Annotated in this window: 58 protein-coding genes (1 of these 58 only partly in view); 36 read left to right on the forward strand and 22 right to left on the reverse strand. The window is 71.4% G+C overall.

All coding sequences use genetic code 11. The features are described from left to right. The 4 genes from E9998_RS11720 to E9998_RS11735 form a co-directional block, all read right to left on the reverse strand. The coding region (locus tag E9998_RS11720) for a WD40/YVTN/BNR-like repeat-containing protein (RefSeq protein ID WP_420842430.1) at positions 1–708 on the reverse strand (708 nt) is incomplete at its 3' end. Positions 709–989: 281 nt separating this feature from the next. Further along, a complete protein-coding gene (locus E9998_RS11725; protein WP_204745401.1) occupies positions 990–2,234 on the reverse strand; it encodes an ornithine cyclodeaminase, nickel-pincer nucleotide-dependent in 1,245 nt (414 codons plus the stop codon). Positions 2,235–2,365: 131 nt separating this feature from the next. Then, positions 2,366–3,664, reverse strand: a complete 1,299-nt coding sequence (locus E9998_RS11730; protein WP_136529894.1) for an MFS transporter — start codon at positions 3,662–3,664, stop codon at positions 2,366–2,368. A 382-nt stretch (positions 3,665–4,046) separates the two neighbouring features. Continuing rightward, positions 4,047–4,808, reverse strand: a complete 762-nt coding sequence (locus E9998_RS11735) for a TerC family protein (protein ID WP_240037585.1) — start codon at positions 4,806–4,808, stop codon at positions 4,047–4,049. Between the two features lie 132 nt (positions 4,809–4,940). Here E9998_RS11735 and bioA point away from each other — a divergent pair, with 132 nt between their 5' ends. From bioA to bioD, 3 genes are all read left to right on the forward strand, one after another. Next, a complete protein-coding gene (bioA, locus tag E9998_RS11740) occupies positions 4,941–6,287 on the forward strand; it encodes an adenosylmethionine--8-amino-7-oxononanoate transaminase (protein WP_136529895.1) in 1,347 nt (448 codons plus the stop codon). A gap of 126 nt (positions 6,288–6,413) precedes the next feature. After that, positions 6,414–7,652 carry an aminotransferase class I/II-fold pyridoxal phosphate-dependent enzyme gene (locus E9998_RS11745; RefSeq protein WP_136529896.1) on the forward strand — a complete coding sequence of 413 codons (1,239 nt, stop codon included), beginning with the start codon at positions 6,414–6,416 and terminating at the stop codon, positions 7,650–7,652. A gap of 148 nt (positions 7,653–7,800) precedes the next feature. Then, positions 7,801–8,454: a dethiobiotin synthase gene (gene bioD / locus E9998_RS11750; RefSeq protein WP_204745402.1), complete on the forward strand. Its 654-nt coding sequence runs from the start codon at positions 7,801–7,803 to the stop codon at positions 8,452–8,454. 772 nt (positions 8,455–9,226) lie between these two features. Here bioD and E9998_RS11755 read toward each other — a convergent pair. Further along, positions 9,227–9,709 (reverse strand): NUDIX domain-containing protein, encoded by a 483-nt coding sequence (locus E9998_RS11755; RefSeq protein WP_136529897.1) that lies wholly within the window; start codon positions 9,707–9,709, stop codon positions 9,227–9,229. A 58-nt stretch (positions 9,710–9,767) separates the two neighbouring features. Continuing rightward, positions 9,768–10,889 carry a cytochrome P450 gene (locus tag E9998_RS11760; RefSeq protein ID WP_136529898.1) on the reverse strand — a complete coding sequence of 374 codons (1,122 nt, stop codon included), beginning with the start codon at positions 10,887–10,889 and terminating at the stop codon, positions 9,768–9,770. Between the two features lie 164 nt (positions 10,890–11,053). Here E9998_RS11760 and E9998_RS11765 point away from each other — a divergent pair, with 164 nt between their 5' ends. Together E9998_RS11765 and E9998_RS11770 are read left to right on the forward strand one after the other, a co-directional pair. Beyond that, a complete protein-coding gene (locus E9998_RS11765) occupies positions 11,054–12,409 on the forward strand; it encodes a flavin-containing monooxygenase (RefSeq protein WP_240037586.1) in 1,356 nt (451 codons plus the stop codon). After that, positions 12,406–13,035 (forward strand): hypothetical protein, encoded by a 630-nt coding sequence (locus tag E9998_RS11770; RefSeq protein ID WP_136529900.1) that lies wholly within the window; start codon positions 12,406–12,408, stop codon positions 13,033–13,035. The genes E9998_RS11765 and E9998_RS11770 overlap by 4 nt, the downstream gene beginning before the upstream one ends. A gap of 124 nt (positions 13,036–13,159) precedes the next feature. On the opposite strand, the gene E9998_RS11775 is transcribed toward E9998_RS11770, so the two are convergent. Both E9998_RS11775 and E9998_RS11780 read right to left on the reverse strand, forming a co-directional pair. Further along, a complete protein-coding gene (locus E9998_RS11775) occupies positions 13,160–13,654 on the reverse strand; it encodes a hypothetical protein (protein ID WP_136529901.1) in 495 nt (164 codons plus the stop codon). After that, on the reverse strand, positions 13,647–14,462 hold the full coding sequence (locus E9998_RS11780) for an alpha/beta hydrolase (RefSeq protein ID WP_204745403.1): 816 nt from the start codon (positions 14,460–14,462) through the stop codon (positions 13,647–13,649). The genes E9998_RS11775 and E9998_RS11780 overlap by 8 nt, the downstream gene beginning before the upstream one ends. 180 nt (positions 14,463–14,642) lie before the next feature. Here E9998_RS11780 and E9998_RS11785 point away from each other — a divergent pair, with 180 nt between their 5' ends. After that, entirely contained in the window at positions 14,643–15,323 is a 681-nt protein-coding gene (locus E9998_RS11785) for a lysophospholipid acyltransferase family protein (protein ID WP_136529902.1), read from the forward strand. Between the two features lie 120 nt (positions 15,324–15,443). Here the strand turns inward: E9998_RS11785 and E9998_RS11790 are convergent, their stop codons facing one another. Further along, entirely contained in the window at positions 15,444–16,133 is a 690-nt protein-coding gene (locus E9998_RS11790) for a Crp/Fnr family transcriptional regulator (RefSeq protein ID WP_030158415.1), read from the reverse strand. 328 nt (positions 16,134–16,461) lie between these two features. On the opposite strand from E9998_RS11790, the gene E9998_RS26275 reads away from it, so the two are divergent. The 3 genes from E9998_RS26275 to E9998_RS11805 all read left to right on the forward strand — a co-directional run bounded on the left by E9998_RS26275 (position 16,462) and on the right by E9998_RS11805 (position 18,732). Next, the gene (locus E9998_RS26275; RefSeq protein ID WP_136529903.1) at positions 16,462–17,016 is read left to right on the forward strand and encodes a polyadenylate-specific 3'-exoribonuclease AS; all 555 of its coding nucleotides are present in this window, start codon (positions 16,462–16,464) and stop codon (positions 17,014–17,016) included. A 110-nt stretch (positions 17,017–17,126) separates the two neighbouring features. Beyond that, entirely contained in the window at positions 17,127–18,152 is a 1,026-nt protein-coding gene (locus E9998_RS11800) for a 6-phosphofructokinase (protein ID WP_136529904.1), read from the forward strand. Positions 18,153–18,339: 187 nt separating this feature from the next. Continuing rightward, positions 18,340–18,732, forward strand: a complete 393-nt coding sequence (locus E9998_RS11805; RefSeq protein ID WP_136529905.1) for a hypothetical protein — start codon at positions 18,340–18,342, stop codon at positions 18,730–18,732. Here the strand turns inward: E9998_RS11805 and E9998_RS11810 are convergent. From E9998_RS11810 to E9998_RS11820, 3 genes are all read right to left on the reverse strand, one after another. After that, a complete protein-coding gene (locus E9998_RS11810) occupies positions 18,729–19,109 on the reverse strand; it encodes a hypothetical protein (protein WP_136529906.1) in 381 nt (126 codons plus the stop codon). The two genes, E9998_RS11805 and E9998_RS11810, sit on opposite strands and share 4 nt — an antisense overlap. 336 nt (positions 19,110–19,445) lie before the next feature. After that, positions 19,446–20,294 carry a bifunctional 5,10-methylenetetrahydrofolate dehydrogenase/5,10-methenyltetrahydrofolate cyclohydrolase gene (locus E9998_RS11815; protein ID WP_136529907.1) on the reverse strand — a complete coding sequence of 283 codons (849 nt, stop codon included), beginning with the start codon at positions 20,292–20,294 and terminating at the stop codon, positions 19,446–19,448. Further along, positions 20,291–20,914, reverse strand: a complete 624-nt coding sequence (locus tag E9998_RS11820) for a cyclodeaminase/cyclohydrolase family protein (protein WP_136529908.1) — start codon at positions 20,912–20,914, stop codon at positions 20,291–20,293. Before E9998_RS11820 ends, E9998_RS11815 begins: the two co-directional genes overlap by 4 nt. Before the next feature lie 189 nt (positions 20,915–21,103). Between E9998_RS11820 and E9998_RS11825 the strand changes: the two genes are divergently transcribed. Both E9998_RS11825 and E9998_RS11830 read left to right on the forward strand, forming a co-directional pair. Next, the gene (locus E9998_RS11825; protein WP_420842431.1) at positions 21,104–22,465 is read left to right on the forward strand and encodes a class II 3-deoxy-7-phosphoheptulonate synthase; all 1,362 of its coding nucleotides are present in this window, start codon (positions 21,104–21,106) and stop codon (positions 22,463–22,465) included. A 40-nt stretch (positions 22,466–22,505) separates the two neighbouring features. After that, positions 22,506–23,528 (forward strand): LLM class flavin-dependent oxidoreductase, encoded by a 1,023-nt coding sequence (locus tag E9998_RS11830; protein WP_136529910.1) that lies wholly within the window; start codon positions 22,506–22,508, stop codon positions 23,526–23,528. Here E9998_RS11830 and E9998_RS11835 read toward each other — a convergent pair. From E9998_RS11835 to E9998_RS11865, 7 genes are all read right to left on the reverse strand, one after another. Then, positions 23,485–24,060, reverse strand: a complete 576-nt coding sequence (locus E9998_RS11835; RefSeq protein ID WP_136529911.1) for a hypothetical protein — start codon at positions 24,058–24,060, stop codon at positions 23,485–23,487. The two genes, E9998_RS11830 and E9998_RS11835, sit on opposite strands and share 44 nt — an antisense overlap. Before the next feature lie 30 nt (positions 24,061–24,090). Next, positions 24,091–24,675: a hypothetical protein gene (locus tag E9998_RS11840; RefSeq protein WP_136529912.1), complete on the reverse strand. Its 585-nt coding sequence runs from the start codon at positions 24,673–24,675 to the stop codon at positions 24,091–24,093. Beyond that, the gene (locus E9998_RS11845; protein ID WP_136529913.1) at positions 24,676–25,200 is read right to left on the reverse strand and encodes a hypothetical protein; all 525 of its coding nucleotides are present in this window, start codon (positions 25,198–25,200) and stop codon (positions 24,676–24,678) included. It abuts the gene before it with no gap. Next, complete coding sequence (locus E9998_RS11850; protein WP_136529914.1) at positions 25,197–25,622, reverse strand: hypothetical protein; 426 nt, start codon at positions 25,620–25,622, stop codon at positions 25,197–25,199. Before E9998_RS11850 ends, E9998_RS11845 begins: the two co-directional genes overlap by 4 nt. Before the next feature lie 47 nt (positions 25,623–25,669). Beyond that, a complete protein-coding gene (locus E9998_RS11855) occupies positions 25,670–26,176 on the reverse strand; it encodes a hypothetical protein (protein ID WP_136529915.1) in 507 nt (168 codons plus the stop codon). A gap of 121 nt (positions 26,177–26,297) precedes the next feature. After that, positions 26,298–27,176: a TIGR01777 family oxidoreductase gene (locus tag E9998_RS11860; protein ID WP_136529916.1), complete on the reverse strand. Its 879-nt coding sequence runs from the start codon at positions 27,174–27,176 to the stop codon at positions 26,298–26,300. A 47-nt stretch (positions 27,177–27,223) separates the two neighbouring features. Next, a complete protein-coding gene (locus E9998_RS11865) occupies positions 27,224–28,132 on the reverse strand; it encodes an acyltransferase domain-containing protein (RefSeq protein WP_136529917.1) in 909 nt (302 codons plus the stop codon). A 65-nt stretch (positions 28,133–28,197) separates the two neighbouring features. Between E9998_RS11865 and E9998_RS11870 the strand changes: the two genes are divergently transcribed. Both E9998_RS11870 and E9998_RS11875 read left to right on the forward strand, forming a co-directional pair. Then, complete coding sequence (locus E9998_RS11870; RefSeq protein WP_136529918.1) at positions 28,198–28,542, forward strand: hypothetical protein; 345 nt, start codon at positions 28,198–28,200, stop codon at positions 28,540–28,542. Further along, positions 28,539–28,883, forward strand: coding sequence for a DUF3817 domain-containing protein (locus E9998_RS11875; protein WP_136529919.1), 345 nt, complete (start codon positions 28,539–28,541; stop codon positions 28,881–28,883). The genes E9998_RS11870 and E9998_RS11875 overlap by 4 nt, the downstream gene beginning before the upstream one ends. A gap of 46 nt (positions 28,884–28,929) precedes the next feature. Here E9998_RS11875 and E9998_RS11880 read toward each other — a convergent pair whose 3' ends face one another. Both E9998_RS11880 and E9998_RS11885 read right to left on the reverse strand, forming a co-directional pair. Beyond that, positions 28,930–30,138, reverse strand: coding sequence for a L,D-transpeptidase (locus E9998_RS11880; RefSeq protein ID WP_136529920.1), 1,209 nt, complete (start codon positions 30,136–30,138; stop codon positions 28,930–28,932). A 73-nt stretch (positions 30,139–30,211) separates the two neighbouring features. Continuing rightward, a complete protein-coding gene (locus E9998_RS11885; protein WP_136529921.1) occupies positions 30,212–31,243 on the reverse strand; it encodes a VldE C-terminal domain-containing protein in 1,032 nt (343 codons plus the stop codon). A gap of 199 nt (positions 31,244–31,442) precedes the next feature. On the opposite strand from E9998_RS11885, the gene E9998_RS11890 reads away from it, so the two are divergent. The 10 genes from E9998_RS11890 (at position 31,443) to E9998_RS11935 (ending at position 45,171) form a co-directional block, all read left to right on the forward strand. Continuing rightward, positions 31,443–31,988 (forward strand): MarR family winged helix-turn-helix transcriptional regulator, encoded by a 546-nt coding sequence (locus E9998_RS11890; RefSeq protein WP_136529922.1) that lies wholly within the window; start codon positions 31,443–31,445, stop codon positions 31,986–31,988. A 65-nt stretch (positions 31,989–32,053) separates the two neighbouring features. After that, positions 32,054–33,550: a UDP-N-acetylmuramoyl-L-alanyl-D-glutamate--2,6-diaminopimelate ligase gene (locus E9998_RS11895; RefSeq protein ID WP_136529923.1), complete on the forward strand. Its 1,497-nt coding sequence runs from the start codon at positions 32,054–32,056 to the stop codon at positions 33,548–33,550. A gap of 40 nt (positions 33,551–33,590) precedes the next feature. Continuing rightward, complete coding sequence (locus E9998_RS11900; RefSeq protein WP_136529924.1) at positions 33,591–34,961, forward strand: UDP-N-acetylmuramoyl-tripeptide--D-alanyl-D-alanine ligase; 1,371 nt, start codon at positions 33,591–33,593, stop codon at positions 34,959–34,961. Next, the gene (mraY, locus tag E9998_RS11905) at positions 34,958–36,085 is read left to right on the forward strand and encodes a phospho-N-acetylmuramoyl-pentapeptide-transferase (RefSeq protein WP_136529925.1); all 1,128 of its coding nucleotides are present in this window, start codon (positions 34,958–34,960) and stop codon (positions 36,083–36,085) included. Before E9998_RS11900 ends, mraY begins: the two co-directional genes overlap by 4 nt. Before the next feature lie 5 nt (positions 36,086–36,090). Continuing rightward, on the forward strand, positions 36,091–37,470 hold the full coding sequence (gene murD / locus E9998_RS11910) for a UDP-N-acetylmuramoyl-L-alanine--D-glutamate ligase (protein ID WP_240037587.1): 1,380 nt from the start codon (positions 36,091–36,093) through the stop codon (positions 37,468–37,470). After that, entirely contained in the window at positions 37,467–38,741 is a 1,275-nt protein-coding gene (ftsW, locus tag E9998_RS11915) for a putative lipid II flippase FtsW (RefSeq protein ID WP_136529926.1), read from the forward strand. Before murD ends, ftsW begins: the two co-directional genes overlap by 4 nt. Before the next feature lie 2 nt (positions 38,742–38,743). Next, positions 38,744–39,856, forward strand: coding sequence for a UDP-N-acetylglucosamine--N-acetylmuramyl-(pentapeptide) pyrophosphoryl-undecaprenol N-acetylglucosamine transferase (locus E9998_RS11920; protein WP_136530106.1), 1,113 nt, complete (start codon positions 38,744–38,746; stop codon positions 39,854–39,856). Beyond that, positions 39,853–41,265 (forward strand): UDP-N-acetylmuramate--L-alanine ligase, encoded by a 1,413-nt coding sequence (gene murC, locus E9998_RS11925; RefSeq protein ID WP_136529927.1) that lies wholly within the window; start codon positions 39,853–39,855, stop codon positions 41,263–41,265. The genes E9998_RS11920 and murC overlap by 4 nt, the downstream gene beginning before the upstream one ends. Positions 41,266–41,420: 155 nt before the next feature. Next, positions 41,421–44,573, forward strand: a complete 3,153-nt coding sequence (locus E9998_RS11930; protein ID WP_158299785.1) for a COR domain-containing protein — start codon at positions 41,421–41,423, stop codon at positions 44,571–44,573. Between the two features lie 94 nt (positions 44,574–44,667). Continuing rightward, a complete protein-coding gene (locus E9998_RS11935; RefSeq protein WP_136529929.1) occupies positions 44,668–45,171 on the forward strand; it encodes a hypothetical protein in 504 nt (167 codons plus the stop codon). Between the two features lie 4 nt (positions 45,172–45,175). Here E9998_RS11935 and E9998_RS11940 read toward each other — a convergent pair whose 3' ends face one another. Next, positions 45,176–46,102, reverse strand: coding sequence for a siderophore-interacting protein (locus E9998_RS11940; RefSeq protein ID WP_240037589.1), 927 nt, complete (start codon positions 46,100–46,102; stop codon positions 45,176–45,178). Positions 46,103–46,198: 96 nt separating this feature from the next. On the opposite strand from E9998_RS11940, the gene E9998_RS11945 reads away from it, so the two are divergent. The 13 genes from E9998_RS11945 to hisD all read left to right on the forward strand — a co-directional run. Beyond that, entirely contained in the window at positions 46,199–46,951 is a 753-nt protein-coding gene (locus E9998_RS11945; RefSeq protein WP_136529930.1) for a cell division protein FtsQ/DivIB, read from the forward strand. Between the two features lie 76 nt (positions 46,952–47,027). Next, positions 47,028–48,134: a cell division protein FtsZ gene (gene ftsZ / locus E9998_RS11950; RefSeq protein WP_136529931.1), complete on the forward strand. Its 1,107-nt coding sequence runs from the start codon at positions 47,028–47,030 to the stop codon at positions 48,132–48,134. A gap of 101 nt (positions 48,135–48,235) precedes the next feature. Beyond that, positions 48,236–48,985, forward strand: coding sequence for a YggS family pyridoxal phosphate-dependent enzyme (locus E9998_RS11955; protein ID WP_136529932.1), 750 nt, complete (start codon positions 48,236–48,238; stop codon positions 48,983–48,985). 139 nt (positions 48,986–49,124) lie between these two features. Further along, on the forward strand, positions 49,125–49,703 hold the full coding sequence (locus E9998_RS11960; RefSeq protein ID WP_136529933.1) for a cell division protein SepF: 579 nt from the start codon (positions 49,125–49,127) through the stop codon (positions 49,701–49,703). A 20-nt stretch (positions 49,704–49,723) separates the two neighbouring features. After that, positions 49,724–50,017, forward strand: coding sequence for a YggT family protein (locus E9998_RS11965; RefSeq protein WP_136529934.1), 294 nt, complete (start codon positions 49,724–49,726; stop codon positions 50,015–50,017). A gap of 82 nt (positions 50,018–50,099) precedes the next feature. Continuing rightward, on the forward strand, positions 50,100–51,053 hold the full coding sequence (locus E9998_RS11970; protein WP_136529935.1) for a DivIVA domain-containing protein: 954 nt from the start codon (positions 50,100–50,102) through the stop codon (positions 51,051–51,053). A gap of 313 nt (positions 51,054–51,366) precedes the next feature. Beyond that, positions 51,367–52,017: a hypothetical protein gene (locus tag E9998_RS11975; RefSeq protein WP_204745405.1), complete on the forward strand. Its 651-nt coding sequence runs from the start codon at positions 51,367–51,369 to the stop codon at positions 52,015–52,017. 331 nt (positions 52,018–52,348) lie between these two features. Next, the gene (locus tag E9998_RS11980; RefSeq protein ID WP_420842432.1) at positions 52,349–52,849 is read left to right on the forward strand and encodes a TraR/DksA family transcriptional regulator; all 501 of its coding nucleotides are present in this window, start codon (positions 52,349–52,351) and stop codon (positions 52,847–52,849) included. Then, on the forward strand, positions 52,822–53,475 hold the full coding sequence (gene lspA / locus E9998_RS11985; RefSeq protein ID WP_204745406.1) for a signal peptidase II: 654 nt from the start codon (positions 52,822–52,824) through the stop codon (positions 53,473–53,475). Before E9998_RS11980 ends, lspA begins: the two co-directional genes overlap by 28 nt. Beyond that, a complete protein-coding gene (locus E9998_RS11990; protein ID WP_136529937.1) occupies positions 53,472–54,422 on the forward strand; it encodes an RluA family pseudouridine synthase in 951 nt (316 codons plus the stop codon). Before lspA ends, E9998_RS11990 begins: the two co-directional genes overlap by 4 nt. Positions 54,423–54,679: 257 nt before the next feature. Then, positions 54,680–55,792, forward strand: a complete 1,113-nt coding sequence (locus E9998_RS11995; protein WP_204745407.1) for a MinD/ParA family ATP-binding protein — start codon at positions 54,680–54,682, stop codon at positions 55,790–55,792. A gap of 63 nt (positions 55,793–55,855) precedes the next feature. After that, positions 55,856–56,551, forward strand: a complete 696-nt coding sequence (locus E9998_RS12000; protein WP_136529938.1) for a DUF2567 domain-containing protein — start codon at positions 55,856–55,858, stop codon at positions 56,549–56,551. A 45-nt stretch (positions 56,552–56,596) separates the two neighbouring features. After that, positions 56,597–57,171 carry the 5' portion of a histidinol dehydrogenase gene (hisD, locus tag E9998_RS12005; RefSeq protein WP_192907084.1) on the forward strand. 736 nt of this gene lie beyond the right edge of the window, so 575 of the gene's 1,311 nt are visible here — the first part of the coding sequence; its start codon is at positions 56,597–56,599; its stop codon lies beyond the right edge, outside the window.

Below are 57,171 nucleotides of genomic sequence, written 5' to 3' on the forward strand. Positions count from 1 at the left end.
GCCGTGGAACTCGGTCCACAGCACGCCCTGGTTGTCGCCCAGGTAGGGGTCGCCGGGGGTGACCACGAAGTTCCCGGGGTTGGGGAAGGAGGTCACCTCCGCCCAGGTGTGCCCGTAGTCGGTGGACCTCCACAGCCCATTGCCGCTCGGGGTGCCCAGGTAGAGCGTCGAGTTGTCGGAGGGGTCGATCGCGAGGCGCTCGCCCATGCCGCGGCCGGGCATGTTGCCGCCCTGCTTGAACGGCAGCTCGGCGACGCCCCAGGTCTCGCCCCGATCCTCGGAGTAGAGGACCGCGCCGTTGTTCGGGTCCCAGTCGTTGGTGTAGGTGCCCACCGCGGCGTAGACGCGGTCGGGGTCGACGGGGTCGGTGGCGACCGAGACGACGCCGGTGTAGCCCCAGTCGTCCCAGCCCACCCAGTCCAGGAGCGGCTTCCAGGAGTCGGAGGCCTCCTGCCAGCGGTAGAGGCCGCCGATGTCGGTGCGGGCGTAGATGAGGTCGGGCTCGGTCTCGTTGAAGACGATGCCGGGGACGAAGCCGCCGCCGTCGATGGCGGCGTTGCTCCAGCTGTAGGTCTCGGCCTGTGCGTCGACGTCCTGAGAGTGGGCGGTGACCGTGGCGACGGCTGCCGTCGCCAGTGTCACCGCTCCCACTGTCAGGACGCCGACGGCGCTGCTTCTTTTCATGGGACTGCTTTCCATCGGCGGCATCGCGGGGCGCGGCGGACCGGGGTGCGCAGGGGCGGCGCGCGAGCGCGCCGAGGCCGGGCGGATCGGGGCCGTTGTCGCCGAGGGGATGCCGGGAATTAGTTTACCGTCCAAATATAAGCGCTCATCGAAGTGATGTCAATCGATGTCTCAGGACTGTTGCGGCGAACAGGAATCCTTGGGGTGCAGGGAAAAGGCGGCCGACCACCGTCGACCGCCCGAAATCCTATACAATATAGGATTTATCCTATATGGTTTTCGCTCGCCCGAGCCTCACACCCGCGCTAGTCCCGCTTGTACCCCACCACCAGCTCACCCGCCAACTGCTCGCAGAACAGCCCGATGTCCGTGATCACCCCGATCGCCTGCGCCGAACCGCGATCGGCGAGCTTCGTGACCGTCGCCGGATTGATGTCCACACTCACCAGCGGCACCTTCGCCGGCAGCAGGTTCCCCGTCGCGATCGAGTGCAGCATCGTCGCGACCATGATCGCGAACCCGACGCCCGGCAGGGCCGCGCGCATGGCGCGCTGGCCCTCGATGACGTCGGTGTGTACGTCGGGGAGGGGCCCGTCGTCGCGGACGGAGCCGACGAGCACGAACTCCTTGCGGTTCTTGACCAGCGCGTGCATGATGCCGCCCTTGAGGACGCCCTGCTCGACGGCGTCGGCGATGGAGCCGCAGGTGCGGATCTTGTTGATGGCCCGGATGTGGTGCTCGTGTCCGTGGGGCACGCCGTGGCCCTTGTCGAGGTCGACGCCGAGGGAGGTGCCGAACAGGTTCGACTCGATGTCGTGGGCGGCGAGGGCGTTCCCGGCGAAGACGACGTCGGCGTAGCCCTCGTTGATGAGCGCCTCCATGGCCTTGCCGGCGCCGGTGTGGACGATGGCGGGGCCGCCGACCCACAGGATCTTCTCGCCGCGCGCCTTGACCTCGCGCATCCGCTCGGCGATCTGGCGCACCTGGAGCGCCTGGGGCCGTTCGGAGGAGACCCCGCCGCTCATGAACTCGAAGTTCGAGGCCTCGGGGCTGCGGCGCTCGGGCTCGGGCAGCGGCAGGACCTTGACGCCCTCGCCGCCGCAGACGACCAGCTGACCCTCCTTGACGTCGGAGACCGGCAGGGTCCGGGCGGTGGCGCGGTCGGCCGAGACGATGATGCCGCAGTCCATCTCGGACTGCTCGACGTCCATCCAGCCGCCGTCGAGGCGGATCTGGGTGTCGAAGTTGGTGGTGGAGTAGAAGTCCTCGGGGAAGACGCCGTCGCGCGGGGCGGGCTTGAGCGCGGCGATGCCCGGTTCGAGCGGGTTCGCGCCGTGCGTCTGGAGGCGCATGACGATGCGTTCGAGCAGCTCAGGGCTCTCCGCGGAGACGGTCAGCTGCGCGTAGGACTCGTCGGTGTGGTGGCGCCCCACGTCGAACCGGTCGATCGAGTAGGCCCCCGAGTATTCGAGGACGTCGTCCATGACGCGGGCGAAGACGCCCTGGTCGATGAGGTGTCCGCGCAGCTCGACGGTCATTGCGTGTTCCACGTTGGTGCTCCTGTTGCTCCCGGTCACGGCGGCTTCTGCGGAGTCGCGAGTTGGTCCAGTGACGCCGAGACGAGCCTAGCTCCCGGCGCGGCAGGGGAGCGGGGGCGCACCGCCCGAGCGGGAGCGGGCCCTCAAGCGGCGGCGGGGGGCGCCGCGGAGGCCTTGGCCGCCTCGATCTCGTCGGGCGTGGGCCAGTTCCGCGTCACCAGGTACTGGAAGCCGAAGCCGATGACGCCCCAGGCGCCCACCACGTACGGGACCGGGACGCCGAACTCGACGACGAGGCCGACCGAGGCGACGGCCGCGCCCTGGCACAGCTGGAGGCCCGAGTTCGCGGCGGACACGACCCGGCCGCGCCAGCCTTCGGGGATGCACTGGGCGAGCGTCGCGTTCATCGGCGCCATGATCATCGTCGCCACGCCGGTGCCCGCGGCGATGAGCAGGACGCCCGCGAGCGGCGGGTCGAGCAGGGCGGTCGCCAGGACCGCCGGGGCGAGGAACGCGAGCGGGCGTATGAGCTTCTCGCGCACCGAGGGCCGCACGAACCGCGCGAAGAGCAGGGTGGCGACGACCGCGCCCGCCGCGTCGACGGCCATGATCGCGCCCTGGGTCCGTGAGTCGCCGCCGAGGTGGACCGCCCACAGGATCGCGACGCCCTCGGGGACGGCGGTGAGCGCGAACAGGCCCCACACGCCCACCGAGACCGTCCGCAGGACCCGGTTGTCGCGCAGCATCCGCAGGCCGTCGGCCGTCTCGGCGAGCACATGGCGGCGCTCCTCGCGCCGGTTCACCGTGGGCCGGTGGCGGACCAGGAGCGCGATCGCGACCGCGCTGACCACGAACAGGCCCGCGTTCACCGCCAGCGCCGTGTACGGGTCGACCGCCGAGAGCAGGCCCCCGGCGAGGTAGCCGATGATCTGCGCGGTCGCGGAGGCGCTGAACGTCAACGCGATCGCGACCGAGAGGCGGTCGCCGGTCAGGATCTGCGCCAGCGTCGCCACGCGCGCGGCATGGTAGGCCGGTTGGACGGCGGCGACGGCGAAGACGATCGCGATCATGGCCGGGACCGGCAGGCCCGGCACGAGCAGCAGCGCTACCAGGGCCGCGCGGAGCAGGTCGCACACGATCATGACCGAGCGGTAGGCGTACCGGTCCACGATCGCCCCGAGGACCTGGGCGAGCCCGAGGTAGGGCGCGAAGCTGATCGCGAAGGTCGCCGCGGCCAGGGCCGAGGAGTTCGTCTCGTTCCACACCAGATAGGTGACCGCGACCCGGTTGAGCATGGCCCCGGCGCTGGAGAGGCAGAACGCGCCGAGGAAGCCGGCGGCCTCGCGGTCGCCGAAGACCTCGGCGAACCGGGGGCGGCGGTCGGCCTGCGGTGCCCCGTCGGCCGGGCCGGGCGCCGTCGGGTTGGGGTTCTGGTTCGACACGGGGCCTTCCTTGCCATGTCACGGGGCCGCGCGCGTCCGTCCCGGGGCTGGGGCGGCGCCGCGGTGTCCGGCGCTGAGCCGTTGCGCGGCTTCGCGACCGATCAGCGCGGGTACCGGGTCAGCTCCGTGGACGGCGGCCCCGGTGCGGACCGGGGACCCGCAAGCGTCGCCGGGGTGCGATACCTGAAAGGGCGGTAAGTGACAATCCTCCGCGATTGCCACAAGTGTCACCAGTCTGCCGCTGACGCAACTGGTTGTCAAGCGTCCCAGAGTGTTCAAAGTGCCAAAACCAGGACGGACGCGCCGCGGCCGGTCCCACCGCGCGAAACGGTGCCAGTGCCGCCGGGCCGTCCAAACCGTGACCGGTCGAACCGTGCCCAGACTATGCCTCCTCCGCCTCAGGCGCTGCGGCGGCCTCGGTCCGGTAACGGTGAACCGACTCGGCGCGGATGTTCATCCACTCCACCGCCAGGGCGAACCCGATCGGCGCGTACAGGTACGCCTTCGGCACCGCGACCCCGAGTCCCTCCAGGACCAGTCCGGCCCCGATGAGCACCAGGAACGCCAGGCCGATCGTCGTCACCCGCGGATGCCGCCCGATGAAGCCGTGGATCGACCGCGCCGCCGCCAGCGTGATCGCGATCGCCACGACCACCGCTGCCACCATGACCGCGACCTCCCTCGCGAGGCCGACCGCCGTCAGGATCGAGTCGATCGAGAACACCATGTCCATGAGCATGATCTGCACCAACGTCACCGCCAGGCCCGCTCCGCCGGCAGGCCGCGCGTCCTCGCCCGCCTCGCCCTGCCGCGACAGGCGCGCCGCGATCTCCTTGACCGACTTCACGACCAGGAACCCGCCGCCCGCCAGCAGGATGAGGTCCCGCCCCGACACCCCGTGCCCGCCGACCGCGAACAGCTCCGCCCGCAGGCCCACCAGCCACGACACCGACAGCAGCAGTCCCACCCGTGACACCAGCGCGAGCAGCAGCCCGACCCGCCAGGCCGTCAACTGGCTGCGCTGGGGCAGCCGTGAGGCGAGCACCGAGATGAACACGACGTTGTCGATGCCCAGGATCAACTCCAGGACCGTCAGCGTCAGCAGCGCGAACCACGCCTCCGGCGAGGTCAGCAGCTCCAGCATGGACCTCAGCGTAGGCCAGGAACCCGCCCCGCAGGACCCGAGCGCCACCACCCGCCCGCCGACCCGCCGACCCGGCCGCGCGGCACGATACCCTCCAATGAACTTTGTGGGAACCATCTAAGGAGCCGCGCGATGACGACCCCGACCGACCGGCCCGCCACCAGCGCCGACTGGCTCCGCCGCGACGCCGCCGCCGTCTGGCACCCCTTCACCCAGCACGCCACCTGGACCGACGACACCCCCACCGTCGTCGACCGCGCCGAAGGCCCCTGGCTCATCGACGTCGACGGCCGCCGCTACCTCGACGGCGTCTCCTCACTGTGGACCACCACCCTCGGCCACGGCCACCCCGACGTCAACGCCGCCATCACCGCCCAGCTTGCCCGCCTCGACCACTCCACGTTCCTCGGCACCACCCACACCCCCGGCATCGAGCTCTCCGAAGCCCTCATCGCCCTCGCCCCACGCGGCCGCGGTCCCGACCTCACCAAGGTCTTCTACGCCGGCGACGGCTCCTCCGCCGTCGAAGCCGCCCTCAAGATCGCCTACCAGTACTCCACCCAGACCGGCCACCCCCGGCCCACCTTCGTCCGCCTCGACCAGGCCTACCACGGCGACACCCTCGGCGCCGTCGCCGTCGGCGGCCACGAACTCTTCCACCGCGCCTACCGGCCGCTCCTCCTCGACACCATCGGCGTCGCCTCACCCGGCAGCCGCGACCACGCCCCTCGCGAACGCGCCGCACTCGCCGCCGCCGAACTCACCGCCGCCATGCGCGACCACGGCGACCAGGTCTGCGCGATCATCGTCGAACCCATGATCCAAGGCGCCGCGGGCATGCTCGACTACGACGCCGACTACCTCCGCCTCGCCCGCGACCTCGCCGACGCCCACGGCGCCCTCCTCATCTTCGACGAGGTCGCCACCGGCTTCGGCCGCACCGGCAGCATGTGGGCCGCCGACCACGCCGGCATCGTCCCCGACCTCCTCACCTGCGGCAAAGGCATCACCGGCGGCTACCTGCCCCTCTCCGCCGTCCTCGCCGCCGAACACGTCTACGACGCCTTCCTCACCCGGCCCGGCGACACCGCCCCCCGCACCTTCTTCCACGGCCACACCTACACCGCCAACCCCCTGTGCTGCGCCGCCGCACTCGCGAACCTGCGCGTCATGGCCGAACAGGACGTCATCGGCCAGGCCGCACGCCTCGGCGACCGCCTCGGCAAACTCCTCGAACCGCTCGCCGCCCTCGACGGCGTCACCGAGATCCGCCGCCTCGGCACCATGACCGGCGTCGAGGTCACCCCCCGCGGCGAACGCACCGGCTTCCGCGTCTGCCAGGCCGCCCGCGACCGCGGCGTATGGCTGCGACCCCTCGGCGACACCATCGTCATCATGCCTCCGCTCACCTTGGGCGACGACGAGACCGACCTCCTCGTCAACGCCCTCGCCGAAGCCCTCGACGAGGTCTTGGCGTGAACCCGAGGCACGACCCGCCGCGGCCGAGCGCCGACCTCCCTGCCAACGCCCTCGACGAGGTCCTGGCATGAAACCCGAACTGCGCTCCGCCCAACGGCGGCTGGCCGCCCGAGGAGGACCGCAGCGATGAACGCCGACCCCCCGCCGAACCGATCGGCACCGCGACCGGTCGTCGCCGAGACTCCGCCGAACCGCGACACGTCCGCCACCGCTCGACCCCTCGCCTCGGTCTCGGCCCGCTGGGACCGCCTGTCGCGCAAGGCCGACCTGCGGGCCAAGGCCGGACTCACCCGCGTCGTCAAACTCCGCGCCGACGCGATCGACCTTGCCGGGAACGACTACCTCGGACTCTCACGCCACCCCGACGTGACCGCCGCCGCCGCGACCGCACTCGCCGAACACGGCCTCGGCGCCGGCGGCTCCCGACTCGTACGTGGCACCACCGGCCCCCACGAGGCGTTCGAGGCCGACTTCGCCGCCCACTGCGGCACCGAGACCGCCGTCCTCTACTCCTCCGGTTACCTCGCCAATCTCGGCGCGGTCGCCTCCCTCGCCGGGACCGTCCTCCTCGACGCCCACGCCCACGCATCCCTCCACGACGCCGCCCGCCTCGCCGGAGGACGCTCCGACACCTTCGCGCACAACGACCTCGACGACCTCGAACGCCGGCTCACCGCGCTGCGCCCCGCGCTCGTCGCCGTCGAATCGGTGTACTCCGTCCTCGGCGACGCCGCACCCCTTCGCGAACTCCACGCGCTCACCAGCGCCCACGGCGCACTCCTCCTGGTCGACGAAGCCCACGCGATCGGCACGATCGGCCCCGACGGCGCGGGCGGCGTCGCCGCCTCCGGGCTCGCGGGCGACCCCGGCATCGTCATCACCGCGACCCTCTCCAAAGCCCTCGGCGCCGCGGGCGGCGTCGTCGCGGGCCCGGCGGCCCTGCGCCGCCACCTCCACGACACCGGACGCACCTTCATCTTCGACACGGCCCCACCCCCCGCCGTCGCCGCGGGCGCCCGCACCGCCCTCGCCATCGCCCGCCGCTCCGACAGCGCCCGAACCGAACTCGCCCGCCGAGCGGCCCTCGCCGCAGTCGCCCTCGGCACACCGATTCCCGCCGCGGGGGTCCTCTCACCCCCGGCGGGCGACGCACACGCCGCCACCGCATGGGCCGCCGCCTGCGCCGACAGGGGAGTGGCGGTCGGCTGCTTCCGCCCACCGTCCACACCCGACCACCGGTCACGCCTGCGCATCACCGTCAACACCGGCATCCCGGCCCCCGACTTCGAGCGGGCCCTACAAGTCATCACCGAAGCCAGGCCGCCCACCGGAGAGACAACCAACCCGCCGACCCCAGGCACATGACGGAGAACCAAAGCCACCCAGCACCGGCTAGGCGACCAAGAAAACCCGCACAGCCGAAAGCCGCCAACCTCGAACAACCCGACTCCACCCGACACTGAACAACATTCACTCCCGGTCCCCGACTCGGTCATGAAAGCGAGAAGAAGTCGTGATCACCTTCGAAGGCCCGGTTCTCGTGACCGGCACCGACACCGGCGTCGGCAAGACCGTCACCACCGCGGCGCTCGCGGCCGCGCTCATGCGGCAGGGCCGTGGCGTCGAGGTCATCAAGATCGCCCAGACCGGCGACGATGACGACGCCGCCGAGATCACCCGCCTCTCCGGCGCCCCGGCCCGAGCACTCGCCGCCTACCCCGACCCGCTGGCCCCCTTCGCCGCCGCGCGCCGCAGCGGCCTGCCGCTCCTCAAACTCCGCGAAGCCGCGGACGCCGCACTCGCTGCCAAAGCCGAAGTGGTGCTTCTGGAAGGCGCCGGGGGACTCCTCGTCCAACTCGGCGAGAACGGCTGGACCGCCCGCGACCTCGCCGCCGAACTCCAATGCCCCGCCGTGGTCGTCGCCCGAGCCGGCCTCGGCACCCTCAACCACACCGCCCTGACCCTCGAAGCCCTCGCCCGCGACGACATCGAAGCCGCCGTGGTCGTCGGCGCCTGGCCCCTCGACCCCGGCCTCGCCGAATACGAAAACCTCACCGACCTCCCCGGCCAACGCCTCGGCTGGATCCCCGAAAACGCCGCCGCCCTCGCCCCGGAAGTCTTCCGCCTCACCGCCTCCGAATGGTTCGACCTCGAAAGCACCACCTAGAAGGCGATCGAAGGTTCCCCCGCGCGGTCGCCACCACACTCACATCGGCTTCCGCCGCTCCCCGGCCGGAGGCCGCAACGCCGTTACCCCTGGGGAAAGGTCACCCCGCGGAGTCGCCGCCGCGCCGGATCGGCCTCGACCTCTCCCCAACCCGCGGTCCGCAGCGCCGCCATTCGGTCGAATCCGCGTCCTCAACAGTGCTCGACCCGAGGACTTCGCTCTCGACACCCTCCCAAGGATGCGAAGTCGGTCGATGGTGGACGGCGTCCACTACATTGGCATCGATCTGGCCCAATAGGGCCAAATCCGTGCGATGCGGGCGCCCCTACCCCCGGCGCTCGCATCGCGCGCTCGCAGGTTCACCGACGGGCTTTCCAGTTGCGCCCCACCGACCTTGCCGCGGATGCCGGGCTGGCTGCCAGGCATCCGCGTCGGCCGAGCGGACACGTCGTTGCAGGTGCCGCGCGGGGAGCTCCCCGCGCGGTCTTCGGGTGATTCCATGGATCCCACTCTCCACCCACCTGCAACGCACGTCTCATCAGTGGGTTTTTGAATCAATGGTGACTCGGTCATCCTCGCCGCCGCAAGGACAACTTTCTCCCTGTGGATAACTCCGGACATGGGGGACTTCGCGGCGTCGCGATCGGCTTCGGCGTTGATGCGGGTGAGGCTGTTGCAAGTCATGGAACTACGTTGTCACACATTGTCAATGATCGGCAACCGTGAGTTTTGAACCTGTGGATAACTTCTCTGAGCGCGGTATCGCCGCAGGTCAATCCGCTGTCGGTAGAGTGCCGGACGCAAAGCGCGACACCGCGTGGGGAAGGAAACCGTCCATCTCCCAGTCGATCCCCGCCTCTCGCGCCGGCCGGAACTCGCAGTGCATCCGCAGACCGTTGTCGCCGTCTCCGCTGGTGACCGTGTGGTTCCAGGCATCGCGCGGGTCCTCGGTCCGCAGCCAGCAGTAGGTCGTCACCTGGTACTCCTCAGCGAAGTCCGATACCCGCATGAGCTTGCTGCCCAGAGCCTCTCCGAAGACCAGGCCCTCGACACCGGTCTCCTCGCGGGCCTCCCGCATCGCGGCCTCGCCGATCGTCTCGTGCCCGTGCCCGTGCGCCCCGCCGCCCGGGACCTGCACACCCGCATCAGGCTGATCGCGGTGCAGCATCACCAGCACCTCGACCTCGGCTCGACCCGGAAGGCGCCGGAGCACATAGGCCGCCGCTCGCTGGCGGAACTCCAGGAAAACGGGCATGGCCGCAGTGTCGCAGGGAGCCTGCTGCGCGGCAAGGGAATTCAGGTGCAGCAGGCCCTCAGCGGAGGCGCACCAGGAGGGGACCGGGCATGCGGAAGGAGAGGTTGGGGTCGCTCACCGGCGCCGCGACCACCTCGCAGCGGGGGAGGAGCGGCGCCAGTTCCGCCACCACCACCTCGGCCTCCAACCGCGAGAGCTGACTGCCGAGGCACCGGTGCGCCCCCGCACCGAACGCCAGGTGGCGGCGGGAGCCGCGCTGGCCCGGGATCATCCGGGCCGGGCACGCCGCGACGCCGTCGTCGGCGCCCGCCGCGGCCAGCCACACCAGGATCGAATCGCCGGCCGCCACGGGCACGCCGCCGATCTCCGTGTCGCGCAAGGCGACCCGCCGCCAAGAGGTGATCGAGGGGAAGAGTCGCAGACCCTCCTCCACCAGCGCCGCCGGTTCAGCGTGCAGCAGTTCGGGCTCCTCGACCAGGCGGTGCAGCAGGAGCGTAAGAAACTGCGAGGTCGTCTCCTGCCCCGCGACCAGGAGGAAGAAGAGCGCGGCGGTCGCCGCGTCCTCGCCGTGCTCACGGAGCATCGCCGCGCGCACGCCGGTGGCCGCGCGGGAACGTTCGCGCAGCGTCGCATGGAACGGCCCGACCACCCGAGCGAGTTCGAGCTGCCGTTCAGGTGTCGGCGCGCCCCAGAACAGTTCCAGTGCGGCCCTGCTGAAACGCTTGACCTCAGCGGTCGTCTCGACCTCCAGCTCCAGCAGCCGCGCCAGCGCCGCCAACGGGACATGCGAGGACACCGCCGCGTCGAGGTCGACGGTCGCGCCCTCGCGCAGGCCCTGCGCGACCGTGACGGCGGCCCGGCGGGTCAGGCCCGTCAGCCAGGGCCGCAGGGCCTCGACGCGCGCCGGGGCGAAGGCCTCGCCGAAGCCCGCCCGGATCGCGTCGTGGGAGGCGGTGTCGTTGTTGGCGAGGGTCGCGGGGAGCCGGAACCGGTGCCGCGCCAGTTCGCGCATCGCGGCCAGGGGGATCGGGGTGACCGCGTCGAGCGCGTTGGCGGCCGAGAACCGCTCCCGGTCGGCCAGCACCTCCTTGGCGAGGCGGTGGGAGGCCACCACCACCTGCCCTTCCCGGCGGAATACCGCGGCGTCGGGTCGGGGATGTTTCCACAGCTCGAAGAGCACGCGCGCAGCCTACCTCCCCCGAAAGTACGAGGTACGTTCACGGTAATCTGCTTGCAGTCTTTCGGCTCCCCTCCGGGCCGGCGCACCCCGTCCGCGACGGGGCCGCCCCTGCGCGGAGGCGCCGTCCGGCACGAGACCGAATGCCCACAGAAGGAGACCGTCCCTTGCAGGAGTACTCCTCCCAAGCCGCATACGACCGCGGCGAGGCCGTCTGCGTGATCGGCGCCGGAGCGTCGGGCCTCATCGCGGTCAAGAACCTCCGCGAGAACGGTTTCGAAGTCGACTGCTACGAGCGGGACACCGTTCTCGGCGGTCTGTGGAACCCGCAGAACCAGCACAGCCCCCTGTACTCCAACACGCACCTGGTCACCTCCCGGTCCCAGACCGAGATCCCCGACTGCCCGATGCCCGACGACTGGCCGGACTACCCCTCCGCCGCGCAGATGCTCACCTATCTGACCGCGTACGCGAAGCACTTCGGCCTGCCCGAGCACATCTGGTACGGCTCGGAGATCTCCGCCATCGAACCGGTCGAGGGCTCGCGCTTCGAGGTCGTCGTCAAGCCCGCCGCCGGGAACGCCGCCCGCCGCCTCCGCTACGCGGCCGTCATCATCGCGACCGGCCACCACTGGACGCCGAACCTGCCCTCCTACCCGGGCCAGGACCAGTTCAAGGGGACGATCCTCCACTCCTCGCAGCTCAAGGACGCCTCCCGGCTGCGCGGCAAGGAGGTCCTGGTCGTCGGCGGCGGGAACTCGGGCGTCGACATCGCCTGCGAGGCCGCGGTGAACGCCGCCGGCTGCGTCCACTCCGTGCGCCGCGGCACCTGGCACCTGCCCAAGTACCTCGCCGGGGAGCCGGCCGACTACGCGCTCAACCGCCTCGGCGCCCGCCCTAGGTTCCTGCGCCGCTTCCTCGCCGACCGGCTTCTCAAGGGCCCCAAGCGACTCGCCACCCGCATGGGCATTGACGTGCCCGAGCACGGGCCCACGGGGGAGGAGCCGGTCCGCAACGGCCGCTACCTCGAGCACGTCGGCGACGGCTCGATCCGCCGCCGCGGCGAGATCGCCCGCTTCGACGGGTTCGACGTGTCCTTCGCCGACGGCACCGAGATGCGCCCCGACCTCGTCGTCCTCGCCACCGGCTACCGCCCCAAGATCACCTGCGTCGCACCGAAACTGCTCGGCATCGACGGCGACTCGCCCTTCCCCAAGCTCCTCGCGCGCATGTTCTCGCCCAAGCACGAGACCCTCGCGATCGCCGGGCTCGTCGAACCCGGCGTCGGGGTCCTGCCGATCGTCCACTGGCAGACGCACGCGATCGCCCACTGGCTCCAGGTGCGCAAGGGCGACCCCGATCGCGCCGCGAACTTCCGCCACCAGGTCGTGAGCGAGTCGGCCCAGTACGCGGTCGAACCGGGCGGCACCTCCCCGCGCCACCAGCTCGCCGTCGACGCCGAGGAGTACCTGGCCAGCCTCGGCCGCATCATCGACACCCTCGAACAGGAGCCCGCCAAATGAGCCTCATCTCCTGGGCCAGGCGCGCCCGCACCCCCGAGCCGGTCCCCGTCGTTCGCGAGATCGCCTACCTCGAACCGGCCGACCTCTTCGACTCGGAGATCAAGGACGACCCCGAGGCGAGCCCCGTGCTCTGCTGCACCGGCGACCCGGCCGGCGCGGCCGCCTTCAACGCTCTGTGGCTCAAGCGTTTCGCCGCCTCGGGCCGGTACGCGGGGGCCGTGAGCGTCCGCGGCCAGGGCGGCACGCCCGCCGCCGAGGGCGGCGTCGAGGCCCGCGCGCACGACCTCGTCCAGGCGGTCGTCACCGTCCCCCGCCAGGCCGTGCTCATCGGCCACCGCGAGGGCGCGGCCTGGGCCGCGCTCGCCGCCGGGCGCTACCCGGCCTCGGCCCTGGTACTGGTGTCGCCCAGGCAGTTTCCGAAGCAGCCGCCCAAGCCGGTCGGTGGCCCGCCGGTCCTGCTCGTGGTCGCCGAGTCGGAGTCGCAGTCCAAGGAGGTCCAGGCGGTCGCCGACGCGTACGGCGTCGCCCCGCTGACCTTCGCCGGGTCCCCCGACGACGTCTTCAAGGGCGTCGCCGCCGAAGGCCTCCTCGACGCGATCCTCTCCTGGCTCGCCGGCAAGCACTGACTGCCGCGCGGGCGCCATGGGACGACGGAGATCGGCGCACGCTGAAAGCGCTGGTCGGCCTTGGGGTTGGCCCCCGGTTTGCAACGCTAGCGCCGGGAACCTGAAGGGGAGCTGAAGCGGGGGTTCAGACGACGGCGCCGTCGTCGGTGTCGTCGGCGTCCTTGTCGGGGCGCAGCCTGCTGATGAGGAGCCACACGCCGACGAGGAAGCCCACGAGGCCGACCAGGCGGCCCGGGTTCTGGCCCAGGGGTGCGATGCCCGGGTTCACCACGAGGGCGACGCCCGCGATGATGAGCAGGATGCCGCCGACCGCTTGCAGGCTCGGCCACGGCAGCGGGGGCGGTTCGGGCGGCTCGTAGTCGTCCTCGTCGTCGTCGGGCAGCTCCGCGTCCCACAGCTCCAGGAGGGTCGGCTCCTCGTCGGGCGTCGAGGGGACCGGCGGCGTCATCGGCACCGCCTCGGCCGGGAACTCCTCCGCGCCCTCGCCCCGCACGAACCCCGCGCCGGGGTCGCCCAGGCCCTTGACGAGCTCGTTGAACCGCCGGTCCACGTCCTCGGGACGCAGCTCCCCGCCGTCCTCGCGCTCGCCGGAGCCGGTCTCGTCGCCGCGGTCAGTCATGGACGCCCCGGCTCCTGGTCACCTGCCGGTCCATGAACGCCGCGCTCCCGGCGAAGATCGTCTCGGCGTCGTAGTCGAGCGTCGCCACATGGAAACTGCGGTGCAGGACCGTCGACTCGACGTCCTTCGACCGCACCCCCGCCCGGATCACCGCGCTGTTGCGCGGGTTCACCACGTGGTCCTCCGCGCTCGTGAAGATCCGCAGCGGCACCGTCACCCGCGCCAGCTCCGGCCGCGTCACCTTCCACAGCCGCCGCAGCGACGCGTACGCCGCCACCGGCGTCCGGCTCGTCGTCTGCTCGCGCACGTCGGGCTTGTTCAGATCCGAGCCGATCGCGGCCACGCTCGGCATCACGAACCGCAGCACCGGCGCGAGGAAGCCCTGCGGCTTGTCGTCGTAGATCGCCGGATTCACCAGCACCAGCCCCGACAGGTCCCCGCCGCGCAGCTCCGCGAGCCGCAGCGACAGCGAACCGCCCATCGACAGGCCGCCGGCGAACACCGGCCGCCCCATCGCCAGCGCCTCGTCCAAGGCCTGCTCCAGGCGGGCGTACCACTGCTGCCAGGTCGATTTCGCCAGCACCTGCCACGTGTCGCCGTGGCCGGTCAGCAGCGGCGCCACCACGTTGAAACCGGCGTCGCGCAGGTACTCGCCCCACGGGCGCATGCTCGCCGGATCCGAGGTGAATCCGTGGCACAGCACCATGGTCGCCTTGGCCTCGGAGCCCAGATCGAACGTGAACTCCTCGGAATCGGTCGTCACGTCGCCCTCCCGGTTCGCTGACTGACGGGGCGCGGGATTCGCCATGGCTGATCCCCTTTCGCGCTGCCTGCCCATTCTCGCACGGGTCGGGCCGCCGCTGCCACCGCGCGGGAGCGCCTCGAAGCGCCGGTCGGGCGGCGGGGCCCGCCCCCGGTCGGGGGCCCCGTGCGGGCCCCGGACCGTTCCCGATCTCGGGGATTGACCGGTGCCGATACGCTTGGACGCGTGATCTACTGGGTGTTGAAGGCGACATTGGGGTCGCTGCTGTGGGCCGTGTGGCGCCCGCAGGTCGAAGGGCTCGAACACGTGCCCGAAGGGGGTCCGGCGATCCTCGCCTCGAACCACCTCTCCGTATCCGACTCGTTCTTCCTGCCGCTGGTGGTCAAGCGGCGGGTCACGTTCATTGCGAAAGAGGAGTACTTCACGGGCACCGGCCTCAAGGGCTGGTTCGTCCGCATGTTCATGAGCGCCGTCGGCGCCATCCCCGTCGACCGGGCCGGCGGGGCCGCCGCCAACGCCTCGCTCGACACCGGCAAACGCGTCCTCTCCGAAGGCCGCCTGTTCGGCATCTACCCCGAGGGGACGCGCTCTCCCGACGGGCGCCTCTACCGCGGCAAGACCGGCGTCGCGCGCCTCGCCCTCCAGACCGGTTCGCCCGTCGTGCCCGTTGCGATGCTCAACACCGGTGAGCTCCAGCCCATCGGGAAGCGCATCCCGCACCGCGGCCGCGTCCAGATCAGGATCGGGCCCTCGCTCGACTTCAACCGGTACCGGGAGCTGGTGGGGGACAGGTTCATCGAACGGGCCGTCACCGACGAGGTCATGGACGCCCTCCGCGAGCTCTCCGGCCAGCCCTACGTCGACGAGTACGCGGCGAAACGCAAAGGGCGCGACCAGGAGGCCTGACGGGCGGCGCTGCGGGCCCTCCATTCGGCCCTGCCCGCGCGTTTCGCTGTTCGGCTCCGCCCCTGTGCCTAGTTTCGGCTCCGCCTCTGTGCCTTTTATTCGGCTCCGCCCCTGTGCTCTCTATTCGGCTCCGCCGAAGCCCGCCCTCCGGCGCAGGGCGGGGAGGTCGACCACCACGATCTTGCGGCCCTCGGTGCGCAGCCAGCCCCGGTTCGCGAAGATGCCGATGGCCTGGTTGACGCTCTGGCGCGAACCGCCGGCCATCTCGGCGAGCTGGGTCTGGTTCAACTCGATCGTCGTCATCGGCGACGAGTGCTGCTCCGCCAAGCGCACCAGCGTCTTCGCGACTCGGCCGGGCAGGTCCAGGAACACGTGGTCGGAGGACTGCTCGGTCAGGCGGCGCACGATCATGCCCATCGAGCGCAGCACCGCGTCGAGCATCTTCGGGTTGCCGTGCACCAGCTCCAGGAACGAGGAACGCGCCAGCGCCAGCGCCGACGTGTCCTCCAGGGCCTCCGCGCTGGCCGAACGGGGCGAACCGTCCAGCAGGGAGACCTCGCCGAGCACCTCGGGGGCGCGGGCGACGTGGAGCATGGCGCGCTCGCCGGTCGCGGCGGTGCGGAAGACGCTCACCGCTCCGGAGCGGATCATGATGAGCGACTCGCCCGGCTCGCCCTCGAAGAACAGCAGGTGCCCGCGCCGGTAGTGGCGCTGTACCGCCACGCCCGCGATCTGCCGCCGTGCCTGCGGGTCGAGGCCGGCGAACATGGCGACGCCTGCAAGCGGGTCTTCAGATGGGCTGACACCCATAGTTCTCCCCCTTCGGTGGGTCCCGGGTCCGCGGGCTCCCTCCGATGATCGCTGTCTTTTCCGTCGTTGTACAGAGTCCAGTGTCGGAAACTTCACGCTCCGTTGGGTCGTGTGTCCAGACGGCGCACTTGTCACTCGACCGAGTGTACGAGCAACTCTACGTGCTTTCGCTTGTATTGTCCGGTATCGAGGTTCTCGCGTGCGGATTGCGAGGTCAGATTCCGGCTGCCTGATCGTATGGCGTAGCGTCGACTCCAGACCGGCGACATTCGGGTGCGGGCCAAGAAGGACCGAAAAGACCGCCCGTGATCATACGAAAGGCCGATGCGTGGCGTACCGATACTTCTACGACTGCGAGTTCATCGAGGATGGGCGAACGATCGAGCTGGTCTCGATCGCCGTCGTCGACGAGCGCGGCCGCGAGTACTACGCCGTGTCGACCGAGTTCGACCCGTCCCGGGCCATCGAGTGGGTGCGCCGCAACGTACTCGACAAGCTCCCGGCCCCCGCGAGCCCTCTGTGGAAGGACCGCGGGACGATCCGCGACGAGCTGTACGAGTTCCTCGTCGAGCCCGTGCGCAGGAAGACCGGGTCGCACCCGGGCGAGCGCGTCGAGCTGTGGGCCTGGATCGGCGCCTACGACCACGTCGTGCTCGCGCAGCTGTGGGGCACGATGCCCGACCTGCCGCGGGCCCTGCCGCGCATGACCAAGGACCTGCGCCAGCGCTGGGAGGACCTCGGGCGCCCCGAGCTGCCGACGACGCCCGACGCGGACCTGCACGACGCCCTGACCGACGCGAAGCTCAACCTGGCCCGCTGGAAGGTCCTGGAGTCCACGCGCCGCGAGCGTTCGGCGTTCGGCGCCGCCGACTCCCGCCGCTGAACCCCCGTCTGCACCCCTGGCCTGCGCCTCCTGGACCCGAGATAGGCTGATCGGTGTTTCGGCAATGAAGCCGCCCAGTTAACAGTCCTCTTCTCTAGGGAGTTAGACGCATGCGCATTGGCGTGCTCACCGGCGGCGGCGACTGCCCCGGTCTCAACGCGGTCATCCGAGCCGCGGTCCGCAAGGGCACCAAGGAATACGGTCACGAGTTCGTGGGCTTCCGCTACGGCTGGAAGGGCCCGATCGAGGGCATCACCCAGCCGCTGGACTGGGACTCGGTCGAGAACATCCTCGACCAGGGCGGCACCATCCTCCACTCCTCCCGCACCAACCCTTACAAGATCGAGGGCGGCGTCGAGGCCATCAAGAAGAACATGGCCGACCTGGGCGTGGACGCGCTCATCGCGATCGGCGGCGAGGACACCCTGGGTGTCGCGACGAAGCTGACCGCGGACGGCGTCAACTGCGTCGGCGTGCCGAAGACCATCGACAACGACCTCTCGGGCACCGACTACACCTTCGGGTTCGACACGGCCGTGAACATCGCGACCGAGGCGATCGACCGCCTGTGGACGACCGCCGACTCGCACGACCGCTGCATCGTCGTGGAGATCATGGGCCGCCACGCGGGCTGGATGACCCTGCACGCGGGCATCGCCGGCGGCGCGAACGTCACCCTCATCCCCGAGGTCGCCTTCGACATCGAGAAGGTCGCCGCGTTCGTCAAGGAGCGCAAGGAGGCCGGCAAGGCCACCATCGTCGCTGTCTCCGAGGGCGCGCACGCCCAGGAGGGCATGGTCCTCAAGGACGGCGAGGTCGACGCGTTCGGCCACGTCAAGCTCGGCGGCGTCGGCGACTGGGTCGCGGCGCAGATCAAGGAGCGCGCCGACATCGAGACGCGCGCGATCATCCTCGGCCACCTCCAGCGCGGCGGCACCCCCACCGCGTTCGACCGGGTGCTCGCCACCCGCCTCGGCCTCGAGGCCGCCGACGCGGTCGAAGAGGGCGACTTCGGCAAGATGATGGCGCTCCAGGGCACCAACGTCGTGCGCATCCCGATCCACGAGGGCACCGACGTGCTCAAGACCGTGCCGGTCGAGCGCTACGCCGACGCCGAGGTCTTCTTCGGCGTCTAGGCACGCCGAATGCCCGGCTCACAGGGTGGGTTGGGCCCCCGGTTCGCAACGGTAGCGGGGCGGACCTGAAGCGGAGCTGAAGACGAATCCGCCGAGACGTCACGTCACGGCGCGGCAGCGTCGCGGACATTCTCGCGGCGGATTCGCACAACCACGGGCACGCCCGGTCGTTAGACCAGGCGTGCCCGTGGCCTTTGCAGAGACTGATCCATCCGAGACGATCGGCGAGATCCCGCACCTCACCGACTTCACGTTTCACAAGACCCTGCCGGACATTGACTTCGAGGCGGTCGCGCTGGCCGGGCTCGACGCCGACTTCTACCGGCGGCCGGTCGGGGACCGGACGCTCAGCGTCGGCGTGTACCGGTTCGCGGGCGCCGAGACCCATCGGGCCTGGGGCTGGGTCGGCGAGGAGCACTGCTCGTGGCACGCCTACCGCGACCCCGCCACCGGCGGCTTCCACGGCCCCTTCCAGGGCTGCCCGCTGCTGCGGGTGCTGCGCGAGGGCGACCGCGCCTACGGCTTCGAACTCGGCTCGGGCGCTCTCGCCCGCACGTTCCGGGTGCGACCGGCCGACTAGTCGGCGGCCTCGACCGCCGAGGCCCGCTGCTCAAGGCGCGTGACCCTGCGGGTGTAGACGATGGCGGCGACGGTGATCGCGAGCCCGAAGAACAGCCCGCTCCCGGCGAACAGCGCCGAGGCGCCCGCCGAGAAGCCCAGGATCGCCACCGGTATCTGCACGAGCCCGATGAGGCCCACCAGCAGCCACTTGCTTCGGCCCCGGCCCCACAGCAGCGCCGTCCAGATCGGCGCCACCACGATGGCGAGCGTCGCGATGTCGAGTGCCCAGTGCAGCACCGGGTTGTGGACCCGGTCGTGCTGGAACGCCATCGCCGGACTCGAGACCGAGACGATCATGGCGGCGACGGTCGCTACGAAGGCAAGACGACGTGTCATACGTGACCTCCTTTGCGAGGGAAGCCTTAACGCTACGTCCGCCCGTCCCACCTGTCTGTCGGGTATCCGCCACTTGGCGTGACAATCGCAGGCCGGCGCCCCCGGGACGGCGCGACCGGCGTTCGCAGGCGCCTCGGAGCGCGAGCCGCGGATGCGGCCGGACGCCCCGACTGCGGGCGGACCGGTGCCGAAGCCGCGCTTCAGCTCCGCTTCAGGTTCGGCGCGCTAGCGTCGAAACCGGGGGGCCTTCCCCAGGGCTTCCTTCGGTCCTCGTGGTGCGCGGCGAAAGGCCGGCGCCCCGCGGGGCGCCGGCCTTTCGCGTCGTCGTGTGCTCGGTCAGCGGTGCGTCTTCGACAGCTGCGCCGCGACCACCGTGTGGCGCAGCAGGAGCGCGGTCGTCACCGGGCCGACGCCGCCGGGGACCGGCGTCAGGCGCCCGGCCACCTCGGACACCGCCGCGTAGTCGACGTCGCCGACCAGGCCGCCGTCCTCGGTCGGGTTGGTGCCCACGTCGATCACCGTCGCACCCGGCTTCACGAAGTCCGCGCCGATCATCCCGGCCCGGCCCACGGCCGCGACCAGCACGTCCGCCCCGCGGCACACCGCCGCCAGGTCCTTCGTGCGCGAATGGCAGACCGTCACCGTCGCCGACTCGTTGAGCAGCAGCATCGCCGCGGGTTTGCCGACCACGTTCGAACGGCCCACGACCACCGCGTTCGCGCCCTCCAGCACCAGGTCCTCGCGCTTGAGCAGCTCCAGGACCGCCTCGGCCGTCGCCGGGGCGAACGTCCGCAGGCCCGCCGCGAGGCGGCCCGCGCTCTCGGTGTTCGCGCCGTCCACGTCCTTGTACGGGCTGATGTACCAGCCGACCTCCGCCAGCGCCACGCCCTTCGGCAGCGGCGTCTGGCAGATGATGCCGTGCACCGCGTCGTCGGCCGACAGCTCCTGGAGCTTCGCGACGATCTCGTCCTTGCCGGGGGCGTCGAGCTGCTCGATCCGGCAGTCGATGCCCTCCTTCTCGGCGGCCTTCTTGATCGAGCGCACGTACCAGGCCGTGCCCTCGTCGTCGGTCGGCACGACCACCGCGAGCAGCGGGACCGTGCCCTCGGCGCGCAGCTTCGCGGCCGCCGCGGCGACCTCCGCGCGGATGTCCTTGGCGACCGTGCGCCCGTCGATGTCACTCATGCCCGAATCCTCTTCGCCACCGCGTGCATGATGGCCTCGGCCTGCACCTTCGTCTGCAACGCCTCGTTGAGCGCGCTCGCGAGGAGCTCGCGCTCGGCGGGGTCCTTGATCGAGACGACGTTGATGTCGACGTTCAGCGCCGCCGACTCCAGGGCCGACTTCGCCGCCGACGCCGCCACCGCCACGTCCGAGAGGACGTTCGGGTTCGAGCCCTCCAGGACCCGGCCCGAGAGGCGGATGACCGCCGCCGCGACGTTCGCCACGGCCAGCGGCACCGCCGCGGCCGCGACCAGGCCCGCCTGGATCGCCGCCGTCCGGGCCGCCTTCTCCTCGTCGGAGGCCTTCGGCAGCTTGTAGGCCGCCACGACGCCGGAGAACGCCTCGGCGTCGTCCTCGGCGAGCTGGAGCGCCTCCAGGCGCAGCCGCTCGGCCTCGGCGAGCACCTCCCGCATCACCGCCTCGTGCTCGGCGAACTTCGGCTTGCCGATGGTCAGGTTGCACACCATCGACACCAGGGCCGCGGCCGTGGCCGCGCTCATGCCCGCCGCCGCGCCGCCGCCGGGAGCCGGGAGCTCCGAGGCGAGGTCGGTCAGCCAGTCTTCAATCGTCGTCTCACGCACCCGGCCAGCCTAGACGCGGCCCGAAAGGTGGGATGTCTGCGATCGTCCCGGTGTGTCGTGTCGGGCGCCCCGGCCTGGGCCCGCGCGCCCGCGCCCGGGGGCGGGCTCAACCCGTGGGACGGCCAATCGGCGTCACGGCCCGCTCGACCGTCCGCGTAGGATATGCGCGTGAACCGCCAATGGCATGATCTGCGAAACCCTGGCCTCGTCCCCGTCGTAGCCGACGCGGAGGAAGCCGAACGCTATCAGCTCGACGCCTGGCGGGACCTGCCCCGCGAGCAGGTGCCCCCGTGGCCCGACTACGCCGAGGTCGAAGAAGTGGCCGGCGTCATGGCCGGCGTCCCGCCGATCGTCGCCCCCTACGAGGTCGAGCACCTGCGCGAACTTCTCGCCGAAGTGTGCGAGGGGCGCGCGTTCCTCATGCAGGGCGGCGACTGCGCCGAGACCTTCATCGACAACACCGAGCACCACGTCCTCGCCAACATGCGCACCCTCCTCCAGATGGCGGTCGTGCTCACCTACGGCGCGTCCCTCCCGGTGATCAAGGTCGGCCGCGTCGCCGGCCAGTACTCCAAGCCCCGCTCGGCCGCCACCGACTCGCTCGGCCTGCCCGTCTACCGCGGCGACATGTTCAACTCCCTCGAAGCGACCGAGGAGGCCCGCGTCTGCGACCCGCAGCGCATGATCCGCGCCTACGCGAACTCGGCCGCGACCATGAACATGCTCCGCGCCTACCTGCGCGGCGGCCTCGCCGACCTCATGGCCGTGCACGACTGGAACAAGGACTTCGTGCGCAACTCCCCGGCCGGGGAGCGCTACGAGGCCATCGGCCGCGAGATCGACCGGGCCGTGCGCTTCATGGCCGCGTGCGGCGTCGAGGACGACAACCTCCACACCGCCGAGGTCTTCGCCTCCCACGAGATGCTCGCCATCGAGTACGACCGCGCGCTCACCCGCATCTTCGACGGCAAGGCGTACGCCCTGTCGGGCCACATGCTGTGGAACGGCGAGCGCACCCGGCAGCTGAACGGCGCGCACATCGACTTCCTCTCGCGCGTCGCCAACCCGGTCGGGTGCAAGATCGGGCCGACCGCGACCCCCGAAGGGGTCGTCGAGATGTGCCAGAAGCTCAACCCGGACAACGTCCCCGGGAAGCTCGTCATCATCACCCGCATGGGCCACAAGCAGGTCCGCACGGTCCTGCCGCCGATCATCGAGAAGGTCGAGGCCGCCGGCTGCAAGGTCGTGTGGCAGTGCGATCCCATGCACGGCAACACCTACGAGGCCGCCTCCGGTTACAAGACCCGCGCGTTCGACCAGGTCGTGGACGAGGTCCTCGGGTTCTTCGAGGTGCACCGCCAGACCGGGACGCACCCCGGCGGCATCCACATCGAGCTCACCGGCGAGGACGTCACCGAATGCGTCGGCGGCGCCCAGGAGATCCGCGACGACCAGCTCTCCGACCGCTACGAGACCGCCTGCGACCCGCGCCTGAACACGCAGCAGTCGCTGGAACTCGCGTTCCTCGTCGCGGAGATGCTGCGCCACTAGGACTTTCCCTCGGTGTGCGCCACGCCATAGAGTGGTGCGCATGAGTGCGCACGACGTGTTCCTGCTCGGCGGAGTGTTCCCCGGTACCGCACCGGCGGCGGCGCTCCGCCGAGTCGTCTCCTACGCGCGCGGCGCCGAGGCCGCGGGCCTCGACGGCGCGTGGGTCGCCGAGCACCACTTCATCGAGTACGGCGCCAACCCCTCCGCCACCCTCATGGCCGCCCACCTCCTCGCCGCCACCGAACGGCTCCAGATCGGGACGGCCGTCGCCGTCCTCTCCAACCGCCACCCCGTCGCCCTCGGCGAGGAGGCCGCCACCCTCGACGCGCTCGCGCCCGGCCGCTTCCGCCTCGGCGTCGGCAGGGGCGGCCCCTGGATCGACCTCGACGTGTTCGGCACCGGCCTCGACCGGTACGAGCACGGCTTCGAGGAAGGGCTCCGGCTGCTGCGCCGCTGGCTCTCGGGCGAACCCGAGGTCACCCACAACGGCGAGTTCTTCGACGTCCTGCCCGTCCGCGTCATGCCGCCGGGCACCGGCGCCCCGCTGTGGGTCGCCGCCACCGGCGAGGACACCGCGCGCCTCGCCGGACGCCTCGGCCTGCCCCTGCTCCTAGGTATGCACGCCCCCGACGAGGACCACCTCGCGCTCCTCTCGCACTGGCGCCGCGAAGCCGAGACCGCCGGGCACGACCCCGAAACGGCCGAACACGTCTCGACCCACCTCGCCCAGGTCGCCGACACCCCCGCCGCGGTCGACGGGCTCCGGGCGGCCCTCACCGAACTGCTCACCCGCGGCGTCGGCCAGTATGTCAGCCTCAAACCCGCCCGGGCCCGGCGCGACCACGCCGCCTATGTGGACTGGATGGTCGAACGCCACGCCGTCGGCCCCGCCGACCACGTCGCCGAACGCCTCGCCGCCTCCGCCGACGCGACCGGCGTCGCCCGCCAGCTCCTCCTCGTCGAAGGCCTCGGCGACCCCGAAGCCGTGCGGGACAACATCGCCGCGCTCGGCGAGGCCCTCACCGGTACGGCGCGTACGGCGGCATCGGCCCCAGCGCCCTGAGCGGCTCGCGCCCCCGCTGACGGAACCACTGGTTCGCCGAACCGGTGAACAGGCACAGCAGCGTCACCAGCGGCATCGACAGCCCCGCGAGCGTCCCCACGAGCCGCGAGCCGTCCACCGGCGCGCCCGTCTGCTCCTCGAAACCGGTGTACAGCCCGAGGAATCCGAACACGAACACCAGCAGCATGACCGCGATCGTCGTGACCTGCGCCCACCGCCGCCCCGCCCCGATCTTCACGGCCAGCACCCCGAACAGGATCACCGCCGCGATCGTGGCCGCGATGACCACCGTGACCACCGCCGCGAAGTCCTCCACCCCCTCGGAGAAGTCCCGCCCGAACTCGAAGTCCTCGACGTCGACCACCGGCGACCAGAACAGCGCCGTCAACCCCGTTCCCGCCCCGCAGCAGATCAGGAACGAGAACTGGAGCCACAGCATCACCTGCGCGCACGTCACCGTGCCCGGTTTGCGCAACAACAGGTCCGGCGCCTGCGGCGAGCCGAACGAGGGGGGAGTCAGGGGCGCGGTCATGGCGGTCCTTCGGTCAGGGGTCCCCCAAGTCTAGAGTTCCCGAGCGACCCGCCCGGACCGCTCGAACCAGCGGTGGCCCTGCGGACCGTAGACGCACCGCAGGACGAAGGCCTGGACGATGAGGGAGGGCGCGGCGGCGACGAGGACGACGATCGCGAGACCCGGGGTCCGCGCCGATGCCAGAAGGGTCAGCGCCGTGAAGCCGGCCAGCACCGCCGTCGCGATGACGACCGTGGTCCGCGCCCGGCGGTCCGCCCGGCCCGCCCAGCGGTTGGTGAAGATGGCGTAAGTGCAGATCGCGGCGAAGCCGATGATCCATGCCACGGGAATTCCGACCCCGGCGGCATTTTCGTGCAAGTCGAATCGCTCGATGGGCCAGACGATCGCGACGAGGAGCGGGAACCCGAAGGAGCAGTTCCCGCCGATCATGACCAGCGCGACCTGGAGCCTGTTGAGGACCCTTGCGGTGGAGATGGCGGTCGGCCACCTGGGAGTGGGCACCGGACGCACCAGGATCGGCATGTCGGGATCGGATTCGTGCGTCTGCGGCAGGCGGTCGTGGTTCACCGGATCGGGCGTGTCCTCGGGGCCCATACGGGTTCCGTTCTGGTGCATCTAACGATCCGCCCCCTCGCCGATACCGGCAAGCGGCGGCGTTCCTTCGGGCATCGGCACCCGGAGCCAGGCCTTCGCTGAATCTGAGCGCAGGCAGGCGGATGCGGCGACGTGCAGGCCGATCGACGGCGCAGCTGTGAGCAGGGCGAGCCACGGGGACCTCCAGACTTCCTCTGCTACGAGTGCGGAGATCGCGAACGCTATGAGCGCCAACGCGATCAGTGTCGCCGTGCCTATGTCGACGGCCGTTCTCCCGCGTCGGTCCCGTTTGTTGAGCAGGTGCGAGGCGAACAGGACCCAGGCGCCGGCCACGCCCGGCTCCACCGCCCAAGGCAGCAGGATGAACCAGGAGGCGGGGTCGCCTGCGCCGATGGCCGCGGCCGCCGTGAGGTTCGTGACGGTCAGGAACGCCGGCATGAGGAACCCGATGGAGATGACGCCGCAGCAGAACAGGGTCACCAGTTGCAGGCCGATGAGCGTCTTCGCCGCGGCCACTGATTTGGGGAGTGAAGGGCTGCCGGTCATTCGGCGGCCTCAGACTTCGTTTGCGGCGTCTCGGTCGCAGTTCCATTGAACCAGGCTTTCGCCGAGTCCGAGCGCAGCAGCATCGACGCGGCGGCCTGTAGGGCTAGCGACGGCGCCGCCGAGAGCAGGGCGAGCCAGGAGTATTCATGGGCTCCGGCCGCGATGAATCCCATCAGCGCCAGGATGATCAATGCCGCCGTACCGATGTCGACGGCGATCCTTCCGCGCGGGTCCCGTCTGTTGAGGAGCCGTTCGGTGAGTACGACCCAGGCGATCGCCACTACAGGTGCCACCGCTATCGCTATGCCGCCGATGTCGCTGACATGATCCGCCAGAATGCTCGCCATCACGAGGAATGCGGGCACGAAAAGCCCGATTGGCAGGACGCCGCAGCCGCAGAGGGTCAGCAGTTGCACGATCACGAGCGTCCTTGCCGTGATCACTGACCTGGGAGGTGTTGGGCGGGTGGTCATTCGGGGGTCTCGGTTTCAGGGTTCGGTTCCGGGTCCGGCGGGGTCTGCTTGAAGGCTTCGGTCTCCAGGAACCAGCGTTCGGCCGAGGCGGAATGGATGCAGACCCAGGCGATGGCCTGGCAGAGGATCGAGGGGGCGGCGGTGATGAGGGTTCGGATCGGGGCGTCGCCGTCGGCGGGGCTGCAGAAGACCGGGGTGAGGCCGAGGGCGGCGATCACGATGAGGCCGGCGGTGATCGCGGTGCGGCCGCGGCGGTCGCCGTTTCCGAGGTGGCTGACGGTGATCACGGCGTAGACCACGGAACCGATGCCGAGCGCCAAGAGGAGGAGCCAGAAGGCGGGGCCGATGGGCAGTGCGCTCAGGGCGACGACGACGAAGGCCGGTTGCCACATGTAGACCGGTGCGAAGCCGCAGCAGAACAGGGACAGGACCTGGAACCAGACGAGCATCTGCGCGGCGGTGACGGTGCCGGGGCGGCTTGGGGTGGGCGAGGGGACGGGCATGGCCGCACCTCCGTGAGGGGGGGAATTGAACATGTTCAGTTGAACATGTTCAAGTTAGCAGGCGTGCGGGGGCACGGCAAAGGCCGGCGCGCTGTGATGTGCGCCGGCCTTTCGCGTTCGTCTAGTGATGCAGTGCGGTGCGCAGGGCCTCGAAGATCGTCCGGTCCCGGTACTCGAATCCCTTGGCCTCCAGGACGCCCGGGCGGATCTTGGCGCCGCGCAGGAGTTCCACGGCGGCCTCGCCGGCGACGAGCTTCACGGCGAAGCCGGGGATGATCCACGGGGTCGGGCGGTGGACGGCCGCTCCCAGGGCGCGGGTGAACTCGCGGTTCGTTGCGGGGGCGGGGCCGACCATGTTGACCGGGCCGGTCCAGTCGCCTTCGATGGCGGCGACGGCGGCGCCGACCCAGTCGCGCAGGGAGATCCAGGGCATGTACTGGTTGCCGCTGCCGAACCGTCCGCCGAGGAAGCACTTCCAGACCGGCACGAACTTGTCGAGCAGGACGCTGTCCTCGCCGAGGACGTGGCCGGTGCGGAGCTTGACGACCCGCGCGCCCGCCTCCTCGGCGGCGGCCGTCGCGCGTTCCCAGACCAGGCAGGTCTTCCCGAGGTAGTCGGCGGCGGCCGGGGTCGACTCGTCGACCTCGACGCCCGCGCGGTCGCCGTACCAGCCTGCGGCCGAGCCGTTGATCAGGGCCGGGACGCCCGCCTGGGCGACGGCGGCGGCGAGGGCCTTCGTCGGAACGACGCGGCTGGAGACGATCCGGCGCTTGTACGCGGCGTTCCAGCGGCGCCCGGCGATCGAGGCGCCGCAGAGGTTCACGACCGCGTCGGCGCCGTCGAGGATCTGCGGGTCCAGGGCCCCTTGGTAAGGGTCCCAGAAGATCTCGTTCTCCTCGTCGGGGCGGCGGCGCACGAGCCGCACGAGGTCGTGGCCGTCGAGGGCCCGCGTCAACTGGGTGCCGAGATAGCCGCTCGATCCGGCGATGACGATCCGCATGACCACAGCCTATGGCCTCGGCGAGCCTGCGGAGCCCCGGACCGGCCCTAGAGCGCGAGCCGGTGGAGGTTGAGGCGTCCGCGCCGGTTCTGCCAGGTCACGCCCGCTTTGATCCCCGCCATGACCGACCGCTGGAGGGTGTTGTCCCCGGGCAGGTCCTCGACGGGGGTGTCCTCGGTCCGGCCGAAGACGAAGCGCCACAGGTCGGAGCGGTTCCCGGCGGGGTCGCCCTCGCCCTGGAGGTCGAAGAGGGCGCCGAAGCCGGGGATGTTCGAGCGCTCGGGCAGCCACTCGCGCAGCCGCGGGTCCAGCAGCCACGACTCGCACACGAACTCCAGGTCGTCGGGCCCGGCGTACCGGTCGGGGAAGGCCGCCGGGAAGAACTCCATCGCCCACTCGACGGACTCGCGCACCGCCTCGCGCGTCAGCGGCCCGCCCTCGCCGCGGATGTGCATGCCCGCGAACGGCTTCGGGCCGGGGCCCTCGACGCCGAACTGGAGGCGCCCGAGCTGGTAGAGCGAGCCGCGCAGGTGCCGGGTGAACCAGGGAGCGACGTCGAGCGCGGCGTGCCCGTGCAGGCGCCGGTTGAGCCGCAGCTTCTCGCCGAGGTCGGCGAGGACCTTGCGCGACAGGTCCTCGTCGACGCCGTGGGCGCGGTGGAACGCCAGCATGTCCGGCACGGCAGCGAGCACCGGGAACAGGCCCAGGAGCGGATGCGCCTCAGGGGAGCGGGGCCAGGGGATCCACTGGGTGCCGCCCATGTCGGCGACGATCGACTGGTAGCGCCGGTCGGCGCCCTCGACCGCGTCGGCGTCGAGCGCCGCGAGGGCGGCCACGGCGTCGTCGGCGTCCTCGGGGAGGGCGCCGCACCAGTCGAGGAGCAGTTCGCGGACGTCGGCGGCGTCGGGTGCGGAGTACGCCTTGACGGCGCCGGGCTGCGGGAGGTCCTGAGTCACCGGGCTATGTCACCACGGACGGGCCCCCGGCGGCAACATCGGGTCGGTCACCCTAGGCTGGGCCCGTGCGACGGCTGCTGACGCCCCCCTGGATCGTCCTCCACTGCTTCGCGGTGGTCCTGACGGTCGCCTTCGGGCTGCTCGGCTGGTGGCAGCTCTCCCGCGCGCAGCACGGCAACGCCATCAGCTGGGGCTACGCGTTCGAATGGCCGCTGTTCGCGGTGTTCACGCTGACGCTGTGGATCCGCCAGATGCGCCTCGAACTGCGCAAGGACCTCCCCGAGGGCGCGACCCGCCGCGGGCGCCCCGAGCCGCCGCCGATGACCTCGCCCTTCGAGTCCGCGATCGTGCGGGCCCGCGAGAACGCCGAACCCGAACCGCACCGTCCAGCTCAGGGGAGCCACGCATGAACGCCGCTCTGAAACGCTTCCGGATCGTCGCCTGGATCGTCGGCACCTGCCTGATCCTGCTGGTGTTCGTGGCGATGCCGGTGAAGTACCTCGGCCACGACGACACGTTCGTGACGATCATCAGCCCGATCCACGGCCTGTGCTACATGGTCTACCTGGTGCTCGGCTTTCACCTCGCCCAGCAGGCGGGCTGGAAGTTCTGGCCGCAGACGGTGGGCCTGCTCCTGGGCGGGACCGTGCCGGTCGGCTCGTTCTTCGTCGAGCGCTGGGCGCACCGGCGCATCCTCGCCGAGCACCCGCAGGCGGCCGACACGAAGATCGGCGAGAAAGAGCGCGTCTGAACGAGACGAAGGCCCGGCGGTCGACCGCCGGGCCTTCGTCACGTTCTCAGTCGAGGTAGGACCCCGATTTGAAGGTGTCCCAGTCGAGGCTCCAGCCGGTGAACCCGTCGCCCTGCGGGACCTCGACGCCGGTGTTCATGACGGTGACCGGGTCGCCCCAGCGCACGAACTCGTAGAGCCACTCGCCCATCTCGTCGGAGACGTTGACGCACCCGTGCGAGCCGTTGGCGACCCCGAGCCGGTCGGCGGCCCAGGGCGCGCCGTGGATGAACTGGCCCGAGAACGTCAGGCGCATCGCCCACTTGACGTCGGTCTCGTAGTCGTACAGCTCGGAGACGAAGGTCGACTCCTTCTCGCGGCTCATGATGGTCATGGTGCCCGAGAAGGACCGCGCGTCGTTGCCGTCGATCGGCTCGTCCGCGCCCAGCGAGATCGGGATGGTCTGCACGATGGTGCCGTCGAGGTAGGCGCGCATCTGCTTGGTGTCGTTGTCGGCCTCCAGGAACCGCTGCTCGGCGTCGATCTGGAAGACCGCCTCCTGGTCGAACTCGCCGTAGCGGCCCTCGCCGAGGTCGAGCCCGCCCAGGCCCAGGCGCACCGAGACCTGCGTGTTCGGCTGCCAGTACTCCTTGGGCCGGTACTCCAGGGCCCGCCCGGTGATCCAGTGCCAGGAGCCCTCCTGCGCGGGCTCGGAGGCGACGAACAGGCGCCGCTCGACCGCGGCGCGCCGGTCTTCGGCCACCTCGTGGCCGTCGAAGCGGAACGCGAGGATCGCGCCCATGCCGACGGTGGTGTCGTTCCCCGGCAGGTAGTTCTCGATGCCGACCCGGTCGCCGGGGGAGGCGATGGTCGTGAACGTGGAGGTCGCCTCGGCGCCGATCCCGTCGGCGTCGGTCGCGGTGACGGTGGCGGTGTAGGTCTGCTCCCACTCCAGGGGGCTGGCCGGGACCCAGGTGGTCCCGTCGGGGTGCATGGCGCCCTCGACGGCGTTGCCCTCGGCGTCGGCGAGCGCGAACTCCCCGAACTCGCCGTTCTCGACCGTCCAGGCGATCTCGGTGGCGGCGGTCGCGTCGGCCGCGCCGTCGGCGGGGGTGATGGTGATCGCGGCGGCGCTCTCGGGTTCGCCCTCGGCGGACTCCCCGCTCCCCTCGATGGTGCCCGATTCCTTCGTGCAGGCGGCGGCGAGGCCGACCGCGGCGAGGCCGCCGGCGGTGAGGGCGCCGCGGCGGGACAGTGAGGCGCGTCCGAAGCTCATGGCCCCCACGGTACACACGGGGGGCGAACCGGCGTCCGGTTCGCGTCTGTGAGTTCGACGGCCCCGCCGGGCCTCAGCGGATGCTGAGGTGGACGTGGTTGGTGTGGTCGGAGGAGGGGTCGCCGCCGGCGCCGGAATAGGACTTCCAGCCCGAGGAGGGCAGCCAGATCTCGCGGTACCAGATGACGTACTGCACGCCCAGCGCGTCGGCGTTCTCCACGAACCAGGCGGCGAGGTTCTGGCCGTAGTCGAAGTCGTCGCCGCCCGCGTCGCCGCCGAAGCCCCCGGGCTGCGCCGAGAAGTCGCAGGCCCGGCCCTTGGGGTGCTCGCCGGACCCGGAGGGTCGGTAGCAGGAGACGTACCTGGTGAAGTTCGCGATCTGGGCCTGCTCCAGGGCGTGGAGGGTGCGCGGGGTGAGGCAGCCGTTCGCGGGGGTCGGGTCGTCCTCGGAGCACGACTCGTACGGGAGGGTCCCGTCGGAGTTGCGCGGTGCGGGCTCGGCGGCGGGGGCGTCGGAGGCGCTGGGGCCGACGGCGTCGTCGCCGCCGGAGCCGGCGAGTTCGCGGGCGGCCTGGTCGCGGGCCTCCTCCATCGCCTCGGTCGTCTCCTCCTGCTCGGTGATGTTGTCCGCCAGGGTCTCGCGCGTGGCCTCGATCTCGGCGAGGCGGCCGATGAGCTGGTTGAGCCGGTCGGCGCGCGACTCGCCGAGGAACTGGAGCATCGTCATGGCGCTGATGGCGTCCTGCGGGTCGCCGGAGGAGAGGAGCGCGGCGGTGGACTGGAAGTCGGAGGTCGTGGAGGCGACGTACGCGTACTCCTCCAGTTCGATCTTGAGCTCGGCGACCTCGGCCTCGGAGTCCTCCAGCTCCTGCTCCAGGTCCTTCTGCTCCTGCTCCAGGGCCGCGAGCTGGTCCTGCGCGTCGAGGTAGTCGGCGATCGCCTGGCTGAGGGCCTCGGAGGCGCCCTCCTCCTGCGCGGAGGACTGCGAGGCGGGGAGGACGAGGAAGACGACCGCCGCGAGGGCCACGACCGGGAGCGAGAGCAGGCGCCGGGCGCCGCTGCGCGCAGTGCGCCCTGCGGCGCGGGGAGGGAGGTATCCGTTCAAGGCGTGCGGGCCCTTCGGTAGCGCGGAGCCGAGTGGACGGGGTGATCGGCGTACAGCGTAGAACGGGAGGATTCCTCGCTCGAACCGGGCCTGTGGATATGACCCCTGGTAGTCACTTTGTGACCGTGTTCGGCGGGGCTATGGCGTGGCTTACGCGAGGGCGGCCGGAACGCGTTTCGACTGGTAGGATCGTTCGAAATTGAACCAGCCGGAGCGGCTGGTGTCGAGCGCGGGACGGGAGGACGGCATGGGCGCGGGCGACTTCGAGAGCCGCTGGCTCGCCCCCGACGTCAACGCCGTCTGGGCGCGGTTCCTCAACGTCACGCACCGGCTCGAACACCAGATCGACCGGCGCCTCCAGGACCACCACGGCATCACCCACACCCAGTACGAGATCCTCGTGCGCCTCGCCGACAGCGACGAGCGGGCCATGCGCATGAGCGACCTCGCCGACAGCATCGTCACCGCCAAGAGCGCCGTCACCTACCAGGTCAACCGGCTCTCCGAGATGGGCCTGGTCGAGCGCAACAAGTGCGACCGCGACAACCGGGGCATATGGGTCAAGCTCACCGCCGCCGGGGTCGAGCGGCTCGAACAGGCCGCCCCGTGCATCCTCTCCCTCGTGCGCGAACTCTTCCTCGACGCCATCAACTGCGACCAGGCCGCCGAGCTGGACAAACTCCTCGAAATCTGGTCGGACAACCTCGATGCGGGCGCCGCCGAGCCCCCCGCCGAAGGCCGCTGACCACTTTCGACGGGCGCCGCCGGTGTACGGCCTGCCGACGGGCCGTGCCGGTGTAGGGTCAGGCCGTGCCGACCTTTCCGCGTCCTGAGACGACCATCCCCTACCGAGTCGCCGACCTCGCCGACCTCGTCCCCGCGGCCCAGGACCGGACGCTCGCCGTCACCGGCGTCAGCCTCGCGGCCGACGCCGTCGAACCCGGCGACCTCTTCGCGGCGCTCCCGGGCACCCGCCGCCACGGCGCCGAATTCGCCGACCTCGCCGCCGAGCGCGGCGCCGTCGCCGTCCTCACCGACGCCCGCGGCGCCGAACTCGTCGGCGACCTCCTGCCCGTCCTCGTCGCCGAGGACCCGCGCACGCTCACCGGGGCCGTCGCCGCCCGCGTCTGGGGCCGCCCCTCCGAGCACCTCAACCTCATCGGCATCACCGGCACCAACGGCAAGACCTCCACCGCCTACCTCGTGGAGGCCGCCCTCGCCCACGCCGGGCGCACCACCGGCATCATCGGCACCGTCGAGACCCGCATTGCGGGCGACCGCGTCGACTCCGAGCGCACCACCCCCGAGGCCCCCGAACTCCAGGCGCTGCTCGCGACCGCCCTCGAACGGGGCGTCACCGACGTGGTCATGGAGGTCTCCAGCCACGCCCTCGTCCTCGGCCGCGTCGAGGGCTGCCGCTTCAAGGCCGCCGGATTCACCATGTTCGGCACCGACCACCTCGACTTCCACGCAGACCTCGACGACTACTTCGCCGCCAAGGCCCGCCTCTTCGACGGCCGCGCCGAGACCGAGGTCCTCAACGCCGACGACCCCCGCGTGGCGACCCTCGCCGACGGCGTCAACCGCACCTTCTCCCTCCTCGACCCCACCGCCGACTACTACGCCCACGACCTCGCCGGCGACGGCTTCACCCAGACCTTCCAGCTCAGCGGCCCCCGCGGCAAGGGCGAGGGCCGCGTCGACATGCCCGGGCGCCATAACGTCGCCAACGCCGCGCTCGCCGTCGCCCTCCTCGAAGCCGTGGGCCTCGACACCGAGACCGCGCTCGACGGCGTCGCCTCCTGCACCGGCGTGCCCGGCCGCATGGAGCTGGTCTCCGGGGACGCCCCCGTGCGCGGCGTCGTCGACTACGCCCACAAGCCCGAGGCGATCACCGCCGTCCTCGACGCCCTCAAGGAGTCGACCCCCGGCCGCGTCATCGCCGTCCTCGGCGCCGGCGGCGACCGCGACCGCTCCAAGCGGCCGCTCATGGGCGCCGCCGCCTCCCGCGCCGACCTGGTCATCGTCACCGACGACAACCCCCGCACCGAGGACCCCGCGCGCATCCGCGACGAGGTGGCACTCGCCGTCCAGGGCGTGCCCTGCCGTAATATTCCGGGACGGGAGGCCGCCGTCCGGGAGGCCGCCGCACTGGCCGCCCCGGGGGACACCGTCGCCCTGCTCGGCAAGGGCCACGAGACGTACACCGAGACCGCCGAGGGCCCCGTCGCCAGCGACGACCGCGTCCTCCTCGCCCGCGCGCTCCGGGACGCGGGCTGGGTCACCCCCGCCCGCAACGACGCCTGAGGCGCCACCGCCCAACCGAACAACAGGAGGAGTCAGCCGCGTGATCCCCATGAGCCTGGCCGCGATCGCCGACGCCGTCGGCGGAACGCTCAGCGAGCACGCCGACCCCGAGGCCGTCGTCACCGGCGACGTCGAGTTCGACTCCCGCAAGGCCGGGCCCGGAGGGCTCTTCCTCGCCATACCCGGCGCCAAAGTGGACGGCCACGAGTTCGCCGCCAAGGCCCTCGCGCAGGGCGCCGTCGCCACCGTCGCCACCCGCCCGGTCGAGGGCCCCGCGATCTACGTGGACGACGCCGTCGCCGCGCTCACCCTGCTCGCCAAGGACGTCGCGCGCCGCTCGGACGCCACGGTCATCGGCGTCACCGGCTCCAACGGCAAGACCTCCACGAAGGACCTCCTCGCGCAGGTGTGCGCCGACCTCGGCCCCACCGTCGCCACCGAGGGCAACTTCAACAACGAGCTCGGCCACCCCTACACCGTCTGCAAGACCGCGCCCGACACGAAGTACCTCGTCCTCGAACTCGCCGCCCGCGGCCTCGGCCACATCACCGAGCTGTGCACGATCGCCCCGCCGCACATCGGCGTCGTCCTCAACGTCGGCATCTCCCACCTCGACGGCTTCGGCGACATCGAGACCACCGCGCGGGCGAAGTCCGAACTGCCGCGCTTCCTGGGCCCGAACGACCACGTCGTGCTCAACGCCGACGACCCGCGCGTCAAGGCGATGGGTGAGGGCGTCGAGGCCGCCGACGTCTACTTCGGCGTCGACGGCCCGGCCGACTTCACCGCCGAAGACCTCGAACCCGGCGACGGCCGCCACCGCTTCACCCTCCGCACCCCCGACGGCACCGCCGACGTGCAGCTCAACCTGTGGGGCCGCCACCACGTGTACAACGCCCTGGCCGCCGCCGGCGCCGCCTGGCACCTCGGCGCGAGCACCGAGGCGATCGCCAAGAGCCTCTCGGCCGCCGGACGCCTCTCCGAACGCCGCATGGACGTCTTCACCCGCCCCGACGGCACCGTCGTCATCGACGACTCCTACAACGCCAACCCCGCCTCGATGGGCGCGGCCGTCCGCACCCTCGGGCAGCTCCCCACCGAGGGCCGCCGCATCGCGGTCCTCGGACTCATGGCCGACCTCGAAGCACAGAGCGAGGAATGCCACCACCGCCTCGGCGAACAGGCCCGCGAAGCGGGCATCGACGAGGTCATCGCCGTCGGCGACGGCACCCAACCCATCTTGACCGGTGCCGACGGCGTCACCGCCACCCACGTACCCGACCAAGCCGCGGCCATCGCGCTGCTGCGGACCCGGCTGCGCCCCGGCGACGCCGTCCTGGTGAAAGGCTCCCGATACCGGACCTGGGACGTCGCCGACCACCTGCGCGCCAAGGAGGAAACCGACCAGTGAGAGCAGTAATCGTCGCCGCGTTCGTGGCGTTCGCGCTCACCATGGCGCTCACGCCCCTCGCGGCCAAGGCCTTCCGACGCCTCAAGGCCGGACAGCCCATCCGCACCGACGGCCCCCAGACCCACCTCGCCAAGGCCGGCACCCCCACCATGGGCGGCGTCGTCTTCATCGTCACCACCGTCCTCGCCTACGCCGCGGGCCACCTCGTCCTCATGGCCCTCCCCGAACGGGTCGACGGCGTCGTCCTCAACCGCCCCACCGGCTTCACCGCCACCGGCCTGGTCCTCATCGGACTGTTCATCACCTGCGGCGCCGTCGGCTTCATCGACGACTGGCTCAAGATCCGCCGCAAGCACTCCGGCGGCATCTCCGGCCGCGCCAAGGTCATCGGCCTCTCCATCGCCGCCACGATCTTCGGCGTCATGGCCGTCTACTACACCGGCTCGATCGACTCCCCGGACATCTCCGAGACCGTCGCGACCCCCTTCATCTCCTTCACCCGCGACATCCCCGAACTCGACATCACCAAGATCGGCATGGTCGTGGTGATCGTCCTCCTCGTCAACGCCACCGCCAACGGCGTCAACCTCACCGACGGCCTCGACGGCCTCGCCACCGGCGCCTCCATGATGGCCTTCGTGGCGTTCATCATCATCGGCTTCTGGGAGTACCGCCACTGGTGCGGCGGCGCGCAGCCGGCCGAGAACCTCTGCTACGACGTCCGCGACCCCCTCGAGATCGCCCTCATCGCCGGCGCCGCCGCGGGCGCCATGTTCGGCTTCCTGTGGTGGAACACCTCGCCCGCCCAGATCTTCATGGGCGACTCCGGCTCCCTCAGCCTCGGCGCCCTCATCGCCGGACTCGCCTTCGCCTCCAAGACGATCCTGCTCCTGCCCATCCTCGGCGCCCTCTTCGTCATCACCACCGCCAGCGTCATGATCCAGGTGACCTCCTTCAAACTCACCGGCAGACGCGTCTTCCGCATGTCGCCCATCCAGCACCACTTCGAACTCGCCGGCTGGTCCGAGGTCACCATCGTCGTGCGCTTCTGGATCATCGCCGGCATCGGCGTCGCCATCGCCCTCGGATTCTTCTTCGCCGACTTCCTGCGGATCGCGGGGTAGGCCCGGTGGAGACCGCCGACCGCCCCGTGGCCGACGCCGTACTCGTCGCCGGCGCCCGCGTCGCCGGAGCGGCCTGCGCCGAGGTCCTCCTCGACCGCGGCGCCGCCGTCACCGTCTACGACCGCGCCGACTCCGAGCGCATGCGCGAACTCGCCGCCCGCGGCGCCGTCTGCGTCGTGGCCGACGAGTTCGACCCCGCGCTCCTCGAAGGCGTCGAGCAGGTCGTGCTCTCCCCGGGCTTCCCACCCCACCACCCGATCGCGGCCGCCGCCCGCGAGGCCGGCATCGAGACCTTCTCCGAACCCGAACTCGCCTGGCGCCTGCGCGAGCCCGGCGCCGCCCGTTGGCTCGCCGTCACCGGCACCAACGGCAAGACCACCACCACGACCATGCTCGCCGCCATCCTGGAGACCGCGGGCCTGCGCACCGCCGCCCTCGGCAACATCGGCGTCCCGCTCGTGCGCGCGGCCAACGGCCCCTTCGACGTCATCGCCGTCGAACTCTCCAGCTACCAGCTCCACTGGTCCTCGCGCCTCGCCCCGACCGCCGGGGCCGTCCTCAACCTCGCCCCCGACCACCTCGACTGGCACGGCGGCTTCGACGCCTACGCCGAGGCCAAGGCCGCCGTCTGGCGCGGCGGCGAGGCCGTCGTCAACCTCGACGACCCCGCCGTGGTCGCCCTCGCCAAGCACACCGACGCCGCGGTCACCGGCTTCACCCTCAACCAGCCCGACCCCGGCCAGTTCGGCGTGGCCCTCGGCTACCTGGTCGACCACACCGGCCCCGAACCCGTCCAGATCTGCTCGGTCGACGACATCCGGCCCCCCGGCTGGCACAACGTCGCCAACGCCCTCGCCGCCGCCGCCCTCGCCCGCCAGGTCGGCGTCGCCCACCGCGACATCGGCGACGCCCTGCGCAAGTACGTCCCCGAACCCCACCGCAACGTCACGCTCACCGAGCACGGCGGCGTCACCTGGGTCGACGACTCCAAGGCCACCAACCCGCACGCCGCCGCCGCCGCGCTCGCCGCCTACGACTCCATCGTGTGGATCGCCGGCGGCCAGCTCAAAGGCGTCGACGTCGACGGCCTGGCCGCCCAGTTCGCCCCGAAGATGCGCGGCGCCGTCCTCATCGGACAGGACCGGGCACTCCTCGCCGACGCGCTGGCGCGACACGCCCCGGACCTCCCCGTCGTCGTGCTCGACGGCCGCGACGATGCAGTGATGACCGACGTCGCCGCCCACGCGGCGGCCCTCGCCGAACCGGGGGACACCGTGCTCCTCTCCCCGGCCGGGGCCTCCTACGACATGTTCACCTCCTACGCGCACCGCGGCGACGCGTTCGCCGCCGCCGCGCGCGCCCTGATCGAGGGTGAGGCCGAGTGAGGAGCGGGTTCACCGAGCTGCTGCGCGGCCTCCTCGACCGGCCGCTCGCCTCCTACTACCTGCTGCTCTCCTCCTCGGCGCTGCTGCTCACCATCGGCCTCGTGATGGTCTTCTCGGCCACGATGGTCGAGTCCTACCGGGCCACCGGCGACCCGTTCTCGGTCATCCTCCAGCAGGTCATCTGGGCCGTGGTGGGCCTCGTCTGCTTCTGGGTCGCCCAGCGCCTGCCCGCGCGCACCTACCGGGCCCTGTCGCGCCCGCTCCTGGTCGTCGCGATCCTCCTGGGGCTCTTCCTGGTCGTCATGTCGATCGCCCAGGACGGCTCCGAGGACCCCTCCGGCGGCATCGCCACCGACAACCTGTGGATCCACATCGGATCGGTGCAGTTCCAGCCCGCCGAGATCGCGAAGTTCGCGCTGCTCCTGTGGGCCGCGGACTCGCTGGTGCGCCTGGGCCCGCGCATCGCCTCCTGGCGTGACCTGGCGATCCCCATGTTCCCGATCGCCGGGCTCCTCATGATCATCATCGGCTACGCCGACCTGGGAACGATGCTCATCATCGTCGCGATGTTCATCGGCCTGCTGTGGGCCTCGGGCGTGCCGCTGCGCATCCTCGGCGTCCTGTTCGGCACCGCGCTCGTCGGCTCGGCGCTCCTCATCTTCTTCGAGGGCTACCGGATGGAGCGCATCATCTCCTTCTCGCGCCCCGAGGACTTCGCCGACACCTGGGGCTACCAGGCCATCCAGGGCTACTACGCGATCGCCGACGGCGGCTGGTTCGGAGTCGGCCTCGGCGAGAGCCGCCAGAAGTGGGAGTGGCTGCCCAACGGCCACAACGACTTCATCTTCGCCCTCATCGCCGAGGAGCTCGGCGTCGTGGGCTGCCTGGTGATCCTCGCGCTGTTCGGCGTCCTGGTCTTCACCGGCTTCCGCATCGCCCGCCGCTCCGACGACCCGTTCCGGGCGCTCGTGGCCGCGGGCGTGACCATCTGGATCGCGGGCCAGGCCTTCATCAACATCGGCGGCGTCCTCGGGCTCATCCCCATGACCGGGGTGCCGCTGCCGTTCATCTCCGACGGCGGCACCGCCCTCGTGGTCGTGCTGGCGGCCATCGGGATGCTCGCGGGGTTCGCGCGTGCCGAACCCGACGCCGCCCAGGCGCTCCGGGCCCGCAACCCCTCCCGTCTCGTACGCTTGCTGTGGGCCCCCCTGCCGCCCGCCCCTCGCTCGGACTCCGAGTCCGAAACCGTCCCTTCGACCAGAAAGACATGACGTTGCCTCAGCTTCGATCGGTCGTCCTCGCGGGCGGCGGCACCGGCGGCCACATCTACCCGCTCCTGGCCTTCGCCGACTGCCTGCGCCGGCACGACCCCCACGTCCGCGTCACCTGCCTCGGCACCGAGAAGGGCCTGGAGAACGACCTCATCCCCAAGGCCGGGTACGACCTCCGCAACGTCCCGGCCCACCAGCTGCCCCGCAAGGTCAACCTCGACCTGCTGCTGACGGCCCCCCGGATGCTCAAGGCCATGAAGGCGACCCGCGAGATCATGGACGAGGTCCACGCCGACGTCGTGATCGGCTTCGGCGGCTACGTCGCCGTCCCCGCCTACCTCGCCGCCTGGCGCCGCAAGACCCCCATGGTCATCTTCGAGTTCAACGACCCGCCCGGGGTCGCCAACAAGCTCGCCCTCAAGTTCAGCGACAACCTCGCCCTCGGTTTCCCCCACCTCAAGCAGGCCTCGCCGGTCCTCGCCGACGGCACCTTCACCGGCGTCCCGCTGCGCCCCGAGATCGCCCGCCTCGACCGCGCCGCGATGCGCGCCCAGGCCTGCCAGTACTTCGGGCTCGACCCGCGCCGCCCCGTCCTGTTCGTCTACGGCGGCTCCCAGGGCGCGGCCTCGATCAACAACGCCGTCTCCGGCGCCGCCCAGGTCCTCACCCACCGCGGCGTCCAGGTCCTGCACATCACCGGCGCCCGCCGCGAAGAGCCCATCCACATCCCCGAGAACCTGCCCGTCGCCTACCGCACCCTCCCGTACCTCGACCGCATGGACCTCGGCTACGCCGCCGCCGACATGGTCCTCGCCCGCGGCGGCTCCATGACCGTCGCCGAGGTCAGCGCCCTCGGCGTGCCCACCGTGTTCGTCCCCATGCCCTGGGGCAACAAGGAGCAGTACCGCACCGCCGGGCCGCTCGTCGAAGGCGGCGGCGCCGTGTTCTGCGACGACGAGAACCTCAGCCCCGCATGGATCGAGGCCAACCTCGTGCCCCTCATCACCGACCCCGCCCGGATCGCGGCCATGTCGCAGGCCTCCGCGGCCTTCGGCTCGCGCACCGGCGACGAGGCGCTGCGCAACTACACCATCAAGGTCCTGGAGCAGGCATGAGCGACGACCCGAACGACCTGACGAGCCCGATCGACGAGGGCGTCACCGCCGAGGACCTCGGACGCGTCCTGTTCATAGGGGTCGGCGGCGTCGGCATGAACGGCCTCACCCGCCTCTACGCCACGCGCGGCCTGCCCGTCTCCGGCTCCGAGCTCAAGGACTGGCCGAGCCTGCCCGAGCTGGAGCGCCTCGGCGTGACCCTCCACCGCGAGCACACGCCCGCGAACCTCGACGGCGTCGACACGGTCGTCCGCTCCACCGCCCACAACGACGAGCACATCGAGGTGGTCGAGGCCCGCACCCGCGGCATCCGCGTCTACCACCGCTCCGAGGCCCTCGCCGCCGCCATGACCGGCCGCCGCTCCATCGTGGTCACCGGCACCCACGGCAAGACCACCACCACCGCGATCATCACGCAGATGCTGGAGCACGCCGGCCTCGAACCGTCCTATGTGAACGGCGGCGAGAACATCGGCGCGTTCACCGGCGCGCACGGCTCCGGCGAGTTCTTCGTGGCCGAGGCCGACGAGTCCGACCGCTCGTTCCTGCGCTACCGCCCCGAGATCGGCATCGTCACCAACATCGACCTCGACCACCTCAACACCTACGGCGACATGGCCTCCCTCACCGAGGCCTTCGAGCGGTTCTGCCGCAACACCGACAAGGACGGCCTCCTCGTCCTGTGCGCCGACAACGAGGGCACCGCCGCCCTCGCGTCGAAGCTCCGCGCCGAGGGTCGCACCGTCGCCACCTACGGGTTCAGCGACGGGGCCGACATCCAGCTCGGCGACGTCGAGACCGGCCGGGACGGCGTGGACTACACCGTCCTGCACCACAACCAGGTCCTCGGCCGCTTCCACCTGCCGATGCCCGGCCGCCACATCGCCCTGAACTCGGCCGCGGCGATCGCCGTGGGCCTGCACGCGGGACTCGAACCCGAGGACATCGCCGCCGGGATCGCGGCCTTCGGCGGCGTCAAGCGCAGGTTCGAGAAGCGCGGCGAGATCGACGGCTACTCGGTCTTCGACGAGTACGCCTACCACCCGACCGCCATGACCGAGGCCGTGAAGACCCTCAAGGAGGTCGCCGCCCCCGGCGACCTCGTCGTGGTCTTCCAGCCCTACCGCGTCTACCGCACCATCGAGATGCGCGAGGAGATCGCCGAGGCGCTCGCCCTCGCCGACAAGGTCGTCGTCATGGAGATCTTCGGCCCCGGCGAGGACGTGCCCGAAGGCGAAGGGGGCCAGGCCCTCGCCGACGCCATCGCGCTCCCCGAGGCCGACAAGGTCTTCGTGCCCGAATGGAAGGACGTCCCCGCCGCGGTGAAGGCCCTGGCGGGCGAAGGCGACGTCGTCGTGACGATGGGCGCCCCGCCGGTCTCGCTCATGCCCGACGACCTCCTCCGCTGACGGCGAGGGGCGGCGCCGCCGCGCCGCCCCCAACACACCCAACGTTCACCTGTTCTTCATGCGGCGCAACGGGATCGGAGAACACCGGACTGCCGCCCCCGGACGGTACGATGTGCGGTGCCGACCCGCACCGACCCCCGCCAGGTGATCGCCGCATGCCGAACCCCAGGAGACCGATCGCGGAAGCGAAGCGGCAGCGCCGCACCGCGTTCAGCCTGACCCACTACAACCTCACGGCCTTCCCCGAAGGCGTCAGGAACCTCAAGGACGTCGTCGACCTCGACCTCTCCGTCAACGGGCTCACCCGCGTCCCGGAGTGGATCGGCGAACTCACCCAGCTCACCCGGTTGAACCTCTACGGCAACCGGATCGAGGCCCTGCCCGAGTCCATCGGGAACCTCGTCAACCTCGTCGAGCTCAACCTCGGCGACAACCAGCTGACCTCCGTCCCCGCCTCCATCGGGCGCCTCACCGCGCTCACCCGCGTCGACCTCGACCGCAACCGCATCTCCGCGCTCCCCGGCTCGATCGGCCGCCTCTCCCGGCTGGTGCGGCTCGAGCTGTTCGCCACCCGCCTCACCGACCCCCCCGCCTCCACCGCGCGCCTGCACGCCCTCCCCCGGCTCGACCTCGGCCGCAACCCGCTCGGCGCCCTCCCCGCGCCGGTCACCGAACTGACGGGCCTGACCCGCCTCGACATGTCCAACACCGGGCTCACCGAGCTGCCCGACTCGATCGGCCGCCTCGCCAACCTCGTCCACCTCGGACTCGACTCGAACCGGCTCAGCTCGCTGCCGCTCTCCATCGCCGCGCTCACGAAGCTCAACCGGCTCAACCTCAACCGCAACCGCTTCACCGAGCTGCCCGAGCACATCGGCGCCCTCACCGAGCTGATCCGCCTCGACGCCGAGAACAACAAGCTCCGCGCCCTGCCCCGGTCCATCACCGAACTGGAGCACCTCGGCGGGCTCTACATCGACGGCAACCTCCTGCCCCCCGAGTACTGGGCCGCCGCGGAGACCGGCCTGGTCGAACTGGGCCAGCTCTTCGCGGGCATCGACGTCGAGAGCGCCCCCCTCCGCGAGGCCAAGCTCGTGCTCGTGGGCGAAGGCGAGGTCGGCAAGAGCTCGCTCCTGGCCGCCATGCGCGGCGAGTCCTTCGACCCCGGCCGCGGCTCCACCCACGGCATCGAGGTCAAGACCCTGGAGACCCCCGCCCCCGACGGCGACCCGGCCCAGGCGATCACCCTCAACGCCTGGGACTTCGGCGGGCAGAAGGCCTACCGCCCCACCCACCAGCTGTTCTTCACCGCCCCCGCCTTGTACGCCGTCGTCTGGAAGGCCCGCCAGGGCCCCATGCAGGGGTTCGTGGACTACTGGATCGACCTGGTCCGCCGCCGCACCAGCGACGAGAACGTCACGATCCACATCGTCGCCACGCACGCGGACGCCGACGGCCAGCACCCCCGCATCGACCAGGCCGCGATCGCCGAGCGCCACGGCGACCTCATCGGCGGCTTCCACTTCGTCGACTCCCGCACCGGCACCGGCATCGCGGAGCTGAAGGCCGCCCTGTGGGCCTCCGCGGCCGCGATCCCCCAGATCAACCGCGAGGTCCCCGCCGCCTGGCGCGACCTGCGCCGCTCCCTCGCCCGCAGCGGCGAGTCCTACCTGGAGTACCCCGAGTACCTGCGCCGCGCCGAGTCCTTCGGCGTCGACGCCGAGGCGGCCCGCGCCCTCGCCAAGGTCGCCACCCAGCTCGGGCACTGGATCCACTACCCCGAGATCGACGGCCTGGAGAACCTCGTGGTCCTCAAGGGCGACTGGCTCAGCACCGCGATCAGCCTCGTCCTCGACGACCCGGTCACCGCCGGCCGCCACGGCCTCGTCGAGCACCGCCACCTCCGCGAGCTGTGGGACGACCCCGGCAGGCCCGCGCACATGCGCCACGACCCGAGGTTCCACCCGGCCCTGCTGCGGCTCATGGAGAAGTACGACATCTCCTACCGCATCTCGGGCCGCGAGGGCGAACCCGGCCGCAGCCTCGTCGCGCAGCTCGTGGACGAGACCCCGCCGCCGCTCGCGGCGGTCTGGGACGGGTTCGGCCCCCACCTGCGCCAGGACGAGCAGCTCTGCGAGTTCCTCGACACCCGCGGCGCCAAGGCTCTCCCCGAAGGCCTCGTGCACCGGCTCATCGTGCGCTGGCACCGCCGCTCCCTCGGCCGCGAGCGGTACGAGGAGAGCGTCCACTGGCACAACGGGTTCGTCATCCAGCCCGACCCGTACTCGCGCGCTATGGTCCGCGTCGAGGAGCAGCGGCTGCGCATCTCGGTGAAGGCCCCGTACCCGGGCCAGTTCCTCGAAGTGTTCGTCAGCGACCTCGACGAGTACGTCGGCGAGCTGTGGCCGGGCTTCCGGCTGAAGCGGCTCGTGCCCTGCGGCGGCGAGTGCCTCGACCCCGACCGCTCCCGGACGGGCCTGTTCGGACTGGAGCGCCTGCTCACCCGCCGCAGCCTGGGGCGCCGGACCGCCGAGTGCCGCCGCTGCTGGGCCGACGTGCCGATCGACGACCTCATCCACCGTCAACTGGAGAACGAGGAGCGAGCGGTTGAGACCAGCACGGTCGAAACCAGCACGGTCGCGTCCCGCGCCGGGGGCGACCCCGAGCTCTCGCGGGCCGCCGACCTGTCCGCGGCCGAGCAGTGGGCCGCCACCCAGCGCGAGATCCGGAAGCTCATCGCGCTCGTCTCCGACGAGGCCGCCCGCGGGCCCCGCTTCTACACCGTGGAGCTGCGGGACCGCCGGGCCTGGCACGAGCGGCTCACGCACGTGGGGGTCCGCGTGGTGCTGTGGTGCGAGCACTCCCGCCTGCCGCTGTACGTCCTCGACGGCGACCCCTCCAGCGGCGTCTACGAGATCGACGTGCCGCGCGACTGGCTGGTCCGCTCCGCGCCCTGGATCAAGCGATCCCTCAAGGCCCTCGGCTCGATCCTCGTCCCCGGCGCCGGCTTGGACGCGATCCTGCCCGGGATCGACCCCTCGGCGCTGGAACTCCACCTGGCGCTCGCCGAGGAGTCCCTGGAGACGATCACCGAACTCGCCGGTGAAGCCCTCGACGGTGCGGGGGAGCAGCCCTGGATGGCCTCGGACGGGCGCTCGGGCGCGGAGCTGCGGCGCCTCCACGCGTTCCTGGCGCAGGCCGACCCCGGTTTCGGCGGGCTCGAACGCGTCCGGGACCTCGACAAGTACCTGTGGGTCCACCGCTCGTTCCGCAGCGAGTACGAACCGGGCCCCCCGCGGTTCGAGTGACGCGGCCCTCCGGGAGTCACCGGGCGGCAACGGTCCGGTCCCGATCGGGGCGCGGACGCTGGCGCCGCGCCCTCCCTTGGTGTCCACTGGAGGGATGCGCGCACTCCTCATCGCGGCGGCGACCGCTCTGGCGGCCTTCGGCCTCTCGGCGTGCAGCCTGCCGCCGGTCGGCGCCGTGGCCGTCGGCGTGGACGACGCGGGCGGGCCGGTCCTGGTGATGGCCTCCTGCGAGGGCCCCGCCGAGCACATCGAGGTCTCCTCGGCGCCGGAGACCGGGACGGCCTCGCCGACGGTCCAGGACTGGCGCGAGGACCTGGAGCTGTCGAACCCCGAGCCGCGCGACGACGATCCGGCCGCGGTCTCGCTCACCGACCCCGGCGGCCGCTGGGAGGCCGTGATCGCGGGCGCCGAGTTCACCGAGGGCCGCGTCTACGAGGCCAGGGCCTGGCCCACCACCGAAGGGACCCTCGGCTCGATCGACTTCACCACGGCCGAAATCGCCGACCTCGGCGAGGGCGAGGTCCTCTACTACGACGAGGCCGTGAAACGACGAGGGCCCGTCGCCGACTTCGTCGACGCGGGCCTCGCACACTGCTGACCCTCTAGTCCCAGGCCTTCCCGTTGCGCCAGTAGCCCATGAACGCCCCGGCCTCCTTCGGCAGGCCCAGCTCCTTGCGGATGGTGAAGCGCAGGGACTTGACCACGGCGGTCTCGGCGGCGATCCACACGTAGGCGTCGGACGGGCCGGCCTCCTCGGGCGCCTCCCAGACCATCTCGTCCTCGACCTCCTCGAACTGGTCGTCGCGAGCGAAGTCCATGCCCCTGGCCGCCTCGGTGACGGCCGGGACGAGCCGCTCGCCCCAGGCCTCGCCGTCGCGGGGGAGCCACACGACCTCGACGTCCTCGGGCGCGTCGAGTTCGAGGACGTCGGCGGCCTCGGGGACTTCGATGAAGACCTTGCCGCGCGCGGTGATCGGGAGGTCTTCGAGGATCGCGGCGATCGCGGGGGCGGCGGTCTCGTCCCCGGCGATGAGGAGTTCGGCGCCCTCGGGGGCGTGGAAGTCGACGCCGCCGTGCGGGCCGTCCCAGCGGGCGTCCGGGCCCAGCAGCAGCGCCTCGTCGCCGGCCTTCGCGTCGCGGAGCCAGCGCAGGGCCGGGCCGCAGTCGGCCGGGTCGTGGGCGTCGTGGACGACCATGTCGACGTCGACCTCGGCGAGGTCCGCGCGCACGGCGCGCACGGTGTAGGTGCGCACGCCGCACTGCTCGTCCTCGGGGAGCGCGCGCAGTTCGGAGTACCAGCGGTCGCCGCCGGTCATCTTGTCGAAGCCGCAGGCGGCGGCCGGGAGGATGAGTTTGAAGCGCTGGTCGAGGCCGTTGTCGGCGAAGTGGGCGAGGGTCTCGCCGGTGAAGGTCACGCGGACGAACGAAGGGCTGAGCCGCCGCAGCGCCGCCACGGTGACGGGGAACTGCTCCCACGCCCGGACGGCGGGCCGCGTGTGCTCGGTCGGTTCCTCGGTCTGGGTCGCCACACTCGCTCCTTCGCATAGATAAGGTATGCCTAACCTTATCTGAGGGTCCGGGCGTGCCGCCACCGCAGGCGGGCGCCCGCGTGCCATCATCGACCCATGCGCGGCGCTGAGAACCCGTCCGAACCCGGGCCCTGGCGGCTCGTCCACGTGGTGCGCCGCCTGCGGCCCCCGCGCGGTTCCAAGGCCGCGCGGCGGCTCCGCTGGACCGTCACGGGCGTGCTGGCTCTGCTGTTGGCGGCCTTCGTGATCGTGTGGACCACCCCGTGGTTCCAGGTGCGGCGCATCGAGGTCTCGGGCACGTCGGTGCTCGATCCCGCCGAGGTGGAGGCGATCGGCGCCGCCGAACTGGGGGACCCGGTGCTCGGCGCCGACCTCGGCGCGATCGCCGAGGCGGTCGCGGCCCTCGCCCCGGTCAAGTCGGTGGACGTCACCCGTTCGTGGCCCGACGCGGTGAGCGTCGCGGTCACCGAGCGCGAGCCCTACCTCGCCGTTCCCTCCGGGGACGAGACTTTTCTCATGGTCGACGACGAGGGTGTGGTGTTCGACGAGCGCGAGGAGGCCCCCGGATCGATGTGGAGGGTCGAACTCGCCGATCCGGGACCGGACGACCTCGCCACGATCGAGACCCTCGCGGTCCTCCGCTCGCTCCCCGCCGCCATCGCCGACGAGGTGGAACACGTCGAATCCCCCTCACCGGCGGGAATCACCCTTTTTCTCGAAGATGGACGGACGCTCCGATGGGGCGACGGCTCCGAAGGAGAGCAGAAAGCCGAGGTGGCCGATCGATTGTTGGCGGGCGGGTACGAACATGTCGATGTCAGCGCACCAGATGCACCCACTGTGAGTTAGCGTTAAGGGGGAGCGGGTGTCACACACATCCCGTTTGTCGCACCCGAGGGCCGGTAAGGGAAGGAAGGCAGCAGCGATGACACCACCGCACAACTACCTCGCCGTCATCAAAGTCGTTGGAGTCGGAGGCGGCGGGGTCAATGCTGTCAACCGGATGATCGAGGCGGGACTCAAGGGCGTCGAGTTCATCGCCATCAACACCGACGCCCAGGCGCTGCTGATGAGCGACGCCGACGTGAAGCTCGACGTGGGCCGCGAGCTGACCCGGGGACTCGGCGCCGGCGCCAATCCCGAAGTGGGGGCGAAGGCCTGCGAGGACCACCGCGACGAGATCGAAGAGGTCCTCAAGGGCGCCGACATGGTCTTCGTGACCTGCGGCGAGGGCGGCGGCACCGGCACCGGCGGCGCGCCCGTCATCGCCAACATCGCCCGCAAGCTCGGCGCGCTCACGATCGGCGTGGTCACCCGGCCGTTCGCCTTCGAGGGCAAGCGCCGCCAGACCCAGGCCGTGTCGGGAATAGACGATCTGCGCAATGAGTGCGACACGCTGATCGTCATCCCCAACGACCGGCTCCTCCACCTCGGCGACCGCTCCATCTCCATGATGGACGCCTTCCGCCTCGCCGACCAGGTACTGCTCTCCGGTGTCCAGGGCATCACCGACCTGATCACGACGCCGGGCCTCATCAACCTCGACTTCGCGGACGTCAAGAGCGTCATGTCCGGCGCGGGCTCGGCCCTCATGGGCATCGGCTCGGCGCGCGGCGAGAACCGCGCGGTCGAGGCCGCGCGGGCCGCGATCGAGTCGCCGCTGCTGGAGCAGAGCATGGAGGGCGCGCGCGGCGTGCTCCTTTCCATCGCGGGCGGTTCGGATCTGGGCCTGTTCGAGATCAACGACGCGGCCGAGCTGGTCTCCGACTGCGCGCACACCGACGCGAACATCATCTTCGGCGCCGTCATCGACGACGCGCTCGGCGAGGAGGCGCGGGTGACCGTGATCGCCGCCGGGTTCGACGTGGACGAGGCGGAGTTCGAACTGGCGCAGCCGACCCGGATCTCCGCGCTGCCCGAGCAGAAGCCCGAGCCGATCCGCAAGCCCGAGCCCGAGCCCGAGCGCGAGTCCAGCGGCAAGGTCCTGTTCGACGACGTGGACGTCCCCGCGTTCCTCAAGGACGGCTTCTAGCGGAGCGGACCGTCGAGTCGACCAGTGCGACTCGGCGGACCGCCCCCGCCCCGCCCCGCAGCCCCTCCACCCATCGCCCCGCGACCGCCGAGGACCCAGTCTTGACCACGCCAGCGCGCCGAATCCAGTTGCAGGACAACCTGAACCGGACGCGCGAAGCCATCGGCGCCGCGTGCGCCGCCGCCGGACGCCCCTCCTCGGACGTGCGACTCGTCGTGGTCACCAAGACCTTCCCTGCTTCCGACGCGGCCGCGCTGGTGGACCTCGGCCAGACCGACCTGGGGGAGAACCGCGACCAGGACGCCGCCCCGAAGGCCGCCGAACTCGCCGCCCTCGGCCTGAAGCCGGTGTGGCACTTCGTGGGCCGCCTCCAGCGCAACAAGGCCCGATCGGTGGCGTCCTATGCCGACTGGATCCACTCGGTCGACCGCGTCGAACTCGTCGACGCCCTCGACCGGGCGCTGTCGAATGAAGCGCTGTCGAATCAGGCATCGCCGGGCGACGCGCCCGGCCTCCCGCGGACGGTGAATGCACTCGTTCAGGTGAGCCTCGACGGGGACGTCTCGCGCGGGGGCGTCGCCGTCTCGGGGCTCGCGCCGCTGGCCGAGCGGATCGCGGCGGCGCCGTCGCTGCGCCTCGCCGGCGTCATGGCCGTGGCGCCCCTCGGCTGGGACCCGTCCGAAGCCTTTGCCCTGCTTGCGGAGTGTTCGGCGGCGGTGCGCCGGATCGATCCGGGCGCCGGGGAGGTCTCGGCGGGGATGAGCGGCGACTTCGCCGCCGCGATCGCCGCGGGGGCCACAATGGTCAGACTGGGCAGAAACGTCCTCGGCGAACGTGAGGCGATGGCGTAAGGTGTGTGGCAGCAATGGTTTCGCGGTCGCACCGGGCGGCCGGTTAGTCGGGCAAAAACACATCCGTGTAAGGAGTCGGCGCTAGGATGAGACCGCGTACCTGACTCAACAGGGGCGGCCCGAGGAGGGAGCACGATCGATGGGCGCGATGCGGAAGGCAGGCATCTGGCTCGGCCTCATCGAGGACGAGGACGATCGCGGCTACAGCAACGGTTACGAGGAGAGCGACGAGTTCGCCGAGGAGCAGGCTCCGGCGCCGACGCGCGTCCGGGGGGCGCAGCGCACGACCGGCAGAGTCGGCCGCGGCGTCGAGGACCGCAACCCCGTCCGCCAGCTCAACCGCGGCTCCGGTTCGGTGACGCCGCTGACCCGGGACAACCTGGCCCTGGCCGAGCCCGCGCCCGTGCGGGCGGTGCCGGTCGAGGAGGAGTCCCACGCGAACTACCGGATCACCACCCTGCACCCGACCACCTACAACGAGGCGCGCACCATCGGTGAGCGCTACCGCGACGGGACGCCGGTCATCATGAACCTCTCGGAGATGGAGGAGGCCGACGCCAAGCGCCTGGTCGACTTCGCCGCCGGTCTCATCTTCGGGACGCGCGGCTCCTTCGAGCGGGTGACGAACCGTGTGTTCCTGCTCTCGCCGCCACATGTCCAGGTGACCGCCGAGGACAAGGCGAAGATCGCCGAGGGCGGTTTCTTCAACCAGTCCTGACCGAGGGATACACTCCGAACGTGAACCTGGCACTGCAGCTGATCTATCTGGCGCTCTTCGCCTTCTACCTGTTCCTGCTTGCGCGGCTCGTCTGCGGGATCGTGCTCCAGTTCTCCCGCCGCTGGGAGCCGGGGCCGAAGGCGGCGACGGTCCTGGAGTCCGTCTACAGCGTGACCGACCCTCCCCTGAAGGGGTTGAGGAAGGTGATACCCCCTCTCAGGCTTGGTAGTGTATCGATTGATCTGGCGTTCCTGGCGCTGCTCTTGTCCGTGTGGATCCTGATGGACTTCGTCATCGGGCGCTTCCTTCAATAGCAGCTCCGGGCGGGGGTGCGAGACGCGGTTATCGTGTCGAGTGGCCCTGTGCGCCAGGCGAACAGCTGAGAAGGAGTTTCGAATGCCGCTGACCCCAGCAGACGTTCACAACGTCACGTTCAAGAAACCCATGCTCGGAAAGCGCGGATACGACGAGGACGAGGTCGACGGTTTCCTCGATGAGGTCGAGCGGGAGCTCGCTCGCCTCAGCGACGAGAACGGCGAGCTTCGTGCTCAGCTCGACAGCCTCCGCGCCGGTGCTCCCCCCGGGGCAGCCGACCACGCCGAGATGGCCGCAGTACTCGACCGGGTACAGCGGGAGAAGCACGCCATGGAGCAGCAGCTCCAGGAGCTCGACGGCGAGCTGCACGAGATGCACCAGCAGATGGTCGCCTCGCAGCAGCAGGCGCAGCAGCTCCAGCAGGAGATGGCGCAGCGCGGCCCGCAGCAGGAGGCCCCGGCCCCCGCCGCCGGCGGCGGCGAGCAGGAGGCCCTGCGCCTCCTCATGGTCGCCCAGCGCACCGCGGACGAGCACCTGGAGGACTCCCGCCGGGAGGCCGACACCCTGCTCACCGAGGCGCAGCGCGAGGCCCAGACGATGGTCTCCGAGGCCCAGCGCGAGTCGCAGACGATGGTGTCGCAGGCGCAGCGCGAGTCCAAGACCATGGTCACCGAGGCGCAGCGCGAGGCCGAGACGATGGTCACCGAGGCCCGCACGCAGGCCGAGGACCTCGTGGGCCAGGCCCGCGACAAGGCCGAGCGCATGGAGCTGGAGACCGAGCAGGAGCGCCAGAAGGTCATCGGCCAGTTGGAGGACTCCCGCACGTCGCTGCTGCACAACATCGAAGAGCTCAAGACCTTCGAGCGCGAGTACCGCACGCGCCTGAAGCTCTACCTCGAGAGCCAGCTCCGCGACCTCAACGGCCAGCAGGGCCGCGGGGACGAGGAGGCCTTCGAGGAGACCCAGCAGCAGCAGGCCGCGAACGAGCGCACCGGCGCCCGGTCGGCCTTCGTGATGCAGGGCGGACGCGGCTGACCCCACCCGCTCCTCCCGGTGCCTCCCACCGGGTCGGGTCCGTCTCCCGGACATTGGTGCGCCCTCGGGCCATAACCTGAACGGGGATCGCCTCGTTAGACATGGAAGAGCGGGTGAGGGCGTCGCACGCCCTCCTCGGCCGAGCCGCCTCGCGGCTCGCAACACCGCCGAGGACACTGCGGGCCGCACGTCGGCCGAGCGCCCTCACCGCCGCATCTTGCGTCAACACCATGCGTCAACGGAGCAGCGGCCCCCGCCGGGGCCGCGCAGGACCGCGCGAGGGCCCCGCGCCTCGCGCAGGGGAGGACTCGACGTGATCGTCAGCAGCCTGCTGATCCTCGTCACCGCGGCGGTCTTGCTGGTCACAGGCATGATCTCCGGGAACAACCAGTTGCTGGTCTCGTCCATCGCGGCGAGCCTCGCGGCCGGCGTGGCCCTGTATGTGGGCCTCTACAACCGGGGCGCCAGGCGCCCCCGCGTCGCCTCGGGGAAGGACGCGGGCCGCCGCACCGCCCCCGCGGGCGACGACACCCAGCAGTTCCGGCGGATCGGGATGGACGACACCCCGACCACCGAGATGCCGCTCCTCGAAGGCAAGACCTTCGAGTCCACCGACTACGCGGTCGACCGCGACCCCGAACTGCGGTTCGAGGACGTGCCGCCGCGCCAGGCCCGCGCGGGCCGCGGGGAGGTCCCCGCGAGCCACCGCGCGCCCGAGTCGACGGCCGACGAGCCGGTCGAGCAGCGCATGTCCAGCGTCGAGTCCGCGGCGCTCATGCGCCTGGACACCGAGGTCGCGGTGGTCGACGGGCGGCCCCGCTTCCACCACACGACCTGCATGCACCTGCACGGGCGCGAGCACGAGGCCCTGCCGGTCGCCGAGGCGCTGGAGCTGGGGTTCACCCCGTGCGCGTTGTGCGAGCCGGTCTCGCGTCTGCTGCTCGCGCCGGTGGCGGGACGCTGAACGCTGACGCACAGTCCGGACACAAGTTCTCGAAGTAATTGACCTACTTGCAGGTCTTGCGTATCCTGTGTGATTAATTGCGCGGCAGGTACCCGCCTCGGCGGGGCCTGGCGCGCAATTGTCCTCGTTCCGGCGGGGGTGACCCGAGCACACGACTTACTGGAGCCGCGATGCCGAACGCCCGAAGCGGGCCGCCGCAGCGGTCCCGGCGTGCTCTGACGCCACCGGAACCCGAGCCGACATACCCCTCCAGAGGCGCGTCATGACTCCAGCCAAGAAGACCCAGAAGCAGGCCGCGAAGAAGACGGCCGCCCCGGTCAAGAAGGCGGCGGTGAAGAAGGCCGCCGCCAAGAAGCCCGCGGCCAAGGCCGCGCCCGCCAAGAAGGCCGCGGCGAAGAAGACCGCCGCGAAGCAGGCGGTGGTCGCGGCGCCCGCTCCGGCGGCGCCCGAGCAGGAGGCCCACCAGCTGCGCACCGAGAGCGAGCAGGCCGAGCTGCGCGCCGCGCTCCAGGAGCGCCTCGACGAACTCGTGGCCGAGCAGCGCCGCTACTCCGACTCGATCGCCCTCGCCCAGCGCGAACGGCTCAGCGACACCGCCGGGGACGACCAGATCGACTCCGGCTCCAAGACCGTCGAGCACGAGCACGAGGTCGCCGTGGCGGGCGCCATCTCCGAGCGCATCCGGCAGGTCGGCCACGCCCTCGAACGGCTCGACGAGGGCGAGTACGGCTTCTGTGAGAAGTGCGGTAAACCCATCCCGGCGGCGAGGCTCGCCGCCTTCCCGTCGGCTACCCTCTGCGTCAGTTGCAAACAGCTGGAGGAGCGACGCTGAGCGAGGACACGCAGCCCGAGACCGCCGAGGACGGCGGACCGGGGACCGACGAGACCCCCCCACCACCCCGGCGCCGCCCGGGCCTGATGCTGACGTGCCTGCTCATCGCCGCCGGCGCGATCGGCCTGGACCAGTGGACGAAGAACCTCGCCGAGGCGAACCTCGACCCCGCCGAGCCCGTGCGCATCCTCGGCGGGCTCGTCTACCTGAGCCTGACCTGGAACTCCGGGGCGGCCTTCAGCATCGGCACCGGCAAGACCTGGATCTTCACCATCGTCGCCTCGTGCGTGGTGCTGTTCCTCATCTGGCTCTCCACCCGCATCCGCTACCCGATGTGGGCCCTCGCGCTCGGCCTCGTGCTCGGCGGCGCGGCCGGGAACCTCCTCGACCGGCTGCTGCGCTCGCCCTCCGACATCGGCGACCTCACCAACGGCTCGTTCGGCCAGGGCCACGTCGTCGACTTCATCTCCGTGTTCAAGCCCCACGCCCAGGCGTTCCCGATCTTCAACATCGCCGACTCGGCGCTGTGCTGCGGCGTGGTGCTCATCGTGCTGCTGGAGCTGACCGGGCACGGCTTCTCGCCCGAGTCCAGGCGCCCGCGCGAGGACGCGAAGGCCGACGCATGAGCGACCTCGACGCGCGCCAGACCCGCTCGATGCCGGTCCCCGAGGGCTTCGAGGGCCAGCGGGTCGACCAGGTCGTCTCGCGGCTGCTGGGCCTGTCGCGGACCGTCGCGGCCGACCTCGTCGCCGCCGGGGACGTCACGGTCGACGGCGAGCCGTGCGCGACCAAGTCCGAGCGCCTCAGCGCCGGCTCCTGGCTCGAAGTGCTGCTCCCGCCGCCGCCCGAGGACGTCCGGAACCGGACCGCCGAACCCGTCGAAGGCCTCGACGTGGTCTACGACGACGACGACATCGTCGTGGTCATGAAGCCCGTGGGCGTGGCCGCGCACCCGAGCCCCGGCTGGACCGGCCCCACCGTCACCGGCGGCCTCGCCGCCGCCGGGTACCGCCTCTCCACGCACGGCCCCGACGAGCGCCAGGGCATCGTCCACCGCCTCGACGTGGGCACCTCCGGCCTCATGGTCGTCGCCAAGAGCGAAATCGCGTACTCGGAGCTCAAGCGCGCCTTCAAGGAGCGCCGCGTCGCCAAGCGCTACCGGGCCGTCGCCCAGGGGCACCCCGACCCGCTGTCGGGCACCGTGGACGCGCCGATCGGGCGCCACCCGCGCCACGACTACAAGTGGGCGGTCGTCGCCGACGGCAAGCCGAGCGTCACCCACTACGACACGATCGAGGTCTTCCCCGGCGCCTCGCTCATGGACCTCGGCCTGGAGACCGGCCGGACCCACCAGATCCGCGTGCACTTCTCGGCCCTCGGCCACCCGCTCGCGGGCGACCTCACCTACGGTGCGGACCCGACGCTGGCCCAGCGCCTGGGCCTGACCCGCCAGTGGCTGCACGCCTACCGGCTGGAGTTCGCGCACCCGTCCACCGGCCGCGCGGTCACCTTCACGAGTGAATACCCCGAGGACCTCGAGACGGCGCTGGCGCGGTTGCGAGCCGATCAGTAGGAAGCCTCTAGACTGGGGTGGGGTCGAACTGATTCACGGCTTCGCCGGTGTTCGCGCGGCGCGTCTCAACGGGGAGGCGGACGTATCGGACGTCTCGTCCCAAGGGCCTCTCGGCCCGCGATTCGCAACGGGCCTTGAGGATTCGTTGTGTTCTAATAGTCGCGGGTGGTAATGGTGTCCGGTCGGGGTGACGCGGTCCGAAAGGCCGAGGCGAGCGGTGCGCGCCGTGGATCGATCCGCCCGAGAGGAGGTTGCGCGTGAACACGCCGGAAGCTTGGAACAACGACCGGTCCGACGGGTCCAGGTGGCAGAAGCTGCTGGGACGCGGTCGCGGTCGAGCCGGGGGCCCGCACCACGCGCCCTCGCCCCCGCCGCCCGAGGCCTACCGCCCGTCCCCGCCGGTCGGGCCGCCGCCCGGCCAGGCCCACTACTCGGTGCCGACCGCGGGCCGTCGCCCGCCCGTCGCCACCCAGACCCCGCCGAGCGCCGCCCAGATGCGGCCCCCGCAGCAGGGCCTGCCGCCGCAGCCGCGCCAGGCGCCGCCCCCGCCGCCTCCGCAGCAGCAGGTCGAGCCGAGCCCGGTCGCCTTGCAGCGCCTGCGCCGCGACCTGGGCCGCAGCCGCGTCATCGCCTTCATCAACCCCAAGGGCGGCGTGCACAAGACCACCGCCACCGTCCTCTCCGCCGCCGCCATGGGCACCGCGCGGGGCGGCGGCGTCATCGCCTGGGACGACAACGAGCTGCGCGGCACGCTCGGCCTGCGGGCCGGGTCGGCGCGCCACGGGCGCACCATCCGCCACCTCGTGGAGCACCTCGACCAGGTCGAGGCCGCGGGCGTGCACCTGCCCGAGCACCTCGACGAGTTCCTGCGCCACGCCTCCGACGGCTCCTTCGACGTGCTCGCCGGCGACGAGGACCCCAAGCTCCAGCGCCGCCTCGACCCCACGACCGTGCTGCGGGTCCTCGACATCCTCACCCGCACCCACGGGATCGTGTGCATCGACACCGGCAACAACGTCGAGTCCCCGAACTGGCGCACCGTGGTCTCCTCGGTCGACCGGCTCGTGGTCACCACGGTGCCGCGCGAGGACGCCGCGTTCTCCGCGGACTGGATGCTCGACCACCTCGAAGAGGGCGGTTACGGCGACCTCGTCAAGAACGCGGTCACGCTCCTGTCGATGCCCACGCCCACCCCCGGGCCGCTCCTGCACGACCTCCAGCGCCACTTCTCGCAGCGCCCCCGCGCCTGCGCGGTCGTACCGTACGACCCGTCGCTGGAGCCGGGCGCGAAGATCGAGTTCTCGGCGCTGCGCCCGCAGACCCGCGCGGCCTGGTTCGACGCCGCCGCGACCATCGTCGACGGCCTCTGACGCAAGGGGTCCGGGCCCGCATCCCCAGCGGGGCGCGGGCACCGCTGTGGCAGGATTCCAGGCGTGACCAACGACGACGAGCGCACCGTGGACCTCCGCCCGGACGACCGCCCGGACCCGGACGGGGCACCGACCCCCGACCCGCACGTCTACGGCGGCCCGCGGGCCCGGTCCGAGCGGACCATCGGCCGCGACCTGCTCGCGGCCGGGATGCTCGCGGTCGTCCTCGCCGCCCTCGGCCTCCCGTACGCGATGCTCTGGCAGATCGTCACCCCGCGCGTCGAGTTCGTCGTACTCGACGGCGGCTGGGCCTCGGTCGAGGCCTACCCCGACGGCTACGTGCGCGGCGACCTCGTCTTCGCCGGGATCGGCCTGGTCCTGGGCATCCTCGCCGCCGCCCTCGCGTGGTCGGCGCTGCGCGCGCGGCGCGGCCCGATCCTGCTGCTGGGCCTGGTGATCGGCGCCGTCGCCTGCCAGTTCGTGGCCTGGAAGATCGGCGCCCACGAATGGGACCGCTTCTGGGAGGCCATGCGGCTCGCCCCGGTCGGCTCCCACATGTGGCGCCCGCCGTCGGTCCTGTTCGTCGAACTCGACCCGGCCGCCGCGTGGGCCGCGCTGAGGGTCGGCGACGTCACAGCGGCCCTCGCGTCGCTGCGCCTGGGGGCGCTCGCGGTGGCGGCCCTCGCCGCCACCTTCACTTACACCATCTGCGCCGGCTGGTCACGGCGGCCGAGTCTTCGAACGGACGCTCCCGAATAGCGGTATGGCTTTTGACCTGGAAAGCCGGGCAACTACGCTTGGGGCGTGCTCAGACGCATCGACCTTTCAGGAGAAGTCGCCGGTTACCCGGCCCGCGCCCTGCGCGAGCTGATGCCGCGCGCCGCGTTCGACGTGAACGAGGCGCTGCGGTCGGTCCAGCCGCTCATAGACGACATCGCCCGCCGCGGGACCGCCGCCGTGGTCGAGATCGTCGAGCGGTTCGACGGCGTGCATCTGGAGCGCCTGCGGGTCCCCGAGTCCGCGATCAAGGACGCCGTCGCCGGGCTCGACCCCGACCTGCACCGCGCCTACCGGACCTCGATCGACCGGGTCCGCGCCGCGCACGAGGCCCAGCGCCTCCCCGAGACCGTCACCGAGGTCGCCCCCGGCGGCACCGTCACCGAGCGGTACCTGCCGGTCGGCCGCGTCGGCCTGTACGCGCCCGGCGGCCTCGCCGTGCTCGCGTCCTCGGTCATCATGAACGCCGTCCCCGCGCAGATCGCCGGAGTCGGCTCGGTCGCGCTCGCGTCCCCGGCCCAGAAGACCAACGGCGGCCTGCCCGACCAGGGCATCCTCGCCGTCGCCGGACTGCTCGGCATCGACGAGGTGTACGCCGTCGG

The organism is Glycomyces paridis (assembly GCF_004912155.1).
GTDB lineage: Bacteria > Actinomycetota > Actinomycetes > Mycobacteriales > Micromonosporaceae > Glycomyces > Glycomyces paridis.

Coding starts and splice junctions, on each gene's coding strand:
- E9998_RS11735 (WP_240037585.1), bottom strand. CDS start 4,808: ATGCTGGAGCTGCTGACCTCGCCGGAGGCGTGGTTCGCGCTGCTGACG.
- bioA (WP_136529895.1), top strand. CDS start 4,941: ATGACGACCCCGACCGACCGGCCCGCCACCAGCGCCGACTGGCTCCGC.
- E9998_RS11745 (WP_136529896.1), top strand. CDS start 6,414: ATGAACGCCGACCCCCCGCCGAACCGATCGGCACCGCGACCGGTCGTC.
- E9998_RS11755 (WP_136529897.1), bottom strand. CDS start 9,709: ATGCCCGTTTTCCTGGAGTTCCGCCAGCGAGCGGCGGCCTATGTGCTC.
- E9998_RS11770 (WP_136529900.1), top strand. CDS start 12,406: ATGAGCCTCATCTCCTGGGCCAGGCGCGCCCGCACCCCCGAGCCGGTC.
- E9998_RS11775 (WP_136529901.1), bottom strand. CDS start 13,654: ATGACTGACCGCGGCGACGAGACCGGCTCCGGCGAGCGCGAGGACGGC.
- E9998_RS11780 (WP_204745403.1), bottom strand. CDS start 14,462: ATGGCGAATCCCGCGCCCCGTCAGTCAGCGAACCGGGAGGGCGACGTG.
- E9998_RS11790 (WP_030158415.1), bottom strand. CDS start 16,133: ATGGGTGTCAGCCCATCTGAAGACCCGCTTGCAGGCGTCGCCATGTTC.
- E9998_RS11800 (WP_136529904.1), top strand. CDS start 17,127: ATGCGCATTGGCGTGCTCACCGGCGGCGGCGACTGCCCCGGTCTCAAC.
- E9998_RS11810 (WP_136529906.1), bottom strand. CDS start 19,109: ATGACACGTCGTCTTGCCTTCGTAGCGACCGTCGCCGCCATGATCGTC.
- E9998_RS11815 (WP_136529907.1), bottom strand. CDS start 20,294: ATGAGTGACATCGACGGGCGCACGGTCGCCAAGGACATCCGCGCGGAG.
- E9998_RS11830 (WP_136529910.1), top strand. CDS start 22,506: ATGAGTGCGCACGACGTGTTCCTGCTCGGCGGAGTGTTCCCCGGTACC.
- E9998_RS11835 (WP_136529911.1), bottom strand. CDS start 24,060: ATGACCGCGCCCCTGACTCCCCCCTCGTTCGGCTCGCCGCAGGCGCCG.
- E9998_RS11840 (WP_136529912.1), bottom strand. CDS start 24,675: ATGCACCAGAACGGAACCCGTATGGGCCCCGAGGACACGCCCGATCCG.
- E9998_RS11845 (WP_136529913.1), bottom strand. CDS start 25,200: ATGACCGGCAGCCCTTCACTCCCCAAATCAGTGGCCGCGGCGAAGACG.
- E9998_RS11855 (WP_136529915.1), bottom strand. CDS start 26,176: ATGCCCGTCCCCTCGCCCACCCCAAGCCGCCCCGGCACCGTCACCGCC.
- E9998_RS11860 (WP_136529916.1), bottom strand. CDS start 27,176: ATGCGGATCGTCATCGCCGGATCGAGCGGCTATCTCGGCACCCAGTTG.
- E9998_RS11875 (WP_136529919.1), top strand. CDS start 28,539: ATGAACGCCGCTCTGAAACGCTTCCGGATCGTCGCCTGGATCGTCGGC.
- E9998_RS11880 (WP_136529920.1), bottom strand. CDS start 30,138: ATGAGCTTCGGACGCGCCTCACTGTCCCGCCGCGGCGCCCTCACCGCC.
- murC (WP_136529927.1), top strand. CDS start 39,853: ATGAGCGACGACCCGAACGACCTGACGAGCCCGATCGACGAGGGCGTC.
- E9998_RS11930 (WP_158299785.1), top strand. CDS start 41,421: ATGCCGAACCCCAGGAGACCGATCGCGGAAGCGAAGCGGCAGCGCCGC.
- E9998_RS11935 (WP_136529929.1), top strand. CDS start 44,668: ATGCGCGCACTCCTCATCGCGGCGGCGACCGCTCTGGCGGCCTTCGGC.
- E9998_RS11945 (WP_136529930.1), top strand. CDS start 46,199: ATGCGCGGCGCTGAGAACCCGTCCGAACCCGGGCCCTGGCGGCTCGTC.
- ftsZ (WP_136529931.1), top strand. CDS start 47,028: ATGACACCACCGCACAACTACCTCGCCGTCATCAAAGTCGTTGGAGTC.
- E9998_RS11960 (WP_136529933.1), top strand. CDS start 49,125: ATGGGCGCGATGCGGAAGGCAGGCATCTGGCTCGGCCTCATCGAGGAC.
- E9998_RS11970 (WP_136529935.1), top strand. CDS start 50,100: ATGCCGCTGACCCCAGCAGACGTTCACAACGTCACGTTCAAGAAACCC.
- E9998_RS11990 (WP_136529937.1), top strand. CDS start 53,472: ATGAGCGACCTCGACGCGCGCCAGACCCGCTCGATGCCGGTCCCCGAG.